At 63.3% G+C, this 56,783-nt stretch carries 55 protein-coding genes (2 of these 55 only partly in view); 32 read left to right on the forward strand and 23 right to left on the reverse strand.

Translation table 11 applies throughout. The features are described from left to right. Positions 1–283, forward strand: partial view of a Ppx/GppA phosphatase family protein gene (locus IM737_RS20195; RefSeq protein WP_236897188.1) — the final stretch only. The gene continues 902 nt to the left of window position 1, outside the view; only the last 283 of its 1,185 coding nucleotides appear in the window; its start codon lies beyond the left edge, outside the window; the stop codon is at positions 281–283. Next, positions 273–1,013 carry an RlmE family RNA methyltransferase gene (locus IM737_RS20200; protein WP_236897189.1) on the forward strand — a complete coding sequence of 247 codons (741 nt, stop codon included), beginning with the start codon at positions 273–275 and terminating at the stop codon, positions 1,011–1,013. The genes IM737_RS20195 and IM737_RS20200 overlap by 11 nt, the downstream gene beginning before the upstream one ends. 142 nt (positions 1,014–1,155) lie before the next feature. Here the strand turns inward: IM737_RS20200 and IM737_RS20205 are convergent, their stop codons facing one another. Further along, entirely contained in the window at positions 1,156–2,532 is a 1,377-nt protein-coding gene (locus IM737_RS20205) for an MFS transporter (protein WP_236897191.1), read from the reverse strand. Positions 2,533–2,571: 39 nt separating this feature from the next. After that, positions 2,572–3,966, reverse strand: a complete 1,395-nt coding sequence (locus IM737_RS20210) for an MFS transporter (RefSeq protein ID WP_442874154.1) — start codon at positions 3,964–3,966, stop codon at positions 2,572–2,574. Positions 3,967–4,154: 188 nt separating this feature from the next. Here IM737_RS20210 and IM737_RS20215 point away from each other — a divergent pair, with 188 nt between their 5' ends. Further along, positions 4,155–4,769 (forward strand): class I SAM-dependent methyltransferase, encoded by a 615-nt coding sequence (locus IM737_RS20215; protein WP_236897193.1) that lies wholly within the window; start codon positions 4,155–4,157, stop codon positions 4,767–4,769. Positions 4,770–4,891: 122 nt separating this feature from the next. Further along, positions 4,892–6,394 (forward strand): IMP dehydrogenase, encoded by a 1,503-nt coding sequence (guaB, locus tag IM737_RS20220; protein WP_236897195.1) that lies wholly within the window; start codon positions 4,892–4,894, stop codon positions 6,392–6,394. Between the two features lie 49 nt (positions 6,395–6,443). Here the strand turns inward: guaB and IM737_RS20225 are convergent, their stop codons facing one another. After that, a complete protein-coding gene (locus IM737_RS20225) occupies positions 6,444–6,647 on the reverse strand; it encodes a hypothetical protein (RefSeq protein WP_236897197.1) in 204 nt (67 codons plus the stop codon). A gap of 187 nt (positions 6,648–6,834) precedes the next feature. Between IM737_RS20225 and IM737_RS20230 the strand changes: the two genes are divergently transcribed. From IM737_RS20230 to IM737_RS20245, 4 genes are all read left to right on the forward strand, one after another. After that, a complete protein-coding gene (locus IM737_RS20230) occupies positions 6,835–7,260 on the forward strand; it encodes an MAPEG family protein (protein WP_236897199.1) in 426 nt (141 codons plus the stop codon). 153 nt (positions 7,261–7,413) lie between these two features. Continuing rightward, positions 7,414–8,703 carry an RsmB/NOP family class I SAM-dependent RNA methyltransferase gene (locus IM737_RS20235; RefSeq protein ID WP_236897201.1) on the forward strand — a complete coding sequence of 430 codons (1,290 nt, stop codon included), beginning with the start codon at positions 7,414–7,416 and terminating at the stop codon, positions 8,701–8,703. Beyond that, entirely contained in the window at positions 8,700–9,116 is a 417-nt protein-coding gene (locus IM737_RS20240; RefSeq protein ID WP_236897202.1) for a hypothetical protein, read from the forward strand. Before IM737_RS20235 ends, IM737_RS20240 begins: the two co-directional genes overlap by 4 nt. A gap of 63 nt (positions 9,117–9,179) precedes the next feature. Next, positions 9,180–9,665, forward strand: a complete 486-nt coding sequence (locus tag IM737_RS20245; RefSeq protein ID WP_236897204.1) for a TspO/MBR family protein — start codon at positions 9,180–9,182, stop codon at positions 9,663–9,665. Here the strand turns inward: IM737_RS20245 and IM737_RS20250 are convergent. Continuing rightward, positions 9,662–10,873, reverse strand: coding sequence for an acyltransferase family protein (locus IM737_RS20250; protein WP_236897207.1), 1,212 nt, complete (start codon positions 10,871–10,873; stop codon positions 9,662–9,664). The genes IM737_RS20245 and IM737_RS20250 overlap by 4 nt on opposite strands. A gap of 57 nt (positions 10,874–10,930) precedes the next feature. Next, the gene (locus IM737_RS20255) at positions 10,931–12,160 is read right to left on the reverse strand and encodes an acyltransferase family protein (protein WP_236897209.1); all 1,230 of its coding nucleotides are present in this window, start codon (positions 12,158–12,160) and stop codon (positions 10,931–10,933) included. 186 nt (positions 12,161–12,346) lie between these two features. Between IM737_RS20255 and guaA the strand changes: the two genes are divergently transcribed. Next, entirely contained in the window at positions 12,347–13,918 is a 1,572-nt protein-coding gene (gene guaA, locus IM737_RS20260; protein ID WP_236897211.1) for a glutamine-hydrolyzing GMP synthase, read from the forward strand. 228 nt (positions 13,919–14,146) lie between these two features. On the opposite strand, the gene IM737_RS20265 is transcribed toward guaA, so the two are convergent. The 5 genes from IM737_RS20265 to IM737_RS20285 all read right to left on the reverse strand — a co-directional run bounded on the left by IM737_RS20265 (position 14,147) and on the right by IM737_RS20285 (position 18,825). Further along, a complete protein-coding gene (locus IM737_RS20265) occupies positions 14,147–15,298 on the reverse strand; it encodes an MFS transporter (protein ID WP_236897213.1) in 1,152 nt (383 codons plus the stop codon). A gap of 134 nt (positions 15,299–15,432) precedes the next feature. Next, complete coding sequence (locus tag IM737_RS20270) at positions 15,433–16,659, reverse strand: FAD-dependent oxidoreductase (protein ID WP_236897215.1); 1,227 nt, start codon at positions 16,657–16,659, stop codon at positions 15,433–15,435. 40 nt (positions 16,660–16,699) lie between these two features. Beyond that, a complete protein-coding gene (locus IM737_RS20275) occupies positions 16,700–17,479 on the reverse strand; it encodes a cyclase family protein (RefSeq protein WP_336886217.1) in 780 nt (259 codons plus the stop codon). A 21-nt stretch (positions 17,480–17,500) separates the two neighbouring features. Then, a complete protein-coding gene (locus tag IM737_RS20280) occupies positions 17,501–17,896 on the reverse strand; it encodes a Rieske (2Fe-2S) protein (protein ID WP_236897219.1) in 396 nt (131 codons plus the stop codon). Continuing rightward, complete coding sequence (locus tag IM737_RS20285; RefSeq protein WP_236897220.1) at positions 17,893–18,825, reverse strand: VOC family protein; 933 nt, start codon at positions 18,823–18,825, stop codon at positions 17,893–17,895. The genes IM737_RS20280 and IM737_RS20285 overlap by 4 nt, the downstream gene beginning before the upstream one ends. A gap of 146 nt (positions 18,826–18,971) precedes the next feature. Between IM737_RS20285 and IM737_RS20290 the strand changes: the two genes are divergently transcribed. The 4 genes from IM737_RS20290 (at position 18,972) to IM737_RS20305 (ending at position 23,262) form a co-directional block, all read left to right on the forward strand. Continuing rightward, positions 18,972–19,895, forward strand: coding sequence for a LysR family transcriptional regulator (locus IM737_RS20290; RefSeq protein ID WP_236897221.1), 924 nt, complete (start codon positions 18,972–18,974; stop codon positions 19,893–19,895). 80 nt (positions 19,896–19,975) lie between these two features. Further along, positions 19,976–21,097, forward strand: coding sequence for an FAD-dependent monooxygenase (locus IM737_RS20295; RefSeq protein WP_236897223.1), 1,122 nt, complete (start codon positions 19,976–19,978; stop codon positions 21,095–21,097). A 27-nt stretch (positions 21,098–21,124) separates the two neighbouring features. Next, a complete protein-coding gene (locus tag IM737_RS20300; RefSeq protein WP_236899982.1) occupies positions 21,125–22,279 on the forward strand; it encodes an alpha/beta hydrolase family protein in 1,155 nt (384 codons plus the stop codon). Continuing rightward, positions 22,276–23,262 (forward strand): fumarylacetoacetate hydrolase family protein, encoded by a 987-nt coding sequence (locus IM737_RS20305; RefSeq protein WP_236897225.1) that lies wholly within the window; start codon positions 22,276–22,278, stop codon positions 23,260–23,262. The genes IM737_RS20300 and IM737_RS20305 overlap by 4 nt, the downstream gene beginning before the upstream one ends. A 461-nt stretch (positions 23,263–23,723) precedes the next feature. Here IM737_RS20305 and IM737_RS20310 read toward each other — a convergent pair whose 3' ends face one another. Both IM737_RS20310 and IM737_RS20315 read right to left on the reverse strand, forming a co-directional pair. Then, entirely contained in the window at positions 23,724–26,558 is a 2,835-nt protein-coding gene (locus IM737_RS20310) for a cation-translocating P-type ATPase (RefSeq protein ID WP_236897228.1), read from the reverse strand. Positions 26,559–26,636: 78 nt separating this feature from the next. Next, the gene (locus tag IM737_RS20315; RefSeq protein ID WP_236897230.1) at positions 26,637–26,978 is read right to left on the reverse strand and encodes a DUF4342 domain-containing protein; all 342 of its coding nucleotides are present in this window, start codon (positions 26,976–26,978) and stop codon (positions 26,637–26,639) included. Between the two features lie 559 nt (positions 26,979–27,537). Between IM737_RS20315 and IM737_RS20320 the strand changes: the two genes are divergently transcribed. Both IM737_RS20320 and IM737_RS20325 read left to right on the forward strand, forming a co-directional pair. After that, positions 27,538–27,720 carry an alcohol dehydrogenase catalytic domain-containing protein gene (locus IM737_RS20320; RefSeq protein ID WP_336886218.1) on the forward strand — a complete coding sequence of 61 codons (183 nt, stop codon included), beginning with the start codon at positions 27,538–27,540 and terminating at the stop codon, positions 27,718–27,720. Between the two features lie 45 nt (positions 27,721–27,765). Beyond that, positions 27,766–28,584, forward strand: coding sequence for a DUF6544 family protein (locus tag IM737_RS20325; RefSeq protein ID WP_236897232.1), 819 nt, complete (start codon positions 27,766–27,768; stop codon positions 28,582–28,584). On the opposite strand, the gene IM737_RS20330 is transcribed toward IM737_RS20325, so the two are convergent. Then, positions 28,559–28,849: a hypothetical protein gene (locus IM737_RS20330; protein ID WP_236897234.1), complete on the reverse strand. Its 291-nt coding sequence runs from the start codon at positions 28,847–28,849 to the stop codon at positions 28,559–28,561. The genes IM737_RS20325 and IM737_RS20330 overlap by 26 nt on opposite strands. 136 nt (positions 28,850–28,985) lie before the next feature. On the opposite strand from IM737_RS20330, the gene IM737_RS20335 reads away from it, so the two are divergent. The 9 genes from IM737_RS20335 to IM737_RS20375 all read left to right on the forward strand — a co-directional run bounded on the left by IM737_RS20335 (position 28,986) and on the right by IM737_RS20375 (position 39,570). Continuing rightward, positions 28,986–29,714, forward strand: a complete 729-nt coding sequence (locus IM737_RS20335; RefSeq protein WP_236897236.1) for a GntR family transcriptional regulator — start codon at positions 28,986–28,988, stop codon at positions 29,712–29,714. A 231-nt stretch (positions 29,715–29,945) separates the two neighbouring features. Further along, the gene (locus IM737_RS20340) at positions 29,946–31,514 is read left to right on the forward strand and encodes an ABC transporter ATP-binding protein (RefSeq protein ID WP_236897238.1); all 1,569 of its coding nucleotides are present in this window, start codon (positions 29,946–29,948) and stop codon (positions 31,512–31,514) included. Continuing rightward, positions 31,498–32,589: an ABC transporter permease gene (locus tag IM737_RS20345; RefSeq protein WP_236897239.1), complete on the forward strand. Its 1,092-nt coding sequence runs from the start codon at positions 31,498–31,500 to the stop codon at positions 32,587–32,589. The genes IM737_RS20340 and IM737_RS20345 overlap by 17 nt, the downstream gene beginning before the upstream one ends. Next, the gene (locus tag IM737_RS20350; RefSeq protein WP_236897241.1) at positions 32,589–33,509 is read left to right on the forward strand and encodes an ABC transporter permease; all 921 of its coding nucleotides are present in this window, start codon (positions 32,589–32,591) and stop codon (positions 33,507–33,509) included. Before IM737_RS20345 ends, IM737_RS20350 begins: the two co-directional genes overlap by 1 nt. 44 nt (positions 33,510–33,553) lie before the next feature. Beyond that, the gene (locus IM737_RS20355) at positions 33,554–34,651 is read left to right on the forward strand and encodes a BMP family ABC transporter substrate-binding protein (protein ID WP_236897243.1); all 1,098 of its coding nucleotides are present in this window, start codon (positions 33,554–33,556) and stop codon (positions 34,649–34,651) included. A gap of 60 nt (positions 34,652–34,711) precedes the next feature. Then, on the forward strand, positions 34,712–35,920 hold the full coding sequence (locus tag IM737_RS20360; protein ID WP_236897244.1) for an amidohydrolase family protein: 1,209 nt from the start codon (positions 34,712–34,714) through the stop codon (positions 35,918–35,920). Next, complete coding sequence (locus IM737_RS20365) at positions 35,920–37,503, forward strand: gamma-glutamyltransferase family protein (RefSeq protein ID WP_236897246.1); 1,584 nt, start codon at positions 35,920–35,922, stop codon at positions 37,501–37,503. Before IM737_RS20360 ends, IM737_RS20365 begins: the two co-directional genes overlap by 1 nt. A gap of 16 nt (positions 37,504–37,519) precedes the next feature. Further along, complete coding sequence (locus tag IM737_RS20370) at positions 37,520–38,347, forward strand: sulfite exporter TauE/SafE family protein (protein WP_236897248.1); 828 nt, start codon at positions 37,520–37,522, stop codon at positions 38,345–38,347. Continuing rightward, on the forward strand, positions 38,347–39,570 hold the full coding sequence (locus IM737_RS20375) for an amidohydrolase family protein (RefSeq protein ID WP_236897250.1): 1,224 nt from the start codon (positions 38,347–38,349) through the stop codon (positions 39,568–39,570). The genes IM737_RS20370 and IM737_RS20375 overlap by 1 nt, the downstream gene beginning before the upstream one ends. Here the strand turns inward: IM737_RS20375 and IM737_RS20380 are convergent. From IM737_RS20380 to IM737_RS20390, 3 genes are read right to left on the reverse strand one after another with little or no spacing between them, the layout of a single operon-like run. Beyond that, positions 39,567–41,111, reverse strand: a complete 1,545-nt coding sequence (locus IM737_RS20380; RefSeq protein ID WP_236897252.1) for an amidohydrolase family protein — start codon at positions 41,109–41,111, stop codon at positions 39,567–39,569. The two genes, IM737_RS20375 and IM737_RS20380, sit on opposite strands and share 4 nt — an antisense overlap. Positions 41,112–41,114: 3 nt before the next feature. Then, on the reverse strand, positions 41,115–42,038 hold the full coding sequence (locus IM737_RS20385) for a DUF1989 domain-containing protein (protein WP_236897254.1): 924 nt from the start codon (positions 42,036–42,038) through the stop codon (positions 41,115–41,117). Then, positions 42,035–42,184 (reverse strand): hypothetical protein, encoded by a 150-nt coding sequence (locus tag IM737_RS20390; protein ID WP_236897256.1) that lies wholly within the window; start codon positions 42,182–42,184, stop codon positions 42,035–42,037. Before IM737_RS20390 ends, IM737_RS20385 begins: the two co-directional genes overlap by 4 nt. A gap of 259 nt (positions 42,185–42,443) precedes the next feature. Between IM737_RS20390 and IM737_RS20395 the strand changes: the two genes are divergently transcribed. From IM737_RS20395 to IM737_RS20405, 3 genes are all read left to right on the forward strand, one after another. Continuing rightward, on the forward strand, positions 42,444–43,184 hold the full coding sequence (locus IM737_RS20395) for a GntR family transcriptional regulator (protein ID WP_236897258.1): 741 nt from the start codon (positions 42,444–42,446) through the stop codon (positions 43,182–43,184). Continuing rightward, the gene (locus IM737_RS20400; RefSeq protein WP_236897259.1) at positions 43,181–43,849 is read left to right on the forward strand and encodes a flavin reductase family protein; all 669 of its coding nucleotides are present in this window, start codon (positions 43,181–43,183) and stop codon (positions 43,847–43,849) included. Before IM737_RS20395 ends, IM737_RS20400 begins: the two co-directional genes overlap by 4 nt. 127 nt (positions 43,850–43,976) lie before the next feature. Beyond that, complete coding sequence (locus IM737_RS20405; protein WP_236897261.1) at positions 43,977–45,080, forward strand: BMP family ABC transporter substrate-binding protein; 1,104 nt, start codon at positions 43,977–43,979, stop codon at positions 45,078–45,080. 88 nt (positions 45,081–45,168) lie between these two features. Here the strand turns inward: IM737_RS20405 and IM737_RS20410 are convergent, their stop codons facing one another. Together IM737_RS20410 and IM737_RS20415 are read right to left on the reverse strand one after the other, a co-directional pair. After that, the gene (locus IM737_RS20410; protein WP_236897262.1) at positions 45,169–46,320 is read right to left on the reverse strand and encodes an acyltransferase family protein; all 1,152 of its coding nucleotides are present in this window, start codon (positions 46,318–46,320) and stop codon (positions 45,169–45,171) included. Positions 46,321–46,460: 140 nt separating this feature from the next. Then, positions 46,461–46,880 (reverse strand): L,D-transpeptidase, encoded by a 420-nt coding sequence (locus IM737_RS20415; protein WP_236897264.1) that lies wholly within the window; start codon positions 46,878–46,880, stop codon positions 46,461–46,463. A 203-nt stretch (positions 46,881–47,083) separates the two neighbouring features. On the opposite strand from IM737_RS20415, the gene IM737_RS20420 reads away from it, so the two are divergent. The 3 genes from IM737_RS20420 to IM737_RS20430 all read left to right on the forward strand — a co-directional run bounded on the left by IM737_RS20420 (position 47,084) and on the right by IM737_RS20430 (position 50,966). Then, on the forward strand, positions 47,084–47,929 hold the full coding sequence (locus tag IM737_RS20420) for a tetratricopeptide repeat protein (protein WP_236897266.1): 846 nt from the start codon (positions 47,084–47,086) through the stop codon (positions 47,927–47,929). Positions 47,930–47,963: 34 nt separating this feature from the next. Next, on the forward strand, positions 47,964–49,415 hold the full coding sequence (gene der, locus IM737_RS20425) for a ribosome biogenesis GTPase Der (RefSeq protein WP_236897268.1): 1,452 nt from the start codon (positions 47,964–47,966) through the stop codon (positions 49,413–49,415). Between the two features lie 288 nt (positions 49,416–49,703). Continuing rightward, complete coding sequence (locus IM737_RS20430) at positions 49,704–50,966, forward strand: hemolysin family protein (RefSeq protein ID WP_236899983.1); 1,263 nt, start codon at positions 49,704–49,706, stop codon at positions 50,964–50,966. Between the two features lie 39 nt (positions 50,967–51,005). Here IM737_RS20430 and IM737_RS20435 read toward each other — a convergent pair whose 3' ends face one another. The 5 genes from IM737_RS20435 to radA all read right to left on the reverse strand — a co-directional run bounded on the left by IM737_RS20435 (position 51,006) and on the right by radA (position 56,188). Next, a complete protein-coding gene (locus tag IM737_RS20435; protein WP_236897270.1) occupies positions 51,006–51,602 on the reverse strand; it encodes a GNAT family N-acetyltransferase in 597 nt (198 codons plus the stop codon). A gap of 4 nt (positions 51,603–51,606) precedes the next feature. After that, positions 51,607–52,356, reverse strand: a complete 750-nt coding sequence (locus tag IM737_RS20440; protein ID WP_236897272.1) for an SDR family NAD(P)-dependent oxidoreductase — start codon at positions 52,354–52,356, stop codon at positions 51,607–51,609. Next, positions 52,356–53,846, reverse strand: coding sequence for an amidophosphoribosyltransferase (gene purF / locus IM737_RS20445; RefSeq protein ID WP_442874155.1), 1,491 nt, complete (start codon positions 53,844–53,846; stop codon positions 52,356–52,358). The genes IM737_RS20440 and purF overlap by 1 nt, the downstream gene beginning before the upstream one ends. Before the next feature lie 169 nt (positions 53,847–54,015). Next, complete coding sequence (locus IM737_RS20450; RefSeq protein ID WP_236897276.1) at positions 54,016–54,657, reverse strand: CvpA family protein; 642 nt, start codon at positions 54,655–54,657, stop codon at positions 54,016–54,018. Positions 54,658–54,787: 130 nt separating this feature from the next. Continuing rightward, positions 54,788–56,188: a DNA repair protein RadA gene (gene radA, locus IM737_RS20455; RefSeq protein WP_236897278.1), complete on the reverse strand. Its 1,401-nt coding sequence runs from the start codon at positions 56,186–56,188 to the stop codon at positions 54,788–54,790. A gap of 129 nt (positions 56,189–56,317) precedes the next feature. Here radA and IM737_RS20460 point away from each other — a divergent pair, with 129 nt between their 5' ends. After that, complete coding sequence (locus IM737_RS20460; RefSeq protein WP_236897281.1) at positions 56,318–56,554, forward strand: type II toxin-antitoxin system CcdA family antitoxin; 237 nt, start codon at positions 56,318–56,320, stop codon at positions 56,552–56,554. Further along, positions 56,554–56,783, forward strand: partial view of a CcdB family protein gene (locus IM737_RS20465; protein ID WP_236897283.1) — the 5' portion only. It continues 70 nt past the right edge of the window; the window shows 230 of its 300 coding nt (coding positions 1–230); it begins with the start codon at positions 56,554–56,556; its stop codon lies off the right edge, out of view. The genes IM737_RS20460 and IM737_RS20465 overlap by 1 nt, the downstream gene beginning before the upstream one ends.

Below are 56,783 nucleotides of genomic sequence, written 5' to 3' on the forward strand. Positions count from 1 at the left end.
CGGGTTGTGGATGAAGCGCGCCGAGGTCGACGAGACCATGAAGGTGCTGCTGGCCATGCCCTTCGACCGCCGTGTCGCCCATCCCTGCATCGGCCGCGACCGCGCCGATCTGGTGCTGCCCGGCTGCGCCATTTTCGAGGCGATCCGCCGCGAATGGCCCACCGAGCGCGTCCGCGTTGCCGATCGTGGCCTGCGCGAAGGCATTCTCATTTCGTTGATGGACGCTGACCGATCCAAGTCGCGCGTCTCGCGCTATCCCCGGAGGAACGGCAATGGTGGATAAAGCCCTCGGTACCGGTGGGCGCAAGTCCGCCACCGATCTCAAGATTCGCGTGAAGTCAGGCAAGGGCCGCAAGGTCTCCTCGACCAAGTGGCTCGAGCGTCAGCTCAACGACCCCTATGTGGCGCGCGCCCGCGCTGAAGGATATCGCTCGCGCGCCGCCTTCAAGATCAAGGAGATGGACGAAAAGCATAAGCTGTTCCATCGCGGCACCCGTGTCGTCGATCTGGGCGCTGCTCCCGGCGGTTGGAGCCAGGTCGCCGCCAGGGCCGTCGGGTCGACCGATGCCAATCCTCTGGTGGTGGGCATCGACTACCTCGAAATGGACCCCATCCCCGGTGTGCTTCTGTTCAAGAAGGACTTCACCGACGACGACGCCCCGCAGCTGCTGATCGATGCCATGGGCGGCAAGAAAGCCGACCTGGTCATGTCCGACATGGCCTGGCCCACCACCGGCCATCGCCCCACCGACCACCTGCGCATCGTCCAACTCATCGAGATCGCCGCCGCCTTCGCGCTCGACGTTCTGGCGCCCAATGGCACCTTCGTCGCCAAGGTGTTCCAGGGCGGCACCGAGCATGAGCTGCTGCACATGCTCAAGCGCCACTTCCGCACCACCTTCCACGCCAAGCCCCCCTCCAGCCGCCAGGATTCAGCCGAGGCCTACCTGATCGCCAAGGGCTTCAAGGGCACCAACGACACCGTGCCAGGCGAGGGCGAATACGACCGCTAAGCGGGGCACGCCCTCGTGGTTCGAGGCGCTGAAGAAGCGCACCTCACCATGAAGGCTACTCTGAAACCGAGCTAACAGTAGCCCTCATGGTGAGGTGCGAGTTCTTCACGAGCCTCGAACCACGAGGGCGTGGCACTAGCCTTCAGTGCCCGCCGCCGCCATGCGTCAGCTGATGCCCCGCATTCCGGGGTAAGCGCAGGAACAGCACGCTGGCGATCGCCGCGACGCCCGTGACCACGAAAAACGCCGTCTGGAAATCGGCCAGTTGCAGCGGCCCGTCGCCGCGCAGCCGGTGGACCAGCTCCAGCGTGCCGCCACCCAGCGCCACGCCCATCGCAAACATCAGCTGACCCCAGACCTGGCTGATCACATTGGCCTGTCCCGCATCCTTGTCCTCGACGTCGGCGAACACGAAGGCATTCGATCCCGTCCAGAAAACCGACTGCCAGAAGCCCACGAAGGTCAGGATGGACAGGATCACGGGCAGGGGCGTCGCCGGTGTGTAGAGCCCCATCGCCAGGATGCCGAGGCAGGAGATCGCCGTCGCCAGTACCAGCGGATACTTGAAGCCGAAGCGCGCGAAGATCCAGTTGCACATGAACTTGGCGATCAACGCGCCGATCGCCCCGACAAAGGTGATCATCCCTGATTCGAACGGCGTCATACCGAAGCTGAGCTGCAGCATCAGCGGAAACAGGAACGGCACCGCACCCTGGCCGAGCCGGAAGAATGTCCCCGCGACCACCGATATCCGAAACACAGGCAGCCGCAGCAGCCGCAGGTCGAGCAGCGGATACTCCGTCCGCAGGGAATGCCGGACATAGAGCGCCGCCAGGCCAATGCCCGCCGATGCCGCGACCGCGCCCACTTGTGGCGGCAGCGCCGGCAGGCTCATCACCGAACATCCGAAGGCAAACAGCGCAAAGGCCGAACCCGCCAGTACGAATCCCAACCGGTCGATCTGTCGCGGCTCATTGCGCTCCGGCGTATTGGGCAGCACGAAGCTGACCAGCACGATGCCCAATATGCCGATTGGCACGTTGATGATGAAAATCCAGTGCCACGAGAAAAACGTGGTGAGGAAGCCGCCGAATGGGGGCCCGACGATCGGCCCGATCAGCGCCGGGATCGTCAGCCAAGCCATGGCGTCGATCAGCTGATTCCGCGGCGTCGCCCGCACCAGCACCAGGCGCGCCACCGGCCCCATCATCGCGCCGCCCATGCCCTGCAGGAACCGCGCGCCGACAAACTGCGCCAGCGAGCTCGACAGCGCACAGCCGATCGAACCGCAGATGAAAACCACCATAGCGACGCGGAACACGTTGAGCGCCCCGAACCGGTCCGACATCCAGCTCGAAATCGGAATGAAGATGGCCAGCGCCACCAGATAGGCCGTCAGCGCCAGCTTCAGCGAAATCGGGTCGGTGCCGATATCGGCAGCGATGGCGGCCAGCGAGGTGGCGATCACCGTCGAGTCCATGTTTTCCATGAACAGGGCGGTGGCCAGAATGAGGGGCATGGCTCGAGACACGGCAATATTGCCGGGGACTTACCCCGGTCACTCCTTGGAAACAGCGATGGCCTTGTGGCCTGAAACATTGCTGCCGGCATCGGCCGGCAGTCGCCAATAAATGATACTCGCCAGAGCGCTGAGGCCGCCCACGACAAAAAATGCGATCTGGAAATCAATCAGCGCCAGCTCGCTGCCGCGCAGCCTGGTGCTGACCTCAAGAATGCCGCCCGCAACCGCAACGCCAAACGCGATGCTCAACTGCTGACCCACTGCCACGATTGCGGTGGCCTGGCTGGCCTCCTCGTCATCCACATCGGCATAGCCGATCGCGTTGGAGCCAGTGAAGAACACCGATCGCAATACGCCGCCGCCCAGCAGCACGCCCATCATGACGATGGCCGGCGTCGATGCATCAAACAGGCCCTGCACCGCGATCAGCAGTCCGCCAAAGAATGACGAGAATGCGAGCGCCCGCGGAAATCCGAACCAGGCATAGACCCGCTCGGCAATGAACTTGCTGGCAATGGCGCCCAGTGCCGATACGAAGGTAATCGCGCCCGACTGGAACGGAGTGAGCCCAAAGCCGATCTGCAGCATCAGTGGCAGCAGGAACGGCACCGCGCCCACCCCGATGCGGAAGGCTGATCCGCCCGTGATCGATGACCGGAACAGCTTGTGCCGGAACAGCTGCGGATCGAGCAGCGGAAACTGCGTTCGCCGCGCATGCAGCAGGTAGAGAATGCCCGAGGTTACGCCCACGGCCAGCGTCAGATAGCCATAGATCAGCGGCAGGGCCGGCAGGCTCACCACCGACAGCCCAAACACCGTACCCGAGAACGCGACGCCCGCCAGCACGAAGCCGACCATATCGATCGGTCGCGGATTGCGCTGATCTGGCACATTGAGAAAAATGCCCGCCAGGATGATCCCGGCAATGCCGATCGGAATGTTAATCCAGAAGATCCAGTGCCAACTGAGATATGTGGTGAGAAAACCGCCGATCAGCGGCCCCGTCAGCGGCCCAAGCAGGGCCGGAACCGTCAGCCAGGCCATGGCCGAGACCAGCTCATTGCGCGGCGTCGACCGCACCAGCAGCAGGCGCCCCACCGGCGTCATCATCGACGAACCGATGCCCTGGAAAAACCGTGAAATAACAAAGGTTTCAAGCGAAAACGAAAACGAGCAGGCCAGCGACCCCAGCATGAAGACGAAGATCGCCAGCCGGAAAATGTTCTTGGCCCCGAACCGGTCAGCCATCCACCCGCTGATCGGAATGAAGATCGCCAGCGCCACAAAATAGGCCGTCAGGGCCAGCTTGAGCGCGATCGGTTCCGTCCCGATATCGGTCGCGATCGCCGGCAGCGACGTGGCGATCACGGTCGAATCCATCTGCTCCATGAACAGGGCGACCGCAAGGATGAGGGGGGTGACGCGGATCACAGGGGCAGGACCGGGAGGAATCGAGAACGCCGCGAACGCGACAATACATACTATGAACGCCGCGCTTTGCCCTGAAAAGCGCGAAACTTTCGTCGCGCGGCAGAACCTTATGCCGGGAGGAGCAGTTGGGGGCCGACAAAGCTTGCTCGCCGGGCCGCTGACACCTAAGTCCTTGCCAGGAGGCTCCAATGACCGACGACCGCAAGACGCACTGGGAAAATGTCTATCAGACCAAGGGCGACGATCAGGTCAGCTGGACCGAGGGCGATCCCACGCTATCCCTCTACCTGCTCAAGGCCGCTGGCCTGACCCCGGCGCACACCGTCATCGATGTCGGCGGCGGCGCGTCACGTCTGGTCGACAGGCTGGTGCAACAGCAGCAGGCTCATATTACCGTCCTTGATCTGTCAGCTGCAGCGCTGGCACGGGCGCAGGCTCGGCTCGATGGAACAGCCAACACCGACTGGATCGTCGCCGATATCACCGCCTGGCAACCGCCGCGCCAATACGATTTCTGGCACGATCGCGCAGTCTTTCACTTCATGACCGACGCGACGGACCGGGCCGCCTACCTTGCCGCGCTAGCCGCCGCACTCCCCATCGGCGGCATCGCTGTCTTCGGCACATTTGCGCTGGACGGACCCGAAAAGTGCAGCGGCCTGCCAGTCATGCGCTATGACGCGGCGGGCCTGTCAGCTGTGCTCGGCGATGACTTTGCCCTGCTTGCAGGTCGCCGCCACGATCACACCACCCCATGGGGCGCAACGCAGCACTTCCAATTCTCGACCTTTCGAAGGCTCTAGCGGCCTTCCCAAAGCCCATTGCGGGTGCTATTGACCCTCGCCAACCCGAGCCCGGCGAGTCCTTCCGTCCGGTTCGCACTCCAACATTTCTGACCCGATCAGAAGTCCGGAAAGGTCTGGCCTTGGCGAAGATTATTACCACTGCAACCGGCGACTACGCGCTGACCTTCGACGACGTGCTGCTGCAGCCGGCGCGGTCCGATATCCTGCCGACCGAAACCGACATTTCGACCTATGTCACCAGGGACATAGCGCTCAATCTTCCCATCCTGTCCTCGGCCATGGATACCGTCACCGAAAGCGCCATGGCCATTGCCATGGCCCAGGCCGGCGGCCTCGGCGTCATCCACAAGAACCTGACCGCTGCCGAACAGGCCGAGCAGGTCCGCATGGTCAAGTCGTTCGAGAGCGGCATGGTGATCAACCCCATCACCATCGGCCCCGATGCCACTCTCGCTGATGCATTGGCGCTGATGCAGGCCAACCGCATCTCCGGCATTCCGGTCGTCGAGAACGGCGGCAAGGGCGGCCGCGCCATCGGCAAGCTGGTCGGCATCCTCACCAATCGCGACGTCCGCTTCGCCTCCCACCCGGCCCAGCCGATCCGCGAGCTGATGACGTTCGAAAAGCTCGTCACCGTTCGCGATGGCGTCTCGAAGGACGAAGCCAAGGTCCTGCTGCACAAGCACCGCATCGAGAAATTGCTGGTCGTGGACCAGGATTATCGTTGCACTGGCCTCATCACCGTCAAGGATATCGAAAAGGCCCAGCTCAATCCCCACGCCGTCAAGGATGCCCAGGGTCGCCTCCGCGTCGCCGCCGCCTCCACCGTCGGTGATGCCGGCTTTGAGCGCTCGCTCGCCCTCATCGATGCCGGTGTCGATCTCCTCGTCATCGACACTGCCCACGGCCATTCCGTGCGCGTCGCCGAGGCGGTCGAGCGCGTCAAGCGCGAGAGCAATTCCACCCGCATCGTCGCCGGCAATGTCGCCACCGCCGAAGCCACCCGCGCTCTGATCGATGCCGGCGCCGACTCGGTCAAGGTTGGCATCGGTCCCGGCTCGATCTGCACCACCCGCATCGTCGCGGGCGTTGGCGTGCCGCAGCTCGCCGCCGTCATGGCCTGCGCCGAGGAAGGCGCCAAGCAGGGCATCCCTGTCATCGCCGATGGCGGCATCAAGTTCTCCGGCGACATGGCCAAGGCCCTGGCCGGCGGCGCGTCCTGCGTCATGGTCGGCTCATTGCTGGCCGGCACCGATGAGGCTCCGGGTGAGGTCTATCTGCACCAGGGCCGCTCCTACAAATCCTATCGCGGCATGGGTTCGGTCGGTGCCATGGGCTCCGGCTCCGCCGACCGCTACTTCCAGCAGGATGTCCGCGACCAGATGAAGCTGGTCCCCGAAGGCATCGAAGGCCAGGTGCCCTATAAGGGCGCGGCCGGCGCCGTGCTGCACCAGCTCGCCGGCGGCCTTCGCGCCTCCATGGGCTATACCGGTGCCCACAACCTCCGCGACTTCCGCGACAACTCGGTCTTCGTAAAGATTTCCGGCGCCGCCCTGAGCGAAAGCCACGTCCACGACGTGACGATCACTCGGGAAGCCCCGAACTACCGCAGCGGGCGATAGTTCGGCTCTCGATTTTAGCCTTGGTCCAAGGCGGGCCGGGGCTGAGCCACTACTGGTCCTCGATGGCCTTTATTTCGGCCTCTACGGCCGTAACCTGCACCGTCAGATCATCCGCCAGTCGCTCCAGATTATGAGCGACTAAGTGCTGCTGGTCGGCAAGTACGCGCTCGGCCTGTGCCAGTGTCGACGCCTCGGTTGCCGATGCCTTTAGCTTGTTTCGTTTGCGAGTGAGGTCTTTTGTAGCTGTTGTCATGACGAATTCCTTGTGACGCTGCATGCAATATGCGCCCACGGGGTCCGCGAACCTAAGATATTCTGGACGTTGGTCTGAGATATAGTCAGCCAATGAACCGAGCACGGGTTGGTCCACCGCACCTGCTTGAACGTATTGCGCTACAACGAGTTAAACGCCGAGCCAGACTCTCTCCCGGAGCTTCATCATGCCCCTCACCGCCAAGCTCCTCATCATCGCCATCGCCGCCCAGGTCTTCCTCACCATCGCCATTCTCGTCCTGATGGGCCGCGAGCGCGTCCCCCGCGTCATGTCCGGCGAAATTCCTGTCAAGGATATTGCGGTCGACCGCGACGCCTATCCGCTCCGCGCCCGGCTTCTCTCGAACAACTTCGACAACCAGTTCCAGCTGCCGGTCCTGTTCTACGTCGCCGGCCTCTTGACCCTCTTCGCCACCACCCCGGGCTGGATCGATGTCATCCTGGCCTGGCTTTTCGTGGCGAGCCGCTACGTCCATGCCGCTATCCACGTCACCACCAACCGCGTCCATATGCGCTTCGCCGCTTACACCACCGGCCTTGCACTCCTGTCCATCTTCTGGCTATGGCTCGTCCTCCGCCTTGTCCTGACCTGAGCTGGCCCGAGACCGTTTGAGTATTCGCTCTGGTGAGGTAGATGGAGTGGATTTTTGAGAACCGGAGCGGAGCGTACTAAGGTAAGTGAGCACCGGAAGCGCAGGAAATGCGCTCCAGCTATCCGCCAGAGTAGAATAATCAAAGGTCTCGTTATGCGCCTCCCCGGACGCCTTTCCGCCGCCATCGAAGTCCTGACCGATGTGGAGACCCGCAAGCGCCCGGTCTCCGAGGCGCTCAAGGCCTGGGGCCTGAACAATCGCTTCGCCGGGGCAGGGGATCGCGCCGCCATCGGCAACCTCGTCTACGACGCCCTGCGCCGCCGTGCCTCCCACGCTGCTCTGATGGGCAGCGACAGCCCGCGCGCCCTCGTCCTCGCCGTCGCGGTTCGCGACTGGCACGAAGACCCCGTCGCCCTCAGCAACAGCTTTGCCGCAGACAGCCACGCGCCGGAGCCGTTGACCGACGACGAACGCGACCGTGCCGTCGGCCAGCTTCCCGACACCACTGCTGGCCACATCCTTGCCGACATCCCCGAATGGCTTGCCCCGTCCATCGAGCGCACCTTCGGTGACAACTGGATCGCCGAAGGTCAGGACATGGCCGGTCGCCCCTCGCTCGACCTGCGCACCAACACGCTCAAGTCCCAGCGCGACCGCGTTCTTAAATCACTCGCCCGATTCGGCCCGGCCGAAACCGCCATTGCGCCATCCGGCGTTACCATGCCCGCTGGCCCGCGCGACGCTCGCACGCCAAACGTCACCACCGACGAGGGCTACCTCAAGGGCTGGTTCGAAGTGCAAGACCAGGGCAGCCAGATCGTTGCGGCCCTTGCCGGCGCCCAGCCCGGCGAACAGGTGCTAGACCTCTGTGCCGGAGCCGGCGGCAAGACCCTTGCGCTCGCTGCCGCCATGGCCAACAAGGGCCAGATCTTCGCCTATGACAGCGACCGCAACCGCCTCGCGCCGATCTACGACCGCCTCAAGCGCAACGGCGCCCGCAACGTCCAGGTCCGCGCGCCGCAGCCCGGCGCCCTCGACGACCTGGTCGGCAAGATCGACCGCGTCGTTATCGACGCGCCCTGCACCGGCACCGGCACTTGGCGCCGCCGTCCCGATACCAAGTGGAAGCTCACGCCGGAGCTGTTGAATCAACGTGTCGGCGAACAGGCCGAAATCCTTGCCAGCGCTGTGCAATTCCTCAAACCCGGCGGCACGCTGGTCTACATCACCTGTTCCATTCTTCCCGAGGAAAACGACGACCAGGTCGCTGCCTTCCGCGCTGCAAACCCCGGCTTCGCGTCCATCGACCCCGCCACCCTCTGGCAGTCGGCCTTCGGCGCCGAATTGCCCCTCAGCTTGGCCACGGCACAGTCCGGCATCGTGCTCACCCCGCGCCTCACCGGCACCGACGGCTTCTATTTCAACGCCCTGCGCCGCGAATGACCCACGAGAATCTCGCCCCCGACAATCAGCCTTCGGGCATTACCCTTCCGATGTTCATCGGAGCCGCTGTCGTCATCATCGCCGCCGCCATGGCTGCCGTCTGGTTCGCCTTCCCCGCGCCGGACACGTTGCACAAGCTGGCCTCGCCCTCCGGAGCCAAAGTCATCGAATTGGGTGAACTGTGCGGTGAAACGCAATGCAGCCGTGCCGCCATTCTTGACGTCACCCAGCCCGACGGCACCCACATCCGCACCGGCTGCCCCATCGACCAGACAGCTGCGACGCCGCTCTTTGCCGAAGCCTCCGCAGTGTGGTCAGCGGCGGAAGACCGCGTCGAAATCGCCTACGTCGCTGACACCGGCCTTACCGGACGTGTTGTCATCGAAACGGCCGCCTGCACTCAAACGGAATAGGGGTGAACCAGCGTACGCATTGCGGCGTTTAAGAGCAACAATCACCAACGTGCGTGACCTGCCATGACCACCGCTTCCCTCGCTGACTACAAGACTCCACGCCCGTGGCTGATCCTCGGCATCTTCCTCTTGGTCGTCATTGGCGTCGGCGGCCTTATCGGCACTCAGTCGATTCCCGGCGCCTGGTACGAGGGCCTCGCCAAGCCGCCCTTCAATCCACCCAACTGGATATTTGGCCCAGTTTGGACCGCGCTCTACGTGATGATCGCGGTCGCCGGTTGGCGCATCTGGATGATCGATCCCAATAGCGGCGCCATGAAAATCTGGTTCGCCCAGATGGCGCTCAATTGGGCCTGGTCGCCCATCTGGTTCATCGGCCAACTGCTGTGGCCGGCCTTCGCCGTGATTGTCGCGATCCTGGTGCTGATCGTCGCCTTTATCCTCGCCGCCAGAAAGCGCGATACAATCGCCACATGGCTCTTCGTCCCCTATCTGGCGTGGGTAAGTTTCGCGACCCTGCTCAACCTGTCCATCGCGATCCTGAACTAGACTGCCGCGGGCGCCGGCTTCCGGCGCCCGATCCGGCTCTCCAGCCCGCGCGCCCAGCGTACCATGGGTCGCTCCAGCACATAGAAGCTGATTGTCGCCACGGCGACGCTGATAGCAATCGCGCCAGCGCTCGACCACAGCCAGATCGTCCAGCCCCCCTCGTCATTGGTTTTGAAGCTCGGCGGCAACAGTCGCGCCATCAGCCCAATGACCAGGAAGTGCCAGATATAGATGCCGAACGAAATCTCGGCGATGAACCGGCTGACCCGGTTATCCAAGAGCTGACCCGCCAGCACGGACGAGGGCAGGGCCACCAGCGCCACCCCGATCGCCAGCGGCATCCACGGATAGCCATAAGGTACGCCGAGAAAGCCAAAGCCCTCATTCAGCCCACCGATATGCACCACCATCACCCAACCGGCCGCGACCACGGCCAGCAGGCCAATCGCGTCAAACGCCCAATGCCGCAACGTTGCGAGCTTCACCTGCACGCCTGCTGCCAGTGCGCCCAGGGCGAATATCGCGAAGAACCCGATCGGATTGAACCGCGGCATCCACGCCTTGGCGCCACCGACCAGCCCGTGGTTCCACCCACGCTCGACCTCATCGATCGGCGCCCATTGCACCACCATCCAGTGCAGCGCCAGCACCAGTCCGATCACCCCGACCCACGCAAGCCGTGCGCCCCATCCCTTTGCGCCAAACGCAAACAGCGCCGCGAGGCAGAACGGCAGCAGCACATACGAGGTGACCTCGAAGCCGATCGACCAGAGCGGGCCATTGTTGTCGACCGGAAACAGCGTCAGCCAATGCCAGTCGCTGACGAGGAAGAAACCGGCCACAAACCGAATAATCTGCTCGCCATCGAGGTCCGATCCGCTCACCGTAATGCTCAGCACGAGGCTCACCACCAAGGCCAGCCAGAAGCCCGGCAGGATGCGCGCTGCTCGCCGCAAGGCGTAAATGCCCAGCGGTGGCATTGGCTCACCCCGATCCAGCGCCAGCCAGAACGGCCGCGCCAGCAGGTACCCGCTCAACACGAAGAAGACCGATACGCCGAAACTGCCCATCACCAGGAAGTTCATCACTGGCTTGACGGCCTCCGGAATGAACCGCCCGTCCATACGGAAGGCCAGATGGTGCAACAGCACCATCATGCAGGCAGCGGCGCGCAGAAAGTCGGCGCCGAGCAGTCGCTGTTGAGTCATCGGAAGTCCTGGCACCGTTTGCTTTCTGCAAACGCCTGCCGCTTCCCTTGGTTGCGGTCAAGCCGTTGCGGGCATTGTCGTCGCTTCCACGCGTCGTTTCTCGAACTGTCGCGCCCAGCCGATCACAGGTGCCTCCATCCAGCGATAGGACAGTGCGGCAATGGCCATGGTGATCGCCGTGATCACGCCGCTGGCGATCAGGAACTTGGTTGGATCGGTCATGGTGGCATGATCCATCTCGGGAACCCAATACTTCCGCACTAGGTCGAGCACCAGAAAGTGCCACACATAGACCCCGAACGAGATCTGCGCCAAATACGCCACGACGCGGTTGTCCAGCAAACGCCCCAGGATCACGCTCGAAGGCGTCGTCGCCAGAACCAGGCCCACCAGCAGGTGGAACAGCGGAAATTGGTACGGCACGCGCAGCCAGCCATAGAACTCGCCGCCCCCTTCCATACCGTGCCGCCGGATAATGGTGCCGGTCCACACCAGCGCGGCCAACGCCAGGATGTCGAATATCACGTTGCGGAACCGTGCCAGCAAGACCTGCGCGCCTGCAGCCAATGCGCCGGTCGCGAACATCACGAAAAACCCGAACGGGTTGAACCACGGCATCCACGTCTTGGCGCCGCCCTGCAACCCGTAGTTCCAGCCCTTCCGCAACGGATCGACAGTCACGGAACTGTAGAACAGCCAGTGCGCGCCCAGTGCCGCCGCGATTACCACCAGCCACAGCAGCCGCGCCGGCCACCCCGTCACCCGCCCGCGCCCGATTGCGAACAGGGCCCAGAACCCGAGTGGCAGCATCAGATACGAGCTCACCTCAAACCCGATCGACCACAGCGGCCCGTTGATCTCCACCGGGAACAGTGTTGTCCAATGCCAGTCGCTGACCAGCAGCAGCCCGCTGGCATAGCGCAGCCACAGCCAGCCATCGGCCACAGCGCCGAACACCGCGATGCTGAGCACGAACGTCACTGTCAGCGCCAGCCAGAAGCCCGGCACGATGCGCGCCGCCCGCCTAATGGCATAGGTCCGCAGCGAGGGCAGGGGCTCACCTCCGTCAAGCGCCTGCCAGAATGGCCGCGCCAGCAGGAAGCCGCTCAACACAAAGAACATGCCCACGCCGAAGCCGCCGATGCTGTTGAACACCCGGATGAGCGCATTTGCGCCCAGCTCCGACTGATAATCGACGCGCTGCGCCAGATGGTGAAACAGCACTATGATACAGGCGCTCGCCCGAACGAAGTCAGCACCGAGCAGGCGGTTATCCTGTTGGCTCATACTGGTCCCCCGCGCCGCAGCTCTCCCCACCACTGGCGCTGCGCTACTGCTGCCATTGCTGAGGGTTCGTCGCAAGTCACGAAATCACTGCCGTCTCCTGACGTCATGGCGGAAAAGTCAGCCAGCAACCCAGTCTTGCAACCGTGACCGCTTGCGGAATCCGCAAAGCGGTTATATGGCCTCGCCATGCAAAGCCCAGACACTGCCGACCGCCCGCAATCGATCCTCATCGTCGACTTCGGATCGCAAGTCACACAGCTTATCGCGCGCCGTATTCGCGAGACGGGCGTCTATTGCGAAGTCCACCCCTTCAACAAATCAGCTGAGGCCTTTGCGGCCATGCAGCCTAAGGGTGTCATATTCTCTGGCGGCCCCGCTTCGGTCACCGATGAAGGCAGCCCGCGCGCCCCACAGGAAATCATCGATTCCGGCCTGCCGATCCTGGCCATCTGCTACGGCCAGCAGACCTTCTGCCTGCAACTCGGCGGCAAGGTCGAGGGCGGCCACCATCGCGAATTCGGCCGCGCCGATGTCGAAGTCCTCGAGTCCTCGGCACTTTATGAGGGCATTTGGGCGGTCGGTGGCAAGTACCCGGTCTGGATGAGTCACGGCGACCGCGTCACCGAACTCCCCGAGGGCTTCAAGGTCATGGCGACCTCGCCCAATGCGCCCTTCGCCATTGCCGGCGACGAAAGCCGCAAGCGCTACACCACCATGTTCCACCCCGAAGTGGTCCACACGCCCGACGGCGGCAAGCTGCTGGCCAATTTCGTGCACAACATCGTCGGCCTCGCGTCCGACTGGAACATGGCGGCCTATCGCGCCAAGATGATCGAGAAGATCCGCGCCCAGGTCGGCACGGGTCGCGTCATCTGCGCCCTCTCAGGCGGCGTCGACTCCTCCGTTGCTGCTGTACTGATCCACGAGGCCATCGGCGACCAACTCACCTGCGTCTATGTCGACCACGGCCTGATGCGTCTCAACGAGAGCGAACAGGTCGTTACCATGTTCCGCGACCAGTACAATATCCCGCTGGTCCACGTTGACGCATCCAAGGTCTTCCTGCGCGAGCTCGACGGCCAGTCCGACCCCGAAACCAAGCGCAAGATCATCGGCCGCCTCTTCATCGAAACCTTCGAGGAAGAGGCCAAGAAGCTTGGCGGCGCGCAGTTCCTCGCCCAGGGCACGCTCTATCCGGACGTGATCGAATCCGTCTCGTTTACCGGTGGCCCCTCGGTGACCATCAAGTCCCACCACAATGTCGGCGGCTTGCCAGAGCGCATGAACATGCAGCTCGTCGAGCCCCTGCGCGAACTGTTCAAGGACGAAGTCCGCGTCCTCGGCCGCGAGTTGGGATTGCCGGACAGCTTCATCGGCCGCCACCCATTCCCCGGACCCGGCCTCGCCATCCGCTGCCCGGGTGGCATCACGCCCGAAAAGCTCGACATCCTGCGCCAGGCGGACGCCATCTATCTCGACGAAATCCGCAAGTCTGGCCAATACGACAAGATCTGGCAGGCCTTCGCCGTGCTGCTGCCGGTCCAGACCGTTGGCGTCATGGGCGATGGCCGCACCTACGAATTCGTCTGCGCCCTCCGTGCCGTGACCTCGGTCGATGGCATGACGGCCGACTTCTACCAGTTCGACATGAACTTTCTCGGCAAGACGGCGACCCGCATCATCAACGAAGTCCGCGGCATCAACCGCGTGGTCTACGATGTGACTAGCAAGCCGCCCGGCACGATTGAGTGGGAGTAGGGATTAACGCGGTCTGGAGGGCCCCATCGCAGTTTCTCTTAGAGAAAACATTTCTGCCCTTCACGCCCTGAATGCAAACCCCTGAAAGCTGCCATTCCACCGTTCGAACTGGACGTGGCTCGGCGAACCCATGTTGCTGTAATGATCAAGATGGTCGCCGCCTCAGAACGGACATCGCCGGCGCGCTCCTCCCACATCCGCGTGAAGAACTGGAGCGCGCCGCCATTTCTAGGCCGTTGCCCCTAATGCCACACCCTCAGTCCTCCGTACCTGCGAGAACAAGGCGAAGGCTAGAAGCGCGAGGATGCAGGCCGCTACACCGATCGCTGGGTAGCCGAAAGACTTGACCAACGTGCCGCCCAGGATCGGGCCGATGGCCGACCCGACCATCAGCATGGCAGGCGTTGCCGCTAGCGCCCGTCCGGTGCTTTCGAGCCGAGACAGCAGGCCGAAGGCGAAGGTGTGCGTGAAGATCATCACCGCCGCGAAGAACAGGGCACCTGCGGCATAGGGCAACAGGCTCACGCTCAGCGTTATGAGAAGCGCGAGCCCCGCTTGAGCGATTGGTCCGACCAGGACCACCTGGTCGGCCTTAAGCCTTCTTTCGAGCACCGCCGCCATTGGCGCCGGCAGCAGGTTGACGAAGCCCAGCGCAATGAGCACGCCCATTACGGCCGGCAGCCCGAAGCCGCGATCAGTGCCGACCTGCTGGAGAAAGCTGAACACCATCGCCTGGGTGAGGGCCATGGTGCTGATTCCCAAAATAAGGGCCCAAACGGAGCGACCGAACCTCCGGGGCGCCACGGCCGCATCGGTCGGCGCGCTGGTTGCCGGACGTGGAAAGGCGAGTGCGGCAACGATCGCGGCGATCGCCATGACACCGGCAAAGATCTGAAACAGTGCAGCGCCGCCCGCGGCGGCAATGCCATTGGGCGCCGCACCCAGGAAGATGATGGCAAAGACACCAAGCGCTGTACCGACAATGGCAAACAGGCGATGCGGATTGACGCTCCGCCCGATCGTACCATGCGTGAAGGACAGCGCAGTCCCAGCAGAGAGGCCCGCTGCGGCATGGGCGATTGCGAGCGGCCCAAAGGTACTTTGGGTCGAAGCAAAGGCGAAGGCGATCGCCGCGCCGGCAAAGCCGATGGTCGTTGCCAGGCGACCATTGATCCGGTGGAAGCGCGGCGCGAAGAACAGGCTGGCGATCACCGCTCCCAATAGGAACAGTGTCGCCAAACCACCCGCCTGCTGCGGATCAAAGTGATAGACGGTGATGAGCGTGCCAACCCAAACTGGCAGGGCAATCAAGTCCACCATGCCGGCGCAGTGCGCGACCATCAGCGCTACGCGCCCGGGCCATTTTTCCGTTGTCGTCATTGTCAGTCCTCCTCCTGCATTGTTTTCGGCCGCGCCTGGTTCGACGCGGCAACCAGCATCATTTGTTGACGTATGACCGCTGCGTGTTCGTTCCTGCCGCCCTCCAGCGGCATCGAACCTGGCGTACGCCCAACCTAGCGAACGTGCAGCTCCTCAAGGCTGAGCGACATCGCCTCGGCATCGGCCAGATAGTCCTTTGTAAGGAGCTTCTGGAGTAATTTGGTGTTGTCGAAGACCAAGTCCCGAACGAACGACACGGGTCGGGCTGCATGGTGGAACTGCGAGCCCAGCTTCCGCGCAAATTCCACGTGATGATTTACATAGGCCACGCGTTCGCGTTCATAGCGAGCGAAGGCACTTTCAATTTGACTTGGGTCGGCAAGGCTCCGCCCCCCGAGCGCACGGGCCAGGAAATAGCCGTCTTCGATCGCCATACCCATGCCATAGGCTGCGTAGGGCGAAACCGGATGGACGGCGTCGCCAAGACACGCGACGCGCCCACTCGTCCAACGAGTCAGAGACGGGCGGTTATAGATCTCCCACCTGAAGGCCTGACTGGAGAAGTCGGTATGATCGAGAAATTGCGGCAGAGGATCGGCAAAGTGCGACACACGCTCCCGCAAATGTTTTTCGACATCGGTTGGCGGCGCGTCGGCTTCGTTTGATTTTTCGACGACCCACCATTCCCAACCAGGCTCGCCATCGTGAAGCATCGGGAAGAAGCTTGCCTGGACATCCTTGGCATGGGTAATGGCCCCAATCGACCGGTCCAACCCGCCCCAGTCCTCACACCACGCGAGCCAAACGCGCAAACCCACATGAAACAGTTCGGGATCGCCGAAAGCCTGCGCCGACACTTTTGATCGGATCCCATCGGCACCGACCAGCATGTCGGCTTCTACCGGTTCAGAGTTGGCAAATTTCAGGGTGACTGTCTCGCCATTGTCATCGTAGCCGATCACGGAATGGTTCGGGACGACGACGCCTTCGGGTAGTAGATCGAGCATCTTGGCAAATGCAGTGGAGCGCAAAACGCCATAGTGCCAGCCTTCAATCCCAAGGGCTGCCTCCACGCCTTCATTAAATGGCAAGCGGGCACGAACCTTTCCCCTGTTGTTTCTGAACTCCACCAGAGTTTTGGAGCCAAAGCTCGGCCCCACGTCGACTCCGTAGTGGCGCAGCACGGCCAGCACAGGCGTCGAGAGCAGCACGGCGCCACCAAGGGGTTTGGGCTCCGGCGTCTTTTCAAAAATGCGTACGTCATAGCCTTGCTTGATTAGCGCCAGCGCTGCGGACACGCCGCCCGGACCCGCACCGGCTATGGCCACCCGGCGTCCGTGGCGCCAGTTCTGTTCACTCATGTTTCCTCCTCCAATCCACGTAGGGATCGATCGTTTTCTGTCAGTCGTTGAGCAGAGCCACGGGGCGGCACCAGCCGGCAGAACCGCGCGCCACCTTTACCGGCAGGGCAATGACGTCGAAGCCGGTAGCGGGTAGCAGGTGCAGGTTGGCCAGCTTCTCCATGTGGCAATAGACAGCGTCCGCACCGGCTTTGTGTCCCTCCCAGAACACCGACCAATCGCCGTTGGCCCGCGCCGCCGCAGCCTGCCCGCCAAGCGGCGGGTCCCAGCTCCAGGCATCGGTGCCACAGACGCGGACGCCGCGCTCGGTCAGATAAAGCGTCGCTTCACGCCCCATGCCACATCCGGAGGCCAGGTAGTCGTCTTGGCCATAGCGCAAGCCGGCAGATGTGTTGATCAGCACGATATCGCCCGGCCGCAAGTCGTGCCCGACCCGAAGCAATTCGGTCTCGATCTCTGCTGCGGTCACGGTGTGCCCATTGGGCAGGTGGCGGAAGTCCAGTTTGACGCCGGGGCCGAAGCACCATTCGAGCGGCACCTCGTCGATGGTGATGGCGCGTTCGCCGCCGTTCATCGTCGGGTGATAGTGCCAGGGGGCGTCCATATGGGTGCCGTTGTGGGTGGTGACCTGGCAGCGTTCCGAGGCCGGCCCCGCGCCATCGCGCATGGCATCCTCCGGCACCCCGAACATCTTGTGGAACTCCTGGGCGCCAGACTGGTGATCCAGATAGGAAATGGACGGTCCGAGACCCGGCGGATCTGACTTGATCGTGTCCGTCAGCGTCACGGAAAGGTCGATTATCTGTCGAGGCAAGGCCATTCTCCTCCGAATGGGCAACGGTTAGGCCGCTGCTCCCGATGATTGTTGTGTCGAGCGGCCGTAGGCGAATTCAGGGATGTCGAGCCCGAACACCTCGCACTCCGTGATGACCAGCGCGACAGGCGTCAGTCGTTGGCCCAGGCAGGGGCCGAGTTCGCAAAGGCCGTCGGTAATCGTGAACAGGGCGCCATGGGCAGCACACATGATCCGGGTTTGGTCACCGCTCAGAAACGCATCCTTTTTCCAGCCAAGTGGGGCCCGGTCGTAATGCGGACAATTGTTGATGTAGCCGTAGATGGCCTGGCCCTGCCGGACGAGCAGCACCCGGTCGCGGCCGCGATGGTCCGGGGCAACACCGATCGATCCACCCTCTCCGATGTCATCGACACGGCAGAGGAACAGGGGCTCGCTCGTCATTTCTGGGCTGGCGGCGGGCCGCCGCCAGGTGCCCATTTCTCGACATTCTCGAACAGGAACATCTGGGCGGCGTCCTTGGTCATCGGCGTTTCGCGCTCGACCCAGTCGCCGTCATGCTTGTCCATGTCCGCGTCGTATTCGACATGGGTGCCGAGCGGCGAGTTGAAATACCAGAACCAGTTCGATCCGAACTTGTGCCGCCCAGGGCCCCAGAAGCTCTCATAGCCTTTCTTGACCATGCGCGATCCCGCCAGCATCAGCTCGGTCGGCCCCTGCATGTGGAACGCCAGATGCTCGATGCCCTGCATATATTCGGGCGTCTGGATCATGAAGAGCACGTGGTGGTCGTCATTGGCCTGCGGCCGCAGGAAGGGGCCGGTATTGGTGAATTTGTCGGTGATCACAAAGCCCAGGCGCTCGATGTAGAAGTTGGCCATCTTGTCCATGTCTGGGACAAAATAGACGATGTGGCTGAGCGAGCGCGGGCGGGCCTCGGCGTCTTCGTTGGCACCAACGACATTGGTGCCGCGGCCCGGCTTGGCCCCGGGCGAATTGATCAGTTCTGCCGGCAGATCCAGCTTGGTGCGGCGGGTCACCCGGAACGCGATCTCGAAGCCGCTGTCGTCGCGACATGCCAGGGTGCCGTCCGCCGACTTTGCGACGGGGCGATCCCGGGAAAGTTCCGCTTCGATCTGATCCAGCGTCGCCTGATCCTCGACGCCCCAGATTGTCTGGCGCAGCATGCTGGCGGTCTTCATAGGCGCCGGCAGAGAAGGCTCCTGCTTGTCACGGACCGTGATTGCCGTGTTGTCGAGTGCGGCAAATCGGCCATTGCCGTCGCCGATCAGACCGTAGTCGGCCAGAAAACTCCCGCATGCCCCGACATTGTCGACGCCAAAAACCAGCTCGTCCGGTCCAATAATGCGCATTGCGCGACCTCCTCCATTTTCCGGAAGCCTAGCCAAGCGCGTGATATTTACAAAATTGGAACTCGTGATGTATTGCATTGATCGCATGAATACATTGAAAGGCGCAGAGCCGATCTGAGCCAGCCGGTCCGTGCAAGGGGGGATAAATGCGGTTTCGGAAGCTGGACCTCAACCTTCTGGTCGCCCTCGATCATATGCTGGAACTGCGCTCGGTCAGCGAGGCCGCCGACAAGATGTTCATGAGCCAGTCGGCCATGTCCAATGCGCTCACACGCATCCGCACTTACTTCGATGACCCGCTGCTGATCCAGGTCGGGCGCCGGATGGAACTGACGCCGCGGGCCGAAGCCTTGCGCCCCGCCATCAGGGACATTCTGGTACGCGTCGATGCAACGATCGACGTGCAGCCCGAGTTCCGCGCTGACCAATCCACACGGACCTTCAACGTGCTGCTCTCTGACTACACGATGCGCGTGCTCATGCCAGAGGTTCTGGCGCTGGTGGAGGAGGCACGAGGGACCGTCAAATTCAACCTCCTGCCGCAGACCGTTGTTCCCTACACGTTGCTGGAGCGCGGGGAACTCGACTTTCTGATTTCTCCGGAACAGCTCATTTCCCGGGACCATCCATCGTTGCTGCTCTACGAAGACGAATATGTCGTGGTGGCTGACAAGAATGGTCCCTATGGTGGCGCGCCGATCGATCTGGAGGCCTATCAGGTCGCCTCCCATGTCGTCATGGTTCCGCCCGGCAATGCCATGTCGGTGGAGTCGACACTTGTCGAGCTCGCGGGGATATCCAGAAATGTCGATGTAACGACGTTTTCCTTCTCCAGCATTCCCTACCTCATCGCAGGCACCTCCCGCATCGCCACTGTTCACAGGCGACTGGCACGCCTGATCGGGATGCAGGTCCCGATCGTTCACTACCCCCTGCCTTTTGCGGCCGACCCCTTGCGCCAGATGCTGCAATGGCACGCCTATCGGGAGCTGGACCAAGGTATATTGTGGCTCCGCTCCATCTTCGAAGAGGCGAGCAGGCGCCTGGACATCCATTCACCCCATCAATAGGAGCGATTGGTTCTTTCCATTTTCCAAATACGTCGCGGCTTCCTAACTTGCGCAAAACAAGCGTTGGGAGGCGCGCAAGAATGGAAATCAAATCCACCCTTGTCGTTGGCGGAGGTATTGGCGGTCTGACCGCAGCAATCGCCCTGCGAAGGCAGGGGATTCCCGTCGAGATCATTGAACGCGACCCGGAATGGTCGGTCTACGGCGTCGGTATCATTCAGCAAATGAACGTGATCCGGGCGATGGGACAGCTCGACCTGCTGGACGCCTATCTGTCCAAAGCCTTCGGCTTCGACCGATCGACGATTTTCGTTGGGCCTGGCGGTATCAAGGACGCCGAATTCGATACGCCGCGCCTGGCCGGCCCAAACTATCCGTCCAACGCCGGTATCAGGCGGCGGGATCTGCAGCGCGTTCTTGCAGACCGGGCCCAGGAACTGGGCGCCAATGTGCGTCGCGGCCTGACTGTATCCGATTTGACCGATGATGGTCAGGGCGTCGATATGCGTTTCTCCGACGGCAGCACTGGCCGCTACGACGTGGTCATCGGCGCAGACGGCGTTTTTTCTCAGATCCGCACCATGATCCTGCCCGAGGCGCCAAAGCCGCGCTACACCGGCCAATGGGTCTGGCGCTACAATCTGCCAAGACCCTCTGACCTGGATGGCATCCAGATTTTTGCCGGCCCCTGCAATGGTGGCCTTGTGCCGATGACCGACGAGCTGATGTACCTCTTCCTGTTGAGCCAGGAAGAGGAAGGGCGGGTGCTGCAGGTAGCCGGCGCTGCTGAAGCGATGCGCAACTGCGTCCGCATGCCCCCGCCACAGATCGCGGCCCTGCTTGGCCAGATCACCGATGACAAGGGCGTGGTCGCCCGTCCGCTCGAAGTCGTCTTCGTCGAGGGCGGCTGGCACAAGGGCCGCGTCGTGCTGCTGGGCGATGCGGTACACGCATCCACGCCGCATCTGGCGCAAGGCGCCGGCATGGCGGTCGAAGATGGCATCGTTCTGGCCGAGGAACTGGTCAGGGCCAAGTCTCCCGAGGACGCGTTTGCGGCCTATCGCGCCCGTCGTTTCGAGCGCGTCAAACATGTCGCGGATAACTCGATCCGGATCGGCGACATGCAGATGGGCAAGATTCCGCCTTTCGATGTCGGTGCCCTGACCGGGCAAACCATCGGCCTTATGGCCAAGCCCATCTAGAACCACGCAGGAGCGCCAACCATGGCGATGTTTGACTACTTCCCCAACTATGTCTGGAATCTGTCGGTCTCGATCGCCATGGCGAGCGGCGCCGAGCTGGGGGAGATCATGGACATGTGCCAGCCGCTCCTGGCCAAGGCCGAAGCGGGGGAAGATGCCGGTACCGCAGATTTTATGCGCGAGTGGATGGCGGTTGCCGACAAGCTGGTTGGCCTGGCGGACGAAGACGAGGCCAGGGGCCGGCTACTATCGGCCGGTCCCAAGCTGCAGCGCGCGGCCCTTTACTACCTGACGGCAGAACGGATGCAGGCTCAGGGCAGCGCTGGGCGCATCGAGACATTCAGGAAGGGTCTGGCCTGCTTTCTCAAGGGCGTCGAGTTCAGCCGCGAGGATGTGACCCGCTTCGAAATCCCCTATGGCGACAAGACGATCCCTGTTCTCCTGACCAGGGCCATTGGTGTCGATGGCCCGGCGCCCGCCGTGGTCTATCTGAACGGCTTGGATAGCAACAAGGAGTTGCTTTACTGGTCGCGACTGCCCCAGGAGCTGGCCAAACGCGGCATTTCCACGCTTTGCGTCGACCAGCCGGGAACCGGTGAGAGCCTGCGCCTGCAGGGCATGCCCGCTACCTGGAAATCTGAGGACTGGGGGACCCCCGTCTACGAATGGCTGGCCGCACGAGAAGAGATCGATGCTGCCCGCATCGGCATCACCGGCATATCGCTGGGCGGCTACTACGCGCCGCGCGTTTGCGCCAATGAGCCCCGCTTTGCCGCTGGTGCCGTGTGGGGGGCGAACCACAACTGGGCCGAGGTGCAGCAGAAGCGACTCAACCGCGAGGGTGAAAACCCCGTGCCGCACTATTGGAACCATGTGCAGTGGGTATTTGGCGCCAAGGACATGGGCGACTTCCTCGAAAAGTCCGCCGGGATGACGCTCAACGGCCAGATGGAAAAGATCAAGGTGCCATTCCTGGTGACGCATGGCGCCAAGGACCGGCAGATCAGCGTCGACTATGCCCAGCAGAGTTACGACCAGCTGACCAATTCGCCTCGGCGCGAACTGAAGATTTTCACGGATCGCGAAGGGGGCGTGGAGCATGTCGGCGCGGACAATATGAGCTTCGGGCGAAGCTATATCGCGGACTGGTTTGCCGAAACCCTGGGAGGGCGTCTGCAGTGAAACTAGCCACCCTGCCTGATAGGACGCCGGACGGGCGTCTCCATGTGGTCAGCCGCGATCTTGCCCGCTCAGCTCCGGCAAGCGGCGTGACGACGTTGCAGGCGCTGATGGAAAACTGGTCGGCACTCGCCCCGACCCTTGAGGCGCAATACGCCGCGCTGAATGCGGGTCAGGGGTCGGGTTTCGATCCCGGCAATGCCCTGTCGCCCCTGCCAAGGGCGTGGCAGTGGCTCGACGGGTCGGCCTTCGAAAGCCATGGTGAGCTGATGCAGCAGGTGTTCAAGCTCGATCCTGTGCCCAAGGGACGGCCCCTGATGTATCAGGGACTCTCAGACAGGTTCCTTGCCGCAACCGCCGACGTGCCCTTGCCATCCGAAGATGATGGCATCGATTTTGAAGGCGAGTTTGGCATTATCTGTGATGCGGTCCCCATGGGGACAGCCACTCCAGCGGCCCGAGCCCACATTCGACTGCTTGTACAGATCAACGATTGGTCCCTGCGTACAATCGCACCCATCGAAATGAGGACCGGCTTTGGCTGGGTGCAGGCCAAACCCGCCTGTGCCATGGCGCCGGTCGCCGTTACCCCCGACGAGCTCGGACCAGACTGGCGTGATGCGCGGGTCGATCTGCCCCTGCTTGTTGATCTCAACGGCACCCGCTTTGGCGCGGCCAACGGCTACCACATGGCCTACGGCTTCGACGAATTGATCGCCCACGCCGCCCGGACGCGTCATCTGGTTGCGGGAACGGTCATCGGGTCGGGCACTGTGTCCAACGCGAATTATCGCGAAGTCGGCTCTTCCTGCATCGCTGAGCGGCGCGGCATCGAACTGCTCGATCATGGCGCCCCGGCTACCCCGTACATGGCCTTTGGCGACCGGGTTCGCATGGACTGCCGCGACCGCAGTGGTGCATCGGTCTTTGGCGTCATCGATCAGCGCGTGGTGTCGGCGGCACCAAGCCGGTCAGGCCAAGTCTGAACGGCCGTTATCGGCATCCATTTCTGAAAAAAGAGTGACCGCTAGCGGCCCCATTACGGCCATTTGAGCCCGAATGCGAACTCCTGAAGCTGCCATTGGCCGGCCTCGGCTGGGGCGGCATACCGGACCACGTCGTCGCAGAGGATATCAAAGCGGGCCGTCTGACCGCATTTGCCGCTGGACACCGCCGATAGCTCACAGGTCTGGCCGCAGCTTCTCCTTAGTGTCGCCCATCCAAGAACCGCATGTTGGGGCCCGCGGGACGGTGGTTGATGGAGCGGACATCCCAAGACACCGCTGGGTAAATATCTGGCAGTACGACACCATTCCTGCACTCGATTTGGGATGTCGTTTGTCAGGCGAACCATGCCCTTCAAGGCAGCAAGAAGGGTTGAGCAAACTGCTTGATGCGCGACAGGCCAAGCCTCTTGGGTCGATAGATGTTAGCTTTCCGTTCTCATTCACCAAAGGCTGCCAGTCCGCGCGCGGGCCAGTATTCGGCGCAGTAACCATTTTCGCGCCTCGCTGAACCACAGGACGGTGCTGCCCATGGCGCCGCAGACCAGCCATTGATCGAGCGTAAGCGGCACGGTCCCGAATGCCAGGTTGAGTGGGCCAAAATGGACGACCGCGATCTGCAGGACAAGCGACAGCCCGATGGCGCCCCAGAGCCAGCGATTAGCGAACATGTGGTGAAAGGCGCTTGTGGTTTCCGAGCGCGCGTTCAGGCAGTTGAACAACTGGGCGCAAACCAGCACGGTAAAGCCGGCCGTGCGCGCCTGGTCCAGGCTTTGCGATCCTTCGATCAGACCGCCGGGTAGGTGAAGATCGATGGTCAGGAGTGTGGCCAAGGCCATCACCAGCCCAATCGCCAACACGCCACGCCACATGCGGGCGTCGATGGCGCGTTCGCCGGACTTTCGCGGCGGGCGGGCCATGACGTCCTCGCTGTGCGGATCGACGCCCATGGCCAGCGCCGGCCCCGAATCTGTGATCAGGTTGATCCACAGCACCTGGGTGGCCAGTAGCGGCAATACCAGCGCCTCATCGCCAGCGGCACCCGTCAGCCCGATGATGCCGGCGCCGACCACGCCCAGAAACACGGTCAGGACCTCGCCCATGTTGGAGGACAGCAGGTAACGCAGGAATTTGCGGATATTGTCGAAGATGCCGCGCCCCTCGCGGACCGCTTCGACAATGGTCGCGAAATTGTCGTCCGCCAGGATCATCCGGGCCGCCTGCTTGCTCACCTCGGTGCCGGTAATGCCCATGGCCACGCCGATATCGGCGGCTTTGAGCGCCGGCGCGTCATTGACGCCATCCCCGGTCATCGCCACCACATTGCCGTCGGCCTGCAACGCGGCGACGATGGCTAGCTTGTGCACCGGCGCCACGCGGGCATAGACCGAGCACTGGCGCACGGCCGCAGCGAGGCCCACCTCGTCCAGCCCATCCAGATCGGCGCCGGTCATCGCCACTGCGCCGGCCTCGACAATGCCCAGCTGGGTGGCAATGCGGGCCGCGGTGCGCGGATGATCGCCGGTGATCATCATCACCCTTATGCCGGCACGGTGCGCCTCGGCGATGGCCAACGCTGCTTCCGGACGGGGCGGATCGATAATGCCAACGGTGCCGACGAAGATCAGGTCCCGCTCCAGCGTTTCGCCGGCTTGTGCATCCTCGCCCTCGGCCAATGGCCGATAGGCGACGGCTAGCGTGCGTAGCGCCTGGTCGGAGAGACGCTCCACATCGGCCAGCGCCTTGGCGCGGCGGGTCGCGTCGAAGGGCACGACCTCCATGCCGATCCGCACGCTCGCGCAATGCTCGATCAGGACGTCCGGCGCGCCCTTGGTAACGATGACCAGCGCGCCGCCCAGTTCATAGTCGCGTTCGATCGACGACATCATCTTGCGCTCGGAGGTGAACGGGATTTCGTCGATGCGCTCGAAGCGCTGCTGCCGGCGCGCCTCGACGCCCAGCTTGCGCTCCGCCACGAGGAATGCCGCCTCAGTCGGATCGCCGTGGATTTCCCAGATGCCGTCCGCACCCTCGTGCAGGCTGGCATTGCCCGCTAGGCTCCCCCCGCTCAGGACGACGATCTGTTCCGCCCGCACCGGACCCTGGGACAGAAGCGGCCCGTCATGTTCCACAGCGCCATCCGGCGCATAGCCGATGCCGGTGACGCGGCTGTCGCCGGAGGCTGTGACCACCCGCTCGATGGTCATTTCCGAGCGGGTCAGTGTGCCGGTCTTGTCCGAGCAGATGACCGACGCCGAGCCCAGAGTCTCTACCGACGACAAGGTTTTGACCACCGCGTTACGCCCAGCCATGCGCTGCACACCAAGCGCCAGCACCAGCGATAATATGGCCGGCAAGCCCTCGGGTACCGCCGCGACAGCCAGCGATACGCCCAGCAGCAGCACCGTGATCACGTCGGCCGGTCCCTTGATGTCGGAGACCAGCAGCAGCGTCGCCATCACCACGATGGCGACCACCACCACGGCGATGCCCAGCATGCGGCCGATCTGGGCGACTTCCTTTTGCAACGGCGTCCGCTGCTCGCCGGTGGCGTCCAGCATCGTGGCGATGGCGCCCATCTCGGTTTGCATGCCGGTGGCGGTGACCACGGCGCTTCCGGTTCCCTGCGCCACGGATGTGCCCTTGAACACCATGCAGAGCCGGTCGGCGAGCGGCAGTGGGCCCGCCAGAGTTGCGGCGTCCTTCAGCACGGCTTCGCTTTCGCCGGTGAGCGAGGCCTCCTGCACGCGCAGGCTGGCCGAGGCCAGAAGTCTGGCGTCGGCACCCACCGCATCGCCCTCCTCGAGCAGCATGATGTCGCCTGGGACCAGTCCGGCGCTGGGGATGCGCCGACGCAGGCCGCCGCGCAGCACCGACGAGGTCACCTCCGTCATCCGAGCCAGCGCCGCCACGGCGCTCGCCGCCCTGGCCTCCTGTGCAAATCCCAGCACCGCGTTGAGCACCACCACCATGGCGATGACTATCCCATCCACCGGCCAGCCCTCACGCCCCTCGATCAGCCAGGCGGTCAAGGCAATGACGATAGCGCCGAGCAATAGATAGACAAGCGGATCCTGGAATTGTGCCAGCACCAGGCGCCATGCCGGTCGGGACGCGGCGGCGCGCAAGCGATTGGGTCCATGCCGAGCGAGCCGCTGCGCTGCCTCCTCGTGGCTTAATCCATACTCCGCATCGGTACCAAACGAACGCGCCACTGCATTGGCGTCATGCAGCCATGGCTCGTTGAACGCGACAGACCGGGACAGATCCTGCCTCATGCGACGACTCTGGCCCCGCTGGAATGCGTTACGCGTCGTCGTCCATTTCCCCGCCACAGCATTCCCGCCGTGCCCACATCAGACAGACGTGACAGCGCCTGTTTCGGCCACGGTCTCGTCCTTTCCGGTGGTGGGTGCGGCCTCTTCGCGGACGATCTCGATGTGCACTTTGGCGGCGAGGCCTGCAATCGCCCCGATGGCAGCCAGCCAAGGCGCGGTGAGGACGACCACGCCGCCAGCGATGGCGCCTGCGGTCAACGGGATCTCCATGAAGGCTGGACCGGCTTCGGTGCGAATGCGCAACGTTCTGACGTTGCCCTCCGCAGCGAGCCCCGTCACCGCCTCGATCAGTTTGTGACCGGCGATTTCGACCTGATCTGCAAAGGACCTCCACTGGCGACTATTGTCCTTGTCCGTCATGGTGCGCCTCCTGTTGAATTCTCAGACTATCACGTCGGCGAGGGGCCGACGCACGAAGGCGAGCAGAAAATAGGTGAGAATCTGATGCCGGCGGACCGCCGAAACCGCACCTGAAACTAGTCTTGGGGCAATCGTCACAAAGAACGCCTGAGCGCCGCACTTCGAACCGCTCGTCGCAAACGGTTACCTGTCGGCCACGCAGAACAACCCGTCGCGATGCCAATCGTTCCGCCGTCAAAAAAGAAGCGGCGACAGGCACAAATTGTGACGACGGTACATTATCCAATATGCCAAAATTGACTAGGCAATACTAAGGGGTTCGGTCATTTCGAATGGCCGGATCAAGAAACAATATCTGCGTTTTAGGCGGCAAAGCCGATCGCGTCGCGGCAAAATACTTCGTTTTGTTCTCATGTGCGGGGTTTAGACTGTGAGTTCTGCCAGCAGAACACTTGGGCTTTGCGGTTCGCATGACCAAGATGCTCTTCGCACGATCGAGCAAAGTCCGTCTGCAAACGCCGCGACGGATCCGTTGCGCGCCACAAACAAGGATTCCGTGATGAAAGCCCTCGTTTACCTCGCTCGCGGCAAGAAGGAGCTTCACGACCACGCAAAGCCGGCGATTTCGGCCGCGACTGACGCCATCGTCAAAATCACCAGGACAACGATCTGCGGTACCGACCTGCACATCCTTAAGGGCGACGTCCCTACATGTGAGCCCGGCCGCATTATCGAGGCCTAGAGGACGGACTCGCCACGGCCGGTGCCGGCCTGAAACAAGGACTCAATGAAATTCCTGATCTTCGGCCTGCTTGCACTGGCGTTAGTCGCTATCGCCGTGCTCCTCATCATGTCGAACCAGTTCGTCGCCAAAATTGAAGCATTGCGCAAAATTGTCGTCGCTGCGCAGACCTCGCCGCCGCCCGAGGAGAACACCATTCCGGAAATCATACGCACCTTTGCGGTGCGCAATGGCGCTACCCTTGGTGGTCCCGCGACCGTCATCTCGCAGCAGCAGGACGAAATGACATCCGGCCCGGGCCAACCATACTTTGCTTTGCAGGCGACGCAGCTTTCTGGCACCCGAAAGCCCGGCTTTGTCTGGGAGGCGACCGCAACAATGGCGCTGGTCGTGCCCATTCGGGTAGTTGATGCGCTGGCAGCCGACGATGGTCTGCTGGAGGTTCGGATTGCTGGAGCCATTCCCATGGTGAACGCAGCTGGCCCTGATAGCGACAAAGGCGAGATGATGCGCTTTCTCTCTGAACTGGCGTGGAATCCTGACGCCATTCTCAACGTCGCGGCGCTCAAGTGGCGCCAGATCGATGAGCGAACTGTGGAAGTTTCGATCGAGACGGCAGGAGGGATTGCCGCAGTGCGGCATCTCTTCGACGCGAATGGCGACATCGTTGGCATCGAGGCCGATGATCGTCCTTATCTCCTGGACGGCAAGACTGTCCCTATGCGCTGGATTGGCCGTTTCCGGGACTACACCCAGTTCGGGAGTTATAGAGTGCCGCGCCACGGCGAGGTCGCCTGGGTCCTGCCCGAGGGTGAGTTCGTCTACTTTCGCGGCACAATCACCAGCTTCGCGGCGGTGGAATGAGCATGAGGGAGACGACGACCGCCAGTTGGTCTCCGCTGATCTCCTTCGTTGCCTTGGCTTGCGGGATTCCGTGGCTGTTCTGGATGAAGCCCTGGCTGCCCGCATTTGACATTTGGGGGAGTCCCGGTTCTTCCATTTCATCATGCACTCGGTCGGGTCCAGCTACATTCGCCGATACGGCACGACGCTCCTCAACAGGAAGCCCTTGGAGGGGTACAGCATTATTCCGTTTCTCGTGCAGGGCGTCGCCTTCACGCTCGATCAACTTGCCGCTCTCAACGCCTATTCGTGTGGACCGCGCCACCCAAAGGACGACGCCGGCAAGGGCGATTGCCGCTTTTCCGATACGACATTGTATACTAGATGTTCAGTTCAGATTTCACAGCGGTGGCGTAGCGGTAATGAGTGGGCTAACAGACCGGGTCGATGGCGCTCATCGCGCTCTGCGTCAGGCTATCATCGAGCAGGCTCTGCTGCCTGGCACGAAACTCCCGGAAGATGAATTGGGCCGGCATTTCGGGATGAGCCGCACATTGGTGCGGGCCGCGCTTGCGCGATTGCAGGCACAAGGCCTGGTCGATACGTCGCATAAGCGCACCGCAACGGTGGCGCAGCCAAGTCTGGAGGAGGCGCGAGACGCATTTGCGGTTCGTCGAGCCTTGGAGCGGGAAGCGGTTCGCCTTGTTGTACAGCGCTGGTCAAAGGATTTCGACACGACTTTGACTGGGCACGTACAGCAGGAGATCGAGGCCTTTCAACGCAGCGATACCCGGGTTTCCACCCGCCTTGCAGGTGAGTTTCACCTGCTTCTGGCGGGAATGTCAGGCAATGCGCTGCTTGAGCGCTATCTGTCTGAACTAGTCTCGCGGTGCTCGCTGATCCTCGCCGTCTATAGCCGGCCCCACTCGGCCGAGTGCGCGGTCAACGAGCATTCCGCCATCATCGAAGCGCTGCGCAACGGCGACGCGGAGAGCGCCGAACGCCTGATGGAAAGCCATCTCGGACTGGTCGAAAGCCGGGCCCTGATCGGCGATATCGAGGTCAAGAAAGACCTTTCCGACATCCTGGGTCGCTATACTGCCAATCCGGCCAGCGCGCCCCCTCTGCGGACCCGCGCCAAGCGCAGCTAGTCACTGCGCAATTGTTGGGCAGATAGGCAGGGGTCGCCCAATTTCTATTCAAAATACAGTTTTTGCGCCGATAGCGGCGATGAGTCGTCGGTCGACCTCGGGCGCGATTTTTCGTCTTTCCGGGCAACGGCTTAAGCCCGTCGCCGGCCTCGAATGGCGATCTCCGATACCAAATGGCACGCATCATGCATACTTGATTGTATGTAAGTCATGGATGGAGCGCCAACGTCGATGTCCCAGACCGGCCCGGAAGGCAGCCGACAGCAACAGCGCCTGGAACTGCGTGGTATCACCAAGGTCTATCCGGCCGTGGTCGCCAATGCTGGCATCGACCTGCAGGTAGCGCCTGGGGAAATCCATGCCGTCGTCGGGGAGAATGGCGCCGGCAAGTCGACGTTGATGAAGGTGATCTACGGCATGGTGCGTCCCGATGCCGGCGAGATGCTGTGGGATGGTCGCGAGGTCAGTATCGGTTCGCCGGCCGATGCACAGCGGCTCGGCATCGGGATGGTGTTCCAGCATTTCGCGCTGTTCGACACGCTGACCGTCGCCGAGAATATCGCGCTGGCTTTGCCCGAGAAGCTGTCGCTCGACGCTATCAGCGAGCGCATCACCGACCTCGCGCAACGCTACTGCCTGCCGCTCGACCCGGCGCGGCGCATCTATTCCATGTCGGTGGGCGAGCGGCAGCGCGTCGAGATCATCCGCGCGCTGCTGCAGAATCCCGGCCTGCTGATCATGGACGAGCCCACCTCGGTCCTGACGCCGCAGGCCGTTGACACGCTGTTCGGCACCCTGCGCACGCTGGCGGCCGACGGCTGCAGCATCCTCTATATCAGCCACAAGCTCGACGAGATTCGGGCCTTGTGCTCCAGCGCGACGATCCTGCGCGGCGGCAAGGTGACCGGCACCTGTGACCCGCGCGCGGAATCGTCGGCAACTATGGCCCGCATGATGATCGGCGCCGACATCCAGCCCATCCGCGCCGCGCGGGTGGCATCCACCGGTGCCGAACGTCTCGTCGTCCGCAACCTGACCCTTGCGGCGGCCGATCCGTTCGGCACCGACCTCGACAAGATCTCGCTCTCGGTGACAGGTGGCGAAATTCTTGGCATTGCCGGTGTCTCTGGCAATGGGCAGCAGGAGCTGCTGGCTGCGCTTTCGGGCGAAACGCCGCTGGCCGACCCCTATGGGGTACTGATCGATGGCAGGCCGGCCGGCAGGCTCGACCCGCGCCAACGCCGCGCCATCGGGCTCTGCTCGGTGCCCGAGGACAGGCTTGGTCGCGGCGCCGTGCCTTCCCTGGCCCTGTCAGACAATGCCCTTCTCACCGACAACCGCCAATCGAGCGTACGCGCCGGCTTCATTCGTTTCGACGTGGTCAAGGCCTTTGCCGAACGCTGCATCGCCGAATTCGGCGTGCGCGGCGGCGGTCCGGATGCGCTGGCGGGGAGCCTGTCAGGCGGCAACCTGCAGAAATTCATCGTTGGGCGCGAAATCCTGCAAAATCCTGGCGTGCTGGTCATCGCTCAACCGACATGGGGCGTCGATGTCGGTGCAGCCGTAACCATTCGCCAGGCGCTGCTCGACCTGCGCGCCAGGGGCTGCGCCATCCTCGTCATTTCCGAAGAGCTCGACGAACTGACCGAAATTGCCGACCGCATCGCCGTAATTGCCGGGGGACGGCTGTCCCCGGCCATGGCACGCGCCGCCTTCGACCGCGACGCCATCGGCCTTGCCATGTCCGGCGAATGGACGGCTGCCGAAATCAAGGGAGCAGATCATGTCCATTCGGCTTGAAGCGCGACCGCAACCCAGCCGGACCATGATCTGGCTCTCTCCGATCCTCGCCATCGGGCTCACCTGCTGCGTGGCCATGGTGATCTTCGCCGTGGCCGGTCTCAATCCGCTCTCGGCGCTGGCGACATTCATCTTCACCCCGGTCACCGACCTCTACGGGCTGGGCGAACTGCTGATCAAGGCGGCGCCGTTGGTGCTGATCGCCATCGGCCTCTCGATCGGCTTTCGCGCCGGTGTCTGGAATGTCGGCGGCGAGGGACAACTGATCGTCGGCGTGATTTTCGGCGGCTGGCTGGCGCTCACCTATGGTCCGGGTGGCGGGCCGTGGGTCCTGCCGGCAATGGTCGTCGGCGGCGCCATCGGCGGTGCGCTGTGGGCCGCCATTCCGGCGCTGCTGCGGACACGCTTCAACGCCAACGAAATCCTCACCAGCCTGATGCTGAACTACGTGGCACAGCTCTGGCTTGGCTACCTGATCTTCGGCCCTTGGCGCGACCCCGCCGGCTTCAACTTTCCGCAGTCCGAGCCCCTGGCGCCGGCCGCGCTTTTCCCGACCCTGATCGAGGGCACCCGCGCCAATGCGAGCATCCTGCTGGCCCTGGTCGCCGTTGGCCTCGGCTGGGCGCTGATGAGCCGCAGCTTCGTCGGCTTCCAGCTCAAGATCACCGGCCTTTCCGAGGGCGCAGCGCGCTATGCCGGGTTTAGCCCCAGCAAGGCGGTGTGGATCGGGATGCTGGCCGGCGGCCTCGCGGCTGGCATTGCCGGCGTCGGCGAGATCGCCGGTCCGCTCGGCCAGATCTTCCCCACCGCCTCCCCCGGCTACGGCTATGCCGCCATCATCGTGGCCTTTCTTGGCCGCCTCAACCCGATCGGCATCCTGTTCTCGGGTCTGCTGATGTCACTGCTCTACCTCAGCGGCGACGTCGCGCAGATGTCGCTCGGGCTGCCCTCATCCATCACCGGACTGTTCCAGGGCACGCTGCTGTTCTTCCTGCTCACCGCCGACGTGCTGATCCACTACCGCCTGCGCAGCAGCACCATTGCCGCAGCAGTCGTTGCCGGGAGCGCCAAGTGATGTCGCAGTTCCTGCCGATCCTCCTGGCTACGCTGATCGCCGGCACCCCGCTGGTCTATGCGGCTCTGGGTGAGCTGATCACCGAACGGGCCGGCGTGCTGAACATGGGCGTCGAGGGCATGATGGTGACGGGTGCCGTCGTCGCCTTCGCCGTCGCGCTCACCACCGGCAATCTGTGGCTCGGCGTGCTCGCCGCCATGGTGGCGGCGGGCATTCTGTCGCTGTTGTTCTCTGTGCTGGCCATCACCTTCCGGGCCAACCAGGTCGCCGTTGGCCTTGCCATGACTATCTTCGGTACGAGCCTCGGCTCCTATCTGGGCAAACCCTTCGTCGGCATGGCCTTGGTGCTCGATCCGTCGCAGGCAGCTGGCGGCTTTGCCCAGCTGCCGCTGGTGGGGCTGATCTTCTCGGCCATTCACCCGCTGGTCTGGCTGTCCTGGATCCTCTTCGCGGCGGTCTGGTATTTCCTTAGCCGCACCCGCGCCGGTCTGGCGTTGCGGGCGGTTGGTGAGTCCCCGACCTCGGCCCATGCTATCGGCTATCCGGTCGTCCGCATCCGCTACCTGGCAACGCTGTTCGGCGGCGCCATGGCCGGGGTCGCCGGCGCCTACATGTCCACGGTTTATGCCTCCCTGTGGACCGAAGGGCTCATCGCCGGCCGCGGCTGGATCGCGGTGGCGCTGGTGGTGTTCGCCACCTGGCGGCCCGAGCGCTGCTTTGCTGGCGCCTACCTGTTCGGTGGCGCCACCATGGCCCAGCTCTTCGCCCAGAGTGCCGGCATCGGCGTGCCATCCGAACTGATGTCGGCCTTGCCGTATCTCGCCACCATCGTCGTCCTCGTCCTCATCTCCCGGGACGCTGCGCTCATGCGGCTCAGCGTCCCGGCCTCCCTGGGCAAACCCTTCGATCCGCAAGGGTAACCCGCCTCCACCAGCAACGTCCCAAAACCGACAGGAAGGTTTCAATGCTCCAGCTCAATCGCCGCAATTTCCTCAAGAGCGCCGCCGCCACGGCCCTACTCGCTGGCACCGGCCTGCCGGCCCTGGCCCAGGGCGAAAAGCTCAAGGTGGGCGTGATCCACATGGGCGCCATTTCCGATACGGGCTGGGAATACTTCCAGGCCCAGGCGTGGCGCGCCCTGCAGGCCGAGTTCCCCGACCAGGTTGAGGTCACTGTGCTCGAGAATATCGCCCAGATCCAGGATTGCGAGCGGCTGTTCCGCCAGTTGTCCACCCAAGGCCACCAGCTGATTTTCGGCACCACCTTCTCGCAATATGCTTCGCTCAAGAAGCTGGCCCCGACGCTGCCCAACAGCCATTTCGAATGCTGCGCCGGCATCGATGCGGGTGACAATCTGGGCGTCTTCGAGGGCAAGCACCACGAGGGTACCTATCTCACTGGCATCGCGGCCGGCCGCATGACCAAATCCAACGTTCTCGGCTGGGTCGGCGCCTTCCCGGTGCCGCAGGTGATCTACAGCCTCAACGCCTTCCTGCTCGGCGCCCGCAGCGTCAATCCGGACGTGGTTCTTAAGGTGGTGTGGGCCAATGCCTGGGTCGATCCGGCCAAGGAAAAGGACGCCGTGGCCGCACTTGTGGCGCAGGGCGCCGACGTGATCTCGGGCAGCCCCAATACGCCGGTCCAGGGCCTCGCCGCCGAGGAAAAGGGCGTCTGGTCGATCGGCTCGACCGGCGACTTCTCGGCCTATGTGAAAAAGGCGCAACTGGTCTCGTTCGAACTCGACTGGAGCGCGGCGCATATCGAAGCGGCCAAGGGTGTGCTGGCCGGAACCTGGGAACCGACCAACCGCTGGCGCGGCCTGGGTGACGGCGGCTTCGTCAAGATGACGACGTCCAGCCCGGACCTGCCAGCCGAAGTGGCCGCCGAAATGGCGACGGCCGAGGCCGCCATCATTGCCGGTACGCTCAACCCATTTGCCGGCCCGATCAAGGACCAGGCTGGCGCCGAGAAAGTCGTCGCCGGCGCCGTGCTGCCCGATGAAGAGATCAAGGGCATGACCTGGTTGGTCGAAGGCGTCCAGGGAACCCTACCCAGCGCCTGATGACTGCCTGGCCGGCGGCGGCTGCATCCGTCGCCGGTCTCTACCATTCGAGGATGCATAATGACCGATTTCGATTCCGTCTTTGCCAATGCGTTGCTTACGACCGGCGAGCGCGCCCATGTCGCGGTGACGGCAGGCCGTATCGCCGCCATCGTGTCAGCCAGCGCGCCGATACCGGCTGCCGGAGTCACAACCGATCTTGCCGGGGCCATGCTGGTTCCAGGCTTCGTCGAAGGCCACATTCATCTCGATACCAGCTTCTATGGCGATGCGTGGAAGCCGCACATCCCCTGCACTGATGGCTTCAATGTGCACGAGCGCGTAAAATTCCAAGCGCAGAACATGGCTAACGCCGCCCCGATGGACAGAAGGGCGCGCGACCAGCTCGAGCTGTGCATCGGCCAGGGCAGCATCGCAATGCGCAGCCATGTCATGATCGATGCCTCGGTGGGTCTCAGCCACCTCGAAACCATCCTCAGGGTGCGCGACGACTATCGCGACCTGATCGATATCCAGCTCTGCGCCTTTCCGCAGAACGGCATTATCGCCAGCCCCGGCACGGCCGAGCTGATGGACCAGGCCATAGCCATGGGCTGCGACCTGGTCGGTGGGCTCGATCCTGCGACCTTCGACAGGGATATCGAGAAGCATCTCGATGTGGTGTTCGGTATCGCCGAGCGGCGGGGTGTCGATGTCGACATTCACCTGCATGACGGCGGCACGCTGGGCGTGTTCGAAATCGAACAGATCGCCGAGCGCACGCGTGCCCTCGGCATGAACGGTCACGTCGCCGTGAGCCATGCCTATGGGTTGGGCGATATTCCGGCGGACGCGCAGAAGAGGATCGCGGCAAAGCTGGCCGCCTCCGGCGTCGCCATCATGACCAACGCGCCCGGCAGCTACTCCTTTCCCCCCGTCAGCATCCTGCGCAAGGCGGGCGTCACGGTGTTCAGCGGATCGGACAATATCCGCGACAGCTGGTGGCCCTATGGCGACGGTGACATGCTTGGCCGCGCCAACATCATCGGCTACCGCTCGGGCTTCTACGAAGACTGGGAACTGGCCTCTGCGTTCGATATCGTCACCACGGCCGGCGCAACAGCGCTGCGGCTGGAAGGGTATGGCATCGTGGCGGGGGCAAAGGCCGACTTCGTCACCTTCGCCGCCCAGCATATCCCCGAGGCCGTCGTCGCCGTACCAAGAGAGCGCTCCGTGTATAAAGGCGGCCGCCTCGTGGCCCGCAACGGCCAGTTGGTGGGCAGGGCCTGATGCTGGAAACCGCTCTCGGCTTCCGCGGCGCCTTCACCGCGCCGCATCGCGCGGCGGCGCTGACGGGCCGCGACATCCTCAATGCCGGTGGTTCTGCCATCGAGGCAATGGTGGCGGCGGCTGCCACGATCGCAGTGGCCTATCCGCATATGAACGGGTTGGGTGGCGACGCTTTCTGGATCATTCACCGGCCGGGGAGGGCGCCAGTCGCCATCTCGGGCGCCGGCCGGGCGGCGGCGCTCGCCACGGTTCAGCGTTACGCCGAGCGCGGCTATGGGGCCATCCCGGTACGCGGACCGGACGCTGCCCTCGTCGTACCCGGTGCGGTGGCCACCTGGCAGGCAGCGCTCGACCTGTTGGGCGGCACTGCCCGCTTCACGGTGCCGGAGCTAATGGCTGATGCAATTGCCCTGGCGCGGGCCGGGGTGGCGGTGACTCCTATCCTCGAGCAGACCAGTGTTGCCAAGGCGGCAGAACTGGCGCCAGTTCCGGGTTTCTTGGCGATCCATCAGCCCGACGGCAGGCCACTTCACGCTGGGGATCGCTTCGTGCAGCCGGCGTTGGCCGGTACCCTGGAGCGGCTGGCAAGCGCCGGGCTCGACGACTTCTATCGTGGTGACATCGCAGCCACCCACGGCCAATATCTCGCGGACAGCGACAGCCCGTTGCGCCAGGATGACTTTGCCCCCTATCGCGCCGAAACCGGGGCGCCGTTGAGCGTCAAAACTTCGGCCGGCATGCTGCACACCACACCGCCGCCGACCCAGGGCGTCGCAACATTGATGGCGCTGGCGCTGTTTGACCGGCTGGGGGTGACCGAGGCGGATGGCTTCACGCATCTGCATGGGCTGGTCGAGGCCACCAAGCGCGCCTACAGCCTGCGCAACCGCCACGTGGCCGACCCGGATTTCATGACCGAGGACCTGCGGCACTGGCTGTCCGACACCTATCTCGACACCCTCGCCGCCAGCATCGACCAGCACCGCGCTTCACCCTGGCCCGAACCGTCCTCGCCCGGCGACACGATCTGGATGGGCGCCAGCGATGCCAGCGGCATGGTGGTGAGCTTCATCCAGAGCCTCTACTGGGAGTATGGCTCAGGCCTCACATGCCCCGCCACCGGCATCACCTTCGAGAACCGAGGCGCCGGCTTTTCCCTCAAGCCCGGCCCGAACCAGCTCGCGCCCGGCAAGCGTCCGTTCCACACGCTCAACCCGGGGCTCGCTCAGTTGAACGATGGCCGTGTGCTGGCCTTTGGTACCCAGGGCGGCGAGGGCCAACCACAGACCATGACGGCAATCTTTTCGCGCTATGCCCAGTTCGGCCAGGGCCTGCAGCGCGCCATCACCGCGCCGCGCTGGCTGCTGGGGACGACCTGGGCCGACGTGACCACGACGCTCAAGCTCGAGAGCCGTTTCGATCCCGGGCTGGTAGCCGCGCTCACGGCGGCAGGGCACGTGACCGAAGTGGTGCACGATTTCGATCCGATGATGGGTCAGGCAGGCGCCGTGGTCCATCATCGGAATGGCCTCATGGAAGCAGCGACCGACCCGCGTTCCGATGGCGCCGCAATCGCCTTCTGACCCTGAAAGCCCCCGCATGGACCTCACCTTCACGCCCATCGAACTTGTCCTGTTGATCGGCGGACTGAGCTTGGCCTCGATCATTGCCGGCATTGTCGCCGGACTGCTCGGGGTGGGCGGCGGTATCGTCATCGTGCCCGTGTTGTTCTGGGTATTTACCTTCACCAGCTTCCCCGAGGAGTTGGCAATGCACATGGCGGTGGCGACGTCGCTGGCGACGATCATCACCACCTCCGTGGCCTCGATGCGGGCGCACCACAAGAAGGGAGCGGTGGATTTCGATCTGCTGCGCAGATGGGCGCCGGCCCTCGCCATCGGCGCGCTCGCAGGAGGTTTGGCGGCCCGGTATTTCGACGCTGCGGTGCTGACCGGGGTGTTTGGTATCGTCGGTCTCGCCGTTGCCATAAACCTGGCTACACCGCGCAATCTCGTCATTGGCGAACACCTGCCGCGCTCGCCCGTTCAGGTTGCCATCGCCACTGTCATCGGCTTCGTCTCGTCGCTGATGGGCATCGGCGGTGGCACGCTGGGTGTGCCAACGCTGGCTGCGTTTTCCTATCCCATCCATCGCGCCGTCGGAACGGCTTCGGCCTTCGGCATTGTCATCGCCATTCCTGCCGTACTCGGTTTCATCGTCTCCGGCTGGGACGCCCCCGGCCGGCCACCGCTGTCGCTGGGTTATGTCAGCCTCGTCGCGACAGCCATCATACTGCCCTTCACCACCTATTTCGCACCCTTTGGTGCGCGGCTGGCGCATGCGCTGGAGCCGGTCTGGGTGAAGCGGGCATTCTCGATCTTTCTCGCCATTACAGCGGTCAAGATGCTGCATTCGAGCCTGACCTGATGCTTGTCGATCTGGTCATAACCGGCGCCACGCTGGCGGAACATGCCGTGCCGATGGACATTGCTGTCGGCAATGGCCTGATCCTGGATATCGCCCCTGCCATTGCATCGAACGCGCCGCGCTTTGCGGCTGACGGCCGGTTGCTGGCCGCGGGGTTCGTCGAGTGTCATATCCATCTCGACAAGGCCGACATCCTCGATCGGTGCATCCTGGCCCAGGGCACCTTGGCCGAGGCCGTCGCCGAAACGGCTCGGCTAAAGGCCGTTTTCACCGAGCAAGACGTCTATGCCCGCGCATCGCGGATCGTCGAACAGGCCATCAGCCATGGCACGACAGTCATGCGGACGTTTGTCGAGATCGACCCTCGCGCCGGTCTGCGATCCTTTGAGGCGATCAAGGCCGTTCGCCGCGACTATGCCGGCGCCATCGATATCGAGATCTGCGCGTTTGCCCAGGAAGGTCTGACCAACGAACCAGAAACCGAAGGGCTGCTGGCCATGGCCCTCGCCGATGGCGCGGACCTTGTGGGTGGGTGCAGCTATACGGACCCAGACCCGGCCGGGCATATCGCCCGCATTTTTGACCTGGCCGAGCGCTTCAACGTGGCCGCCGATTTCCATGTTGATTTCGACCTGGACCCTGCCGGGTCCGACTTGCCCGCTATTATTGCCGAAACCGAGAAGCGGGGTTGGCAGGGGCGGGTGGCCTGCGGCCACGTCACCAAGCTCGCTGCCATGGGGCGTGAAGCGGTGGCGGCCGTGGCGGTGCAGTTGCACCGGGCGGGCATTGGCGTCGTCGCCTTGCCATCGACCGATCTTTTCCTGCTCGGCCGGGACGCCGAAATGCTCGCGCCGCGCGGCGTGGCGCCCCTGCAGCAGTTGGCCTCAGCGGGTGTGCTGACGGCGATTGCCAGCAACAATATCATCAATCCCTTCACACCCTTCGGCGATGCCAGCCTATTGCGGCAGGCCAACCTTTTCGCCAACATCGCGCATCTGTCGCGTAAGGCCGATGTCGATCTCGCCTTTGCGGCCATCGGTGCCAATCCGGCGCGACTGCTCGGCAGGTCGCACGGAATTGCGGTCGGCGCATCCGCCGATCTCGTGCTCATCGACGCGGTCAGTCCGGCTGATGCGGTGCGCCGTGCGGCACCGGTACTGGCCGGCTGGAAGGCCGGACGGCAGACGTTCTTTCGCCCGGCGGCGACGCTGCTGCGCCCCTAATCGGACATGCTGTTGTAGCGGTACGGACGCCAGGTATCGGCGACGAGCCGCCGATGCTGATCCATCGCCACCGGCACGATCTGATCGACCATCGCTGCCGCCTGCCGTTCGGCATCGGTCAGTGGCCGGCGCATTTCCTCGGCGATTTCTGCCATGACGGCATCGCGGTCGATGCCGATGACGCGCCCATTGGCGACCACCTGCCGGCCGCCGACGAACACCTGCTCGACCGCCTGGCTCTTGGCCCGCATCAGGACGGTATCGACAAGCGGGGTGCGTGGATCGACAGCCGGCCGTTCGACTTCTGCCCGATCCAACAGCACGATATCGGCGGCGCGCCCGACCTCAAGGCGCCCAATGCGATCACCGAAGCCGGCAGTCATCGCGCCATGCTCGGTCGCCATGCGCAGGACCTGCGTCGCGGAGGCCCTCGTGTTCCACAGCCCGGTCTCGCGGTGTAGCGCCCAGACCAGCTTGATCTCGGCGAGCATATCGCGATCGTCGTTGATGCCTGACTGATCGATTCCAAGTGCTACCCGCAGGCCGCGCTCCAGCATGCGGTTAACTGGCGCGATGCCACTGCCCAGCCGCAGGCCAGAACTGGCATTGTGGCATATGGTGCAGTCCTGCTCGGCCAGCAGGTCCATATCATCGCGGCTGAGCCAGTTGCCGTGGCCAAGCGTGACGTTGGGGCCGAGGCAACCCAGATGATGCAGGTGCGCTACGGCGCTGCGGCCGGTTCTTTCCCGCGCAAAGTGCGCCTGCCGCTCTGTCTCAAGCAGGTGCATGTGGATCTGCGAACCGGCGCTGCGGGCGGTATCAAAGATCAAGCCCAGCGCCTCGTCGCTGCACCAGTGCAGGTTCGCCGGCGCGAGGTTGAGCCGGACATGGTCCGAGCCGCCCCAGCGCTCAACAAGACCGGCATAGAATTCCATGAGTTCGGGCACCGGCACGGCTTCTGCGGCGAGCTGGGCGCCCAGCCATTCAGCAACTTCCGGGGGCAGGGCGGCCAGCAAGGTTGCGTCGTCCTCATAGGTCAGCCGATTGCGATCGCGGATCATGAACGAGAAACCGGCTCGCATGCCGATCTCACCATAGGCGCCGAGAACCCCGTCGGCGGTCTGTTGCCAGGACTCTGGCGGACCCGACACTCCGCCATGAATGTGATGCACTGTGGTCGTGCCGCTCTCCAGCATTTCGATGGCCGAATAGAGCGTGTCGAGCCGCAGCGGCACGCGCCGCAATGCGCGAAAGCGCGGCAGCCAGAATTCGAGCGGTGCGAAAGGCACACCATGCATCAATGGGGTTATGCCCGAATGATGGTGACCGTTGACCATGCCCGGCATGGCGATCATCCCCGGTCCGCCATGGCGCGGAAGATCGGGAAAGCGGGAGCGAAGATCGGCCGCCGAACCAATCTCGGCAATATTGCCATCGACGGCGTGAATAGCGGCGTCCACCATCGTGGTGAAGCCATCGGCAGCGTCAACACCGCAGAGGATGGCGCCGGCTTCAATCAGACAATCGGGCGCTGGCGTCATCGTTCAATCCCCGATGGCCGGGGCGCCACTGGCGGCGGCGAGATAGCGCTCTTCCCACCAGGTGAAGACCAGGTCGCGCAAGGCCTGGGCGTCATCGTCGCCATATTGGGGGAGCTTGACCGCATCGAACAGTGCCGCCTCGTCATCGGTCAACTCCACAGCCACGGGCTGGCGAACGATGGGCACGTTGGTGAATTCGGGACGATAAGCGGTATCGCGGCGCAGTTCGCGGTCGGCCTTGATATTGGGCTGGCGGAAATCGGCGGGCGTGCGCTGGCTCTTGAGCACCGGCGTCCTGGGAACCGCTGCCATGTCGTCCGCCGTGGCCTCGAAGATAGTCATTTTGATCGGCTTCAACCCGAAATTTGACGTGCGCATGATGTCGGCGCCGCAGACATTGGGCACGGCCAATACGTCCACCAGCGCCAGCAGGTCGACATAGTCGCCGGCCTTGCTGGTCTGCCTTGTGATCGAGGCCCGGCCCTCCAGGGTGACCTCGGTATTCATGAAGAAATTGAAGCTGTCATGCACGTCATCCGGGGTCAGCCCATACTCGCGCTGCGCCTCGGACTGGATGTCGTGGCAGTTGGTATGCGCATCGAAGCCATAGGCGCTTTCGTAGAGATAGGCCGAGCAGCGCGGGAACAGCACGTCGTTGCGTCCGTACGTGTCTTCGAGAATGTAGAGCATGGCCCGCTCGCGCGGCGGCTGCGACCACAGGAACGTACCCTGGCTAGGGTTGAAGCCGTGCACGGTGCGAGTCCGCCCGCAATGCATGAACTCCTTGTAGTCATGCAGGTTGAAGGCGTTGAAATCGACGCATTGCCCACCCTCGACCTGCTCGATACGCAGGATCTGGCCGGCCAGCAGTTCGATGGCCTTGCCGGTGCCTGGCTCGAGAACAAGCTCCGAGATGATGGTTCTCATTTTGCCACCGTATACGTTTTTGCGGCTTGTTCGCGGATGGCCCTGCGAATGAGCGCCACCCGATCGGGTGCCGCACCTTGTGCTATGGTGCGATCCAGTAGCGCCAGCTGCTGTTGGTTCAGCATGAGGGTGATTGTCCGCGCCATCCTGGCCTCCACTTTGCTCTCGCAAATAAGTATACAATTAAGGGATACAGGCAAGGCGCATTCCGTGTTCCAAAAATGCATGGCTGCCTTGCAAAGGGTGCCTTTTCGGCCGATTCTGATCTCCATCGCGACAAAACTTCAGGTTTTGTAGCGTCTTAGCGCTCCAACCTTACCGACGATTTCAAAGCGCGATCCAAAATCATGGATACTTGTTATCTAACCGTAGGTATGCGTGAATTGACCTACGCCGGGAGTTCACATGACCAGACCGTCCCCTCGCATCGAAATTGCCCATGAAGCGCTGAAGCAGGCCATCCTGGAGCGCGCCCTGCAGCCTGGCACCAAGCTGCCCGAGGACGAGATCGGCGCACATTTTTCCATGAGCCGTACGCTGGTCCGCGCAGTCTTGGCGCGCTTGCAGGCTGAGGGCCTCGTGGATGCCCGACCCAAGCGCACCGCGACGGTTGCTCTGCCGACCCTGGCCGAGGCGCGCGATGTGTTCGAGGTGCGCCGTACCCTCGAAGCCGAAGTGGTCCGGCTGGTCATCAAGCGTTGGAAGCCCGCCTTTGGCGCCGAGCTCGAAGGGCTGGTGCGCGAGGAGGATGCAGCGCGTGAGCGTGGCGAGGAACATGTCTGGGGCCGGCTGGCCGGCGAATTCCACATTCGCCTGGCCAAGCTCAGCGGCAATGCGCTGATCGCGAAATACATGGCCGAGCTGGTAACGCGATGCTCCCTGATCCTGGCCGTATTCGGCCGGCCACACCTGCATGATGGTGGCGCTGACGAGCATGCCGAGATCATCGCGGCGTTGCGTTCAGGCGATGCCGAAAGGGCCGTGGCGATCATGGATCATCACATGGGCGAGGTGGAAAGCCGCGCCATCACCGGCAATGAGGACGACAACCGGCCAGCGCTTGGCGATGTCCTGGCGCGATACGCCGGCGCGATCTCGGCCCGCGATAGTGCCGTCCCGCTGATCCGCAAGGCACGCGGCAAATGAACCAGCACACCCATTTCGACTTTGCCGACCTGAACGCCAGGCAGCGCTATAAGCTGTTGATTGGCACTGTGATCCCGCGGCCGATCGCCTTTATCACCACGTTGAGCAAAGACGGTCGCCGCAATGCCGGGCCGTTCAGCTTCTTCAATGTGCTGACCCATGACCCTGCGATCGTGGCCATCGGCGTCGAAAATTATGACGACGGGCGGATGAAGGATACGTCGCGCAATATCCGCGATACCGAGGAGTTTACGGTCCACATCGTTGACGACGCGCTGGCGGCGCAGATGGAGATCTGTGCGATCAAATTCGGCCCCGATGTCGACGAACTGGCGGAGGCCGGCCTCGAAACTGTGCCTGGACTGGCGGTCAAAAGCCCGCGCATCATCTCGGCGCCTGCGGCGCTCGAATGCCGGCGCTATATGACGCTGGAGGTGGGCAAGGCCCGCGAAATTATTCTCGGGGAAGTGCTGGGCATTCATATCCGGGCAGACCTCGTCGATCCCCAAAACCTGCATGTCGATCAGATGGGCATGGATGCCATCGGTCGGATGGGCGGGCACAGCTATGCGCGAACGCGCGACCAGTTCGACATCAAGACTTTGAGCGTCGAGGAATGGGAGGGGCGCAAACGCGACGTGCTCCTGCCCGAGACGACGGGCTAAGCCGCCCGACCACTGCCGTCATGCCAATGCGGCGTCCGCGGACGCCGCCTCAATGGGGTTTCGCCATGCGATGCCCAAACCGCAATCGTGTGCCCGAATGGCGGGCACGGACAAAAGGGGTGCAACCATGTCCAGACTGTCTCTCTCTCGCCGGACCTTCCTTGGTGGCGCTGCCGCCACCACGCTGCTGTTGGGCAGTGGCCTGCGCGTCCAGGCGCAAAGCCCGCTCACCATCGGCATGATCTATGTCGGCCCCAAGGGCGATTTCGGCTGGAACCAGGCCCATGCGGTGGGCGCCGCCGCCCTCAAGGCACTGCCCGATGTCACTGTGGTCGAAGAAGAGAACGTGCCCGAGACCGATGCCGTCGCTCAGTCGATGGAATCGATGATCAACCTGGACGGTGCCAGCCTGCTGTTCCCGACCTCCTTCGGCTATTTCGATCCCTTCATGGTCGAAGCCGCCAAGAAATACCCGGACGTCCAGTTTCGTCATCCGACCTCGCTGTGGAATGCCGAGACCCACCCGACCAATCTGGGAGGCTACTTCTGCTATCTCGACCAGGCGCACTATGTGAATGGCGTCGCGGCCGGCCTCTCGACCACGTCTAACAAGATCGGCTTCATCGCTGCCAAGCCGATCGCGCTGGTGTTGCGCAACGTCAACGCCTTCACCATCGGTGTAAAAAGGGTCAATCCTGCGGCCGAGGTGCGGCTGATCATCACCGGCGAGTGGAGCCTGCCGGTGCGCGAGGCCGAGGCCACCAACGCCCTGATCGACGCCGGCTGCGACGTCATCGCCTGCCATGTCGACAGTCCCAAAGTGGTGGTCGAGACGGCCGAGGGTCGCGGCGTCAAGACCTGTGGCCACAACGCCAGCCAGGCCGATTTGGCGCCCAAGGGCTTCATCACCGGCGCCGAGCTCAACTGGGGCACGGTCTATACCGAATATGCCGGCCTGATCGCCGCCGGCCAGCCGCTGCCCAATGTCAATGAAGGTGGCTACGACAAGAACATGGTGTCCTCGACCGCCTTCGGCGCCGGCGCCACCGAGGCGGCCATCGCCGCCGCCACCGCCGCCATTGCCGAAACCAAGGGTGGCGCGCCGATCTTCGTTGGCCCGATCAAGGACAATACCGGCAAGGTGGTCATCGAAGGCACACTGGGCCTCTATGACGGCGCCCTCTGGGGCACCGACTATCTCGTCGAAGGCGTCGTCGGCTCGATCACCTGACCGGAGGTGGTGCCGTCGGCTCCGGCCGACGGTACCACCCAAGCGTCCGCTTCCACCGGCTGGGGAATGCTGGCCCCAGCCCGGCTGACTACTCGGCCGGTGCCGCAACCGGTGCCGTGGTGCGCAGCGCCCCGAGCCCACGCACCTTGCTGCCAACCCAGTCGAGTACCGCCATGGCGGTCTTCTCTACTGGCTTGCGGAAGCGGTGTTCGACGAGGTTGGAGAAGACGATGGCGATGCAGAATGTCGATGCCATCACCACGATCAGGCTCAACCAGGCCGGCAGGAAGCGATCGAAATTGGCGAGGAAGCTGATGCCGATATTCTCGTGGATCAGGTACCACGAGAAGCTCAGCAGACCGACGTTGGCGATCGCCGGAGACACGCCTGAAATGTGCGGGATTGATCGGCCCGACGCGAAGCGCAGGAACAACAGCGCCAGTAGCAAATAGGCGAGGGCGCAGATGACAGCGACAACCAACCCATCGTGGTTCTCGAACGAATAGGCCTCGATGCCGACGACCGCAGTCGATAGCACTAGGTTGACCAGCATCAGTCCGCGCAAACCGCTGACGCCATTCTGCATTTGTCGCCCCAGAATGCCCACCGCGAAGAAGCTGAGATAGGGGGCGATGGCGAGGAATTTGAGCATCGATTGCGGCGTGATCGGGCCTGAGCCCGAGATCAGCGTCGAGGCGGCCCAGATGGGCGCCATGATGATGCCTAGCCAGGCGAAAACCTTGGTAAAGCGCAGCGGATCGGTGAACACACCCGCCAGGATCGCCACCAGCACATAGAACTTGACCTCCACCGCGATCGACCAGAACGAGCCATCGACCCATTCGCCGATCTCGCCGACAAAGAACAGGTTCATCACCACATCGACCGGCCCGGCAGCCACGACGTGGAACTTGGCCTCGGGCACACTGGGAATATAGGCGACGAGGCTGAAGGCGAACAGCAGCAGCACGGCGGCGAAAAAGGCCGGATAGATGCGCGAGAAGCGCCGCGCCAGGAATACCCCGACCGTCGCGGAACGCTCCAGCGTCATGAAGATGCAGTAGCCCGAGATGATGAAAAAGAAATAGACGCCTACCCAGCCGAAGAACACCGGCAGCGGCGCGCCTTCGGTGATGTTCAGCGAATAGGCCGGCAGCCGTGCCGTGAAATGGAACAGCACCACCAGCAGGATGGCGATGCCTCGAAAGACGTCGATGGTTTCGACCCGGCCTTTGGTCATGCTGTGCACTCTGATGTCCGCGCCCGGAACATAGCGCCTGTGGCCTCCAGTGCGGAGGCCATCCTTACCCTAGCGTTAATAGGTAAAGCTTTAGCCAAGCGGCGCGGGACCGGAGTCCCGGTCAGCCTTTGATTCCCCGGTCAGCTTTTGATCCGGATACTGGTATTGTCCGCGCCATACTCGCGCACCAGGTTGTACAGCAGCTTGGCATTGCTCGTTTGCAGCCGTACGCAGCCATGCGAGGCCGGGCTGCCGAGGGCGTTCACATGGCTGGTGCCATGGATGGCATAGCCGCCATAGAAGAAGATCGAGTAGGGCATCGGCGCGCCATCATACTTCTGCGAATAGTATTCGCGATGCATGCGGATCGGACCCCACGTGCCGGTCGGCGTACGATAGCCACGCTTGCCGCTCGACACATCCCACTGATATTGCGTCGCGCCATTGACCTTGACGACCATCGTCTGCTCGGAAAGGTCGACCACGATCGACACACTCGCAGCACTAGCCGGGTAGGCCAGCAACAAGAAACCGATAACCACAAGAACAAAGCGAACCAAGTAACGCCCCCATGAATGCTTGGATCTGAAATGTCATCATAGTCCTTGCTTGTGTCGTCGACGAGTTTGTTTGGAAAACAACATTAATTCGCCGTAAGGCCGCATTTTGAGTGACGGTCTGCTCGCGCCGCGCACATCAATTTGCATTCCCCGGGCAGCGTGCTAAACGTGCGCCCAATTCCGTTCCGACCTTTAGGCATGCCATGTCCCAGGACAATATTTTCCGCGAAGTCGACGAGGAGCTGCGCAGCGATCGCATGCGCGCTCTGTGGCGTCGCTTTGCGCCCTTCGTTATTGGCGCAGCCGTGCTCGTCGTGTTGGCCGTCGCGGTCAACGAAGGCTGGACCTGGTACCATTCCAACAACGCCGCCCAGTCGTCCGATGAGCTCTACGCGGCCTTCGACGCCATTGATGGCGGTGATCTCGCCTCGGCGCAGAACCAGCTGTCGGCCCTAGAGGTCAATGGCAGCGGCAGCTACCCCGTCCTGGCCCAGTTCCGCAAGGCTGGCGTCCTGGCCAAGGAAGGCAAGGTGACCGAAGCCGTCGCCGCCTACGATGCGCTGGCCAACAGCCTGTCCAATATCCGCCTGCGCGAACTGGCGCTGGTCCTTGGCGGCACGCTGATGGTCGATGCCGGCACCCTGGCAGATGTCGATTCCCGCGTCGGCAGCGTCGCCATCGACGGCAACCCGCTGCGCAACGCTGCACGCGAAGCGCTCGGCCTGGCTCAATACAAGGCCGGCGACTTCGCCGCTGCCCAGGCGAGCTTTGAGGCCGTGCTCAACGACCCGCTGGTGCAGAACTCCGTGCGCAATCGCATGGGCTACTACCTCGCGCAGCTGCTGGCCGAAGGCGCCGTCGCGCCCGAAGCGCCCGCTGAAGCCGCCGCAACCGCCATCGACGAAATCGTCGGCGGCGACGAGGCTCCCGCCGCAGAGCCTGCGCCGGCGACCGAGGTTGCCCCCGCCACGGATGCTGCTCCGGCCGCTGAAACGCCCGCGACGGACGCTCCCGCCGCCACCACCGAAACCCAGCCGGCCGCACAATAAGCGGCTGGCAAACGCCTGCCTGATCGGAACACGCATGACCGTCACCGTAGCCATTGTCGGTCGTCCCAATGTCGGCAAATCCACGCTCTTCAACCGCCTTGTCGGTCGCAAGATCGCGCTGGTCGACGATACGCCCGGCGTTACCCGCGACCGCCGCGAAGCCGAGGGCCGCATCGCCGACCTGACCTTCCGCATTCTCGATACTGCCGGCTACGAAGACGTCACCGATGGCAGCCTCGAAGACCGCATGCGCCAGCAGACCGAGCTGGCCATCAAGGAAGCCGACGTCATCCTGTTCATGATCGATGCCCGTGCCGGCGTCGTCCCGCTCGACCAGCGCTTCGCCCAGGTGCTGCGCAAGGCCGGCAAGGATGTTCATCTCGTTGGCAACAAGGCCGAAAGCGGTGCCGCCGAGGCCGGTCTCGTGGAAGCCTTCAAGCTCGGCTTCGGCGAAGCCATTGCGCTTTCGGCCGAACATGGCCTCGGCCTTTCCGAGCTCTATTCCATCGTGTCTGCCGCCATCGACAAGGCCGAGGCCGAAAAGACCGTCGAGGAAATCGCCGATCTCGACGCGCTGCCCGAAGTCGATGTCGACATCACCCCGGACATGCTCGAAGGCGAGGGCGATGAAGCCACCCTGCGCTGGAACCCCAAGCGCTACCTCAACGTCGCCATCGTTGGCCGTCCCAATGCCGGCAAGTCGACCCTGATCAATCGTATGGTCGGCGAAGAGCGTGTGCTGGTCGGTCCCGAGGCTGGCATTACCCGCGATTCCATCCTCGTTCCCTGGGAATGGGAAGGCCGCGTCATCAACCTGGTCGACACCGCCGGCATCCGCAAACGCTCGCGCGTTACCGAAAAGCTGGAGAAGCTCGCGGTCGGCGATAGCCTGCGCTCCATACAGTATGCCGAGGTCGTCGTGCTCATGCTCGATGCCACCATCCCGTTCGAAAAGCAGGATCTGGCGCTGGCCGACCTGGTCGAGCGCGAGGGCAGGGCGCTGGTCATCGCCCTCAACAAGTGGGACCTCATCGAGGACAAGAACGAAGCCCTCAAGATCCTCCGCGAGGAATGCGAGCGCCTGCTGCCGCAGCTGCGCGGCGTGCCGCTGGTCACCCTCTCCGGCCTCACCGGCAAGAACATCGACAAGCTGATGGACGCCATCTTCGCTATCGAGCGCACCTGGAACGCCCACGTCTCCACAGCGCGCCTCAATCGTTGGCTCTCCGGCATGGTCGATGGTCATCCGCCACCGGCCGTCTCGGGCCGCCGCCTCAAGCTGCGCTATATGACGCAGGCCAAGACACGGCCACCCAGCTTCATTCTCTTCGCCTCGCGCCCCGATGTGCTGCCCATGTCCTACCAGCGCTACCTGGTCAACGGCCTGCGCGAAGCCTTCAAGATCACCGGTACGCCCATCCGTCTCTGGGTCCGCGGCGGCAGCGAAAACCCGTATAACGACAAGTCCAAGCGCAAGATGGGGTGATAGGCGTAGCGGAGATAGTCCCTGCTGCCCCCTTGCCACCCACCGGCCGTCACCCTCGGGCCTGACCCGAGGGCACTGTACTTGCCGAGCGATCAGCGAAGCAGAGTGCCGATCGGGTCAAGTCCGAGGGTGACGACTGCGGGTCTTGTTGCCAGTCGACCTTTCCCGCGACAAATTCCCCGCACCCATAGCGCAACCAATCCCTTTGCCCCTATATTGTCCCCGTCGAAGCGACCCGATGCTGATTGCGGGGCCGCATCCCATGAAAACACCTTGTACGCAGAAATATTGATCGTCGTCGTTCTGACCATCGTCAACGGCCTGTTGGCAATGTCGGAGCTGGCAGTCGTTTCCGCCCGTCCCGCTCGCCTGCGCGGCATGGCTGACCAGGGCAACAAGGGCGCCGCCACCGCCATAAAGCTGGCCGAAGATCCAGGCAAATTCCTGTCTTCCGTGCAGATCGGCATCACGCTGGTCGGCATTCTATCGGGCGCCTTTTCCGGCGCCACCCTCGGCCTGCGCCTCACCACCTGGCTCGAATCGGTCGGTGTGGCCAACAACATTGCTGACGTGCTCGGCGTCGGCGTCGTCGTGGTGCTCATCACCTACATCTCGCTGATTCTGGGCGAGCTTGTGCCCAAGCAGATTGCGTTGCGCGATGCCGAAGGCGTCGCAGCCCGCGTCGCGCCGGCCATGAAGCTGGTTGCCTCCATCGGTTCGCCCATCGTCTGGATACTCGACATTTCCGGCAAGGCCGTGCTGGCTTTGCTCGGCCAGGCCGGCGAGTCCGACGAGAAAGTCACCGAGGAAGAGGTCAAGACCATCATCGCCGAGGCTACGACCGCCGGCGTGATCGAGAGCGACGAGCATTCGATGATCTCGGGTGTCATGCGCCTCGCCGATCGCTCCGCACGCGGCCTGATGACCCCACGTCTTGATGTCGACGTCATCGATCTCAGCGACGAGGGCGACGAAATCCGTCGGACGATCCTGGATACACACCGCTCGCGTCTGCTGGTGCAGGACGGTGACGCGGATTCCATCATCGGCGTTGTCGCCATCAAGGACATTATCGGCGTCTTCGCCAATGGCCTGCCGCTCGATGTTCGCAAGTTTGTGCAGCCGGTGCCCGTGGTCATGGACCACGCCGACGCCCTGGACGTGGTGCGGGCCATCCGCAATTCCACCGTCCACATGGCGCTGGTGGTCGACGAATACGGCCACTTCGAAGGCATCGTTACGTCAGGCGACATCCTCGAAGTCATCACTGGCGTCTTCCAGGAAGAAACCGGTGACGATCCGGCCCTCGTCAAGCGCGAGGACGGTTCCTGGCTGGTCGCCGGCTGGATGCCGGTCGACGAGTTTGGCGACAAGCTCAAGCTCGCCATCCCCCGCGATGCCAAATACGAGACGGTTGCCGGCTACGTTCTGTCGGTCATCAACCGCCTGCCCAATGTCGGCGAGACCTTCGAGCACAATGGCTGGAAATTCGAGATCATGGACCTCGACGGCCGCCGCATCGACAAGATCCTGATGAGCAAACTGGACTAAGGCAACGTGTTGCCACGCCATACGGGCGTGGCACTCTCCTCAGAGCTTCATCCCGAACCAGGCCGTCCGCTCATTCTGCGCCAGGGGCATGAACCCACCCTTTTGCCAGAACGCAATCCCGCCGGAATTGCTCGCGCTGGCACCAAGGTGAATACCTGTCACACCTGCGTCACGCGCCTGCTCAACCCATCGTTTGAGCAGCGCCATGCCGACGCCCTGGCCGCGCAGTCGCGACCGCAGGTTCATATGAACATGCGCCGGATATGCCGCCACTAGCTCGGCCGGATTGGCCGATGGCCGCATGATTGCGGCCACGCGCTGCCGATCCGCTTCGGTCAGGTCAAGCGCGGGGTCCGAATATTGCTGGCGCAAAGCCGGCCACCATTCGTGCTCGAGCTTGCTGGCAAACGCGTCAGTGTCATACGTGCCGACAATATAGCCGGCGACGCCCTCGTCATCCTCGGCCACGATCGCCTGATCGGGCTCGACCACCCCATAGGGCGCCGCATAGATGTGACCGATCAGCTTGCCGTCATTGTGCAGTGCACTTGCATCTTTGCCCCCGTCGCCGGTGACAAGGCAAATGTCATAAAGCGCATCGAGGTCGTCCGGCCGATAGGCGCGAAGCGTCACCATGGCGTCAGATATCGCTGAACGTGCCGGTCGCCGCATCGAACAGCTTGCCGGTTTCCTTGAGCGAGGGGCTGACCATATCGACCAGCTTGGGCGCGATATCGGACGGCTTGGGCAGCGTGTCCGGATCCTCGCCCGGCATGGCCTTGGCCCGCATCGCGGTGCGCACAGCGCCGGGATAGAACACGTTGACCTTGACCTTGGTCTGCGCCACTTCCCCGGCATAGGACTTGGCCATCGCATCCACCGCCGCCTTGCTGGCGGCATAGAGCCCCCAGAACGGCCGCGCCGACTTGGCCGACGATGACGATACGAACACTGCCCGACCCGCCACCGACTGTCGCAGCAGCAGGTCCGTCGAGCGCAGCAGACGGTAATTGGCCGTCACGTTGACGGCGATCACCTTGTCGAAATCTTCCGGCTTCACATGGGGCAGGGGGCTCAGTACGCCGAGTTGGCCTGCATTGGCGATCAGCCCGTCAAGCGCGCCCCAGCGCTCGAAAATGGCCGCACCCAGCCGGTCGATGGCGTCGCCATCGCGCAGGTCGAGCGGCACCAGCGTCGACGCCGATCCGAGGTCCTGGATTTCGTCGTCCAGTTCTTCAAGCCCGCCTACAGTGCGCGCCACGGCCACCACATGGGCCCCTCGCCGCGCCGCTTCCAGCGATGCTGCATAGCCGATACCGCGCGATGCGCCGGTTACGAGGACGACTTTGCCTGCCAGATCCTGTCCGGCGGCAACCTTTGTTCCAGCCATTAACCGGCTTCCTTGAGCAGGGCGATCTTCTTCGGCTCGTTCTTGGTCCGGCCATTGAGATCGGTCAACTGCGTCGGATAGTCGCCCGTGAAATAGTGATCGGTGAATTGCGGCGCCGCGTTGTTGCGCTTCTCGCCACCCACGGCGTCATAGAGCCCGTCGATCGACAGGAATGCCAGCGAATCCGCGCCGATGAACCGGCACATCGATTCGAGGTCGCGATACTGGTTAGCCAGCAGCTTTTCCGGGTCCGGCGTGTCGATGCCGTAATAGTCCGAATAGTAGATCATCGGGCTGGCGACGCGGATATGCACCTCGGTGGCGCCGGCGTCGCGGATCATCTGGACGATCTTGAGCGAAGTCGTGCCACGCACAATCGAATCGTCGACCAGAACCACGCGCTTGCCGGCAATCTCATGCCGGTTGGCCGAGTGCTTGAGCCGCACGCCAAAGGCACGGATCGACTGCGTCGGTTCGATGAAGGTACGGCCCACATAGTGGTTGCGGATGATGCCCAGCTCAAACGGAATGCCGCTGGCCTGCGCGAAACCGATGGCCGCCGGCGTCCCGCCATCGGGCACCGGCACCACGACATCGGCTTCCACTGGCGCTTCCTTGGCGAGGTTGAACCCCATGCGCTTGCGCGCGCCATAGACGCTGCGGCCGGCCACGACCGAATCCGGGCGGGCGAAATAGACATACTCGAACAGGCAGGGGCGCTCGGGCTCCGGGCGGGCCGGCTTGCGTTCCTCGATACTGATCGAGCCATCGGGCTGCAATTCGCAGATGATGACTTCGCCATTCTCGACGTCGCGAATGTACTTGGCGCCGATAATGTCGAGCGCACAGGTCTCCGAGCAGAAGATCGGCTTGCCGTCGAGTTCGCCCATCACCAGTGGGCGAATGCCGATGGGGTCGCGCGCCGCGATCAGCTTGGTGCGCGTCATCGCCAGCATGGCGTAACCGCCTTCCATCTGGCGAATGGCGTCGATGAAGCGATCGGTGCTGGATGAGTGACGTGAGCGCGCGATCAGATGCAGCACAACTTCGGTGTCCGAAGTCGACTGGCAGATCGCGCCGGTGGCAATGATCTGCCGGCGCAGCGTCAGCCCATTGGTGAAGTTGCCATTATGGGCAATTGCAATGCCGCCGGCCTCGAGTTCGGCGAACAGCGGCTGCACATTGCGCAAGGCCACTTCGCCGGTCGTCGAATAGCGAGTATGGCCGATGGCGATCGAGCCGGGCAGGCGGGCCAGCAGGGCCGGGTCGGTATAGTGGTCGCCCACCAGGCCCATGCGCTTTTCGGTATAAAACTGCCTGCCATCGAAGCTGACGATGCCTGCCGCTTCCTGGCCGCGATGCTGCAGCGCATGCAGGCCGAGCGCCGTCAGCGTCGATGCATCACTGTGCCCCAAAATGCCAAACACGCCGCACTCTTCATGCAGCGTGTCGCTTTCGAGATCGAATGAGTCGTCGCTCGGATGGTTCACCGGGCTCTCCATGCCAATACTGCCTCAACCGCAGAATGTGCGTACCGCCAAAGGCGGTCGGGCCAAAGATGGGGTTGTTGACCCCTGCAATAGCCCATTTTCGTCGTCCCGACCATTGCCTCACGCGGCTGTCAGGGTTGTGGCGGGCGCCGCGCGCTCGCCAACGGGATCAGGTGTTGGTCGCTGGCGCAGGGACTGCCGGCGTAGCGGGCGCAGTCGGGTCAACAGTGCCGTTCTCGGTTTCGTCCGTGCCCTCTTCGACCGGGACGGCCGGCGCATTCGGATCCTCTTCGGTCAGGCCCGTGCCACCCTTGAGAATCTCGGTAACCTGCTCCTCCAGCCCCTCTGGAAGCATCGAGATCAGCGTGTTGCCCATATTCTGCAGGTGCGGCAGCGACTGCGATTCAGCGGCCCATGGCGGCAGGTTGTTGGGCAGCAGCCAGGTGCCGAAAATGGTGATGACGATGGCGATCAGGATGCCTCGCAGCACGCCGAATACGAAGCCCAGCGTCCGGTCGATCGGCCCGATGCGGCTGTCGACCACGAAATCGGCGATGCGCATGGTCAGCAGATGCAGCACGATCAGTGCCACGATGAAGCTCAGCACCACCGTGGCGATGTCAGCCACGATCTGCTCGGCGATAAAGCCGCGCGCGATTTCGGGGTGATACTGCCACATATAGATGGCGATCGCAGCCGAACCCGCCCAGGTCGCCAGCGACAGGACTTCGCGGGTCAGCCCGCGCGCCGTGGCCAGGATTGCTGAAATCAGCACCAGCACACCAACACCAACGTCGAACGCTGTCAGCATATTTGTTCGCTAAGCTCCACTGGCCGCCCCGGCCGCATTGGGCTTCGTTTAACCACTTTGCGCAGCGCTGCCAAGACTTGCCGGTGCATCAAGGCACGATCTGCCCAGAAACCGTTAACATGTAGCGGCGCTACCACTCATCACGCTCGGGTTCGCGCGGCTTGCCATTGGCCGCGATCCGCCCCACCAACTCCGATAATGCCGTGAATTCCGACACATCCATGCCGCTGTTGCGATCCGCGTTGGCCAGCCGTCCGGTCGAGACCGACTTGAACCCCAGCTTCTGCGCCTCGCGCAGTCGCAGCGCGCCATGCACTACCGGACGCACCCCGCCCGCCAGCGAGATTTCACCGAAATACACCGCATCCGATGGCAACGGCGAACTGGTCAGCGAGGATATCAGCGCCGCCGCAACCGCCAGGTCCGCCGCCGGCTCGTTGATCTTCAGTCCGCCCGCCACGTTGAGATAGATGTCATTGGCCCCGATCCGCACGCCGCAGCGTGTCTCCAGCACCGCCAGCACCATCGATAGCCGCGACGAATCCCAGCCCACCACGGCCCGTCGCGGCGTACCGAGCGGCGAGGGCGCCACCAGCGCCTGGATTTCGATCAGGATGGGCCGCGTCCCCTCCATGCCGGCAAAGACCGCCGAACCCGCCGCGCCCTCGTCGCGCTGGTCGAGGAACAGCGCCGATGGATTGGCCACCTGCTCCAGCCCCAACTCGGTCATGGCGAACACGCCGATCTCGTCGGTCGCGCCATAGCGGTTCTTCACGCCGCGCAAAATGCGGAAGGTGTGGCTGGTGTCGCCCTCGAAGTAGAGCACAGCGTCCACCATGTGCTCGACCACGCGCGGCCCGGCAATCTGCCCGTCCTTGGTCACATGCCCCACCAGCACAACCGCCGCGCCACTCTTCTTGGCAAACCGCGTCAGCGCCTGTGCCGAGGTCCGCACCTGCGTCACCGTGCCTGGCGCGCTGTCCACCCGGTCCGTCCATAGCGTCTGGATCGAATCGATGATGACAAGATCGGGGGCAGGGCCGTTCTCCAGCGTCGCCAGGATGATTTCGACATTGGTCTCCGCCGCCAGCAACACCGACGACTCACCCAGGCCCAGCCGCTGCGCCCGCAGCCGCACCTGGGCCACCGCCTCTTCACCCGACACGTAGACCACGCGCTTGCCGCGATTGGCCAGGGCCGCCGCCGCCTGCAGCAAGAGCGTGGATTTACCGATGCCGGGATCGCCGCCAACCAGCAGTGCCGAGCCCATGACGAAACCGCCCCCTGTCACCCGGTCCAGCTCGGCAATGCCCGTCACTACGCGCGCCGCGCTCTCGGTCTCGCCAGACAGCGGCACCAGATTGCCCGGCCGCCCCCCAGCCTTGGCCGATTTCGGTCCGGCCCCGACGCCTGAATCGGTGATTTCCTCGACAATGGTGTTCCAATCCCCGCAGGCATCACACCGCCCCTGCCAGCGCGACGTAACGGCACCGCAGGCCTGGCAGACGAACGAAGATCGGGATTTGGCCATCGGGAACTCTATCTAACGCTGTCCTGCACTTACCGCAGGAGACCACATCAAGCAAGAACAAACAATGAACGACGCCGATTGTGCACATCAACATGGGCATATACAATGCGCATAGTCATGGAGTTGCCGATGTCTGAGCGTTCCGCCGCAAAGAAGCCGACCAACCTGTCCTTGGATCAAGGCGTTCTCACCGAGGCCAGATCGTTCGGTGTCAATCTCTCACAAGCCGCGGAAGCTGGCCTTCGCCGCGCAATTGCCGACGCGAAGGCCGAAGCCTGGCGGCGGGACAATGCGCGGGCGCTCGCCGACTCAAACAGCTGGGTCGAAGAGCATGGCTTGCCTCTCGATAGATTCCGGCAGTTCTGATGGCGCGCTTCGACGTTTATCTCAACCCTGACGGCAAAGGGTATCTGCTGGATGTCCAGGCCAATCTGCTCGACGCACTGAACACCCGCATCGTCGTACCGCTGATCCCCGAAGCCGTGGCGCCCACCGCTGCTCAGCGGCTAAACCCGATCTTTGAGATCGAAGCTGAGCGCTGCGTAATGGTCACGCAGTTCATGGCAGCTGTTCCCCGCGCCATATTGCGGGCCCC

Source organism: Devosia sp. SL43 (assembly GCF_021729885.1).
Taxonomy (GTDB): domain Bacteria; phylum Pseudomonadota; class Alphaproteobacteria; order Rhizobiales; family Devosiaceae; genus Devosia.

Excerpts from the sequence above, each read along its gene's own strand:
- IM737_RS20200 (WP_236897189.1), top strand. The coding sequence starts at position 273 with ATGGTGGATAAAGCCCTCGGTACCGGTGGGCGCAAGTCCGCCACCGAT.
- IM737_RS20205 (WP_236897191.1), bottom strand. The coding sequence starts at position 2,532 with ATGCCCCTCATTCTGGCCACCGCCCTGTTCATGGAAAACATGGACTCG.
- IM737_RS20215 (WP_236897193.1), top strand. The coding sequence starts at position 4,155 with ATGACCGACGACCGCAAGACGCACTGGGAAAATGTCTATCAGACCAAG.
- IM737_RS20225 (WP_236897197.1), bottom strand. The coding sequence starts at position 6,647 with ATGACAACAGCTACAAAAGACCTCACTCGCAAACGAAACAAGCTAAAG.
- IM737_RS20230 (WP_236897199.1), top strand. The coding sequence starts at position 6,835 with ATGCCCCTCACCGCCAAGCTCCTCATCATCGCCATCGCCGCCCAGGTC.
- IM737_RS20235 (WP_236897201.1), top strand. The coding sequence starts at position 7,414 with ATGCGCCTCCCCGGACGCCTTTCCGCCGCCATCGAAGTCCTGACCGAT.
- IM737_RS20240 (WP_236897202.1), top strand. The coding sequence starts at position 8,700 with ATGACCCACGAGAATCTCGCCCCCGACAATCAGCCTTCGGGCATTACC.
- IM737_RS20245 (WP_236897204.1), top strand. The coding sequence starts at position 9,180 with ATGACCACCGCTTCCCTCGCTGACTACAAGACTCCACGCCCGTGGCTG.
- IM737_RS20250 (WP_236897207.1), bottom strand. The coding sequence starts at position 10,873 with ATGACTCAACAGCGACTGCTCGGCGCCGACTTTCTGCGCGCCGCTGCC.
- IM737_RS20255 (WP_236897209.1), bottom strand. The coding sequence starts at position 12,160 with ATGAGCCAACAGGATAACCGCCTGCTCGGTGCTGACTTCGTTCGGGCG.
- guaA (WP_236897211.1), top strand. The coding sequence starts at position 12,347 with ATGCAAAGCCCAGACACTGCCGACCGCCCGCAATCGATCCTCATCGTC.
- IM737_RS20265 (WP_236897213.1), bottom strand. The coding sequence starts at position 15,298 with ATGACGACAACGGAAAAATGGCCCGGGCGCGTAGCGCTGATGGTCGCG.
- IM737_RS20270 (WP_236897215.1), bottom strand. The coding sequence starts at position 16,659 with ATGAGTGAACAGAACTGGCGCCACGGACGCCGGGTGGCCATAGCCGGT.
- IM737_RS20275 (WP_336886217.1), bottom strand. The coding sequence starts at position 17,479 with ATGGCCTTGCCTCGACAGATAATCGACCTTTCCGTGACGCTGACGGAC.
- IM737_RS20280 (WP_236897219.1), bottom strand. The coding sequence starts at position 17,896 with ATGACGAGCGAGCCCCTGTTCCTCTGCCGTGTCGATGACATCGGAGAG.
- IM737_RS20285 (WP_236897220.1), bottom strand. The coding sequence starts at position 18,825 with ATGCGCATTATTGGACCGGACGAGCTGGTTTTTGGCGTCGACAATGTC.
- IM737_RS20290 (WP_236897221.1), top strand. The coding sequence starts at position 18,972 with ATGCGGTTTCGGAAGCTGGACCTCAACCTTCTGGTCGCCCTCGATCAT.
- IM737_RS20295 (WP_236897223.1), top strand. The coding sequence starts at position 19,976 with ATGGAAATCAAATCCACCCTTGTCGTTGGCGGAGGTATTGGCGGTCTG.
- IM737_RS20300 (WP_236899982.1), top strand. The coding sequence starts at position 21,125 with ATGTTTGACTACTTCCCCAACTATGTCTGGAATCTGTCGGTCTCGATC.
- IM737_RS20310 (WP_236897228.1), bottom strand. The coding sequence starts at position 26,558 with ATGAGGCAGGATCTGTCCCGGTCTGTCGCGTTCAACGAGCCATGGCTG.
- IM737_RS20315 (WP_236897230.1), bottom strand. The coding sequence starts at position 26,978 with ATGACGGACAAGGACAATAGTCGCCAGTGGAGGTCCTTTGCAGATCAG.
- IM737_RS20320 (WP_336886218.1), top strand. The coding sequence starts at position 27,538 with ATGAAAGCCCTCGTTTACCTCGCTCGCGGCAAGAAGGAGCTTCACGAC.
- IM737_RS20325 (WP_236897232.1), top strand. The coding sequence starts at position 27,766 with ATGAAATTCCTGATCTTCGGCCTGCTTGCACTGGCGTTAGTCGCTATC.
- IM737_RS20335 (WP_236897236.1), top strand. The coding sequence starts at position 28,986 with ATGAGTGGGCTAACAGACCGGGTCGATGGCGCTCATCGCGCTCTGCGT.
- IM737_RS20340 (WP_236897238.1), top strand. The coding sequence starts at position 29,946 with ATGTCCCAGACCGGCCCGGAAGGCAGCCGACAGCAACAGCGCCTGGAA.
- IM737_RS20345 (WP_236897239.1), top strand. The coding sequence starts at position 31,498 with ATGTCCATTCGGCTTGAAGCGCGACCGCAACCCAGCCGGACCATGATC.
- IM737_RS20350 (WP_236897241.1), top strand. The coding sequence starts at position 32,589 with ATGTCGCAGTTCCTGCCGATCCTCCTGGCTACGCTGATCGCCGGCACC.
- IM737_RS20355 (WP_236897243.1), top strand. The coding sequence starts at position 33,554 with ATGCTCCAGCTCAATCGCCGCAATTTCCTCAAGAGCGCCGCCGCCACG.
- IM737_RS20360 (WP_236897244.1), top strand. The coding sequence starts at position 34,712 with ATGACCGATTTCGATTCCGTCTTTGCCAATGCGTTGCTTACGACCGGC.
- IM737_RS20365 (WP_236897246.1), top strand. The coding sequence starts at position 35,920 with ATGCTGGAAACCGCTCTCGGCTTCCGCGGCGCCTTCACCGCGCCGCAT.
- IM737_RS20370 (WP_236897248.1), top strand. The coding sequence starts at position 37,520 with ATGGACCTCACCTTCACGCCCATCGAACTTGTCCTGTTGATCGGCGGA.
- IM737_RS20375 (WP_236897250.1), top strand. The coding sequence starts at position 38,347 with ATGCTTGTCGATCTGGTCATAACCGGCGCCACGCTGGCGGAACATGCC.
- IM737_RS20380 (WP_236897252.1), bottom strand. The coding sequence starts at position 41,111 with ATGACGCCAGCGCCCGATTGTCTGATTGAAGCCGGCGCCATCCTCTGC.
- IM737_RS20385 (WP_236897254.1), bottom strand. The coding sequence starts at position 42,038 with ATGAGAACCATCATCTCGGAGCTTGTTCTCGAGCCAGGCACCGGCAAG.
- IM737_RS20390 (WP_236897256.1), bottom strand. The coding sequence starts at position 42,184 with ATGGCGCGGACAATCACCCTCATGCTGAACCAACAGCAGCTGGCGCTA.
- IM737_RS20395 (WP_236897258.1), top strand. The coding sequence starts at position 42,444 with ATGACCAGACCGTCCCCTCGCATCGAAATTGCCCATGAAGCGCTGAAG.
- IM737_RS20400 (WP_236897259.1), top strand. The coding sequence starts at position 43,181 with ATGAACCAGCACACCCATTTCGACTTTGCCGACCTGAACGCCAGGCAG.
- IM737_RS20405 (WP_236897261.1), top strand. The coding sequence starts at position 43,977 with ATGTCCAGACTGTCTCTCTCTCGCCGGACCTTCCTTGGTGGCGCTGCC.
- IM737_RS20410 (WP_236897262.1), bottom strand. The coding sequence starts at position 46,320 with ATGACCAAAGGCCGGGTCGAAACCATCGACGTCTTTCGAGGCATCGCC.
- IM737_RS20420 (WP_236897266.1), top strand. The coding sequence starts at position 47,084 with ATGTCCCAGGACAATATTTTCCGCGAAGTCGACGAGGAGCTGCGCAGC.
- der (WP_236897268.1), top strand. The coding sequence starts at position 47,964 with ATGACCGTCACCGTAGCCATTGTCGGTCGTCCCAATGTCGGCAAATCC.
- IM737_RS20435 (WP_236897270.1), bottom strand. The coding sequence starts at position 51,602 with ATGGTGACGCTTCGCGCCTATCGGCCGGACGACCTCGATGCGCTTTAT.
- IM737_RS20440 (WP_236897272.1), bottom strand. The coding sequence starts at position 52,356 with ATGGCTGGAACAAAGGTTGCCGCCGGACAGGATCTGGCAGGCAAAGTC.
- IM737_RS20450 (WP_236897276.1), bottom strand. The coding sequence starts at position 54,657 with ATGCTGACAGCGTTCGACGTTGGTGTTGGTGTGCTGGTGCTGATTTCA.
- radA (WP_236897278.1), bottom strand. The coding sequence starts at position 56,188 with ATGGCCAAATCCCGATCTTCGTTCGTCTGCCAGGCCTGCGGTGCCGTT.
- IM737_RS20460 (WP_236897281.1), top strand. The coding sequence starts at position 56,318 with ATGTCTGAGCGTTCCGCCGCAAAGAAGCCGACCAACCTGTCCTTGGAT.